This window comes from Streptomyces sp. TOM-9 (assembly GCF_056858595.1).
This window is the reverse complement of sequence record NZ_JBXEQB010000001.1, coordinates 8312102-8366294: the sequence shown is the minus strand read 5'-3', so window position 1 is coordinate 8366294 and position 54193 is coordinate 8312102. Positions and strand designations below refer to the sequence as shown.

Sequence of the window (54193 nt, the reverse complement as noted above, 5' to 3'; positions counted from 1 at the left end):
CGGGGCGGCCGACGACTGGGGGCGCGGCGGCTTCGGTGCGGGGGACCGCTCGGGCGGTGGGGTCCCGGCGGGGGCCGCCGGCTCCGCCGCAGGGGCCGGGTGGAGGTGGTACGGCTGGGCGGCGACGGCGGAGAGCCGCCGGGCGACCTCCTCCGCGCCCATCCGGTCCGCGGGGTCCTTGGCGAGCAGTCCCACGAGGACGGGTGTCAGCCGGGTCTCCCGGCGGGGCGGGGCGGGCGGCTCGAAGAGCAGGGCGCTCAGGGTGGTGAGGGCGGTCTCGCGGTCGAAGGGCCCGGTGCCCTCCAGCGCGTAGTACAGGGTGGCGCCGAGCGAGAACAGGTCGCCCGCCGCGGTGGGCGGCCGGTTGTTGGCCCGCTCCGGGGCCATGAAGCGCGGGGTGCCGAGGATCTCCAGGGTCGCGGTGAGACGGGTCTCGCCCGAGCTGGGCTCCAGGGCGATGCCGTAGTCGGTGAGCATCACCCGGCCGCCGCCCTCGGTGGGGTAGGAGGGCCGCGAGCCGGGATGGGTCAGCAGGATGTTGGCCGGTTTGACGTCGCGGTGCAGGATGCCCAGCCGGTGGCCCTCCAGGAGGGCGTCGAGCACGGCCAGCCCGATCCGGGCGACCTCCGCGGGCGGCAGCGGACCGCGCTCGCGCACCACCGCCTCCAGGTCCATGGCACCGGGGACGAACTCCATGACGATCCACGGGAGGCCGTCCTCCTCCACGATGTCGTGGACGGTGACGACGTGGGGGTGGTTCCGCAGCCGGGCGGCGTGCCGGGCCTCGCCGCGGGCCCGGGCGATGCGGGAGCTCACCTCGCGTTCGGGGACACCGGGCGGCAGGACGATCTCCTTGACCGCGACCTCGCAGGCCAGCTCCTGGTCGTAGGCGAGCCACACCCGTCCCATGCCGCCGACGCCGAGCCGGCGCAGAAGCCGGTAGCGACCGGTGACCACGCGCCCGACGTCCTCGTGCGCTCCTGTCATGGCACTTCCTCGGCGAGCGGTGAAAAGCCCCTCCTCCACGTATCGCATATCGTCTGAAGTGCAGCAAATCGCCGAAAAAGTGCGCCACTCGTGCGCCTTCCCGCGACCGCAGGCTCAGCCGGCCGGGGCCCTGTGCGCACCGCCGGACACGACGGGGACGGGCAGCTCGGTGACGGACGCGGCGCCGGAGGTGCTGCGCAGCAGGAGCAGCGCGGCGTCGTCGTGCAGCTTGCCCCCGACGTGGTCCAGCAGGTCGTCGTGGAGCGCGGCCAGGGTGCGCGCGGGGTCGTCGGTGAGGTGGCGCGTGACGCGCTCGTCCAGGGGGTAGAAGCGGCGGCCGCGGTCACGGGCCTCGATGACGCCGTCGGTGTACAGCAGCAGCTGGTCGCCCTCGGAGAAGGGCAGCACCTGGAGCACCGGCTCCTCCCCGGCGAGGGCGCGCAGCCCCAGCGGCGGGACGTGGCCGGAGGACTCGACGGCGAGGACGTCGCCCCCGCGCAGCAGCAGCGGATGGGCGTGGCCGCAGTTGACGACCTCCATGCGGCCCGGGCGGGGGTGCCCGACGACGACGGCGGTGACGAAGTCGTCCGGGCCGAGGTTGCGGGCCAGGCTGCGCTCGATGCGGTCGACGACGTCGAGCAGGTCAGGCTCGTCGTAGGCGGCCTCGCGGAACACGCCCAGCACCAGGGCGGCGGTGCTCACCGCCGGCAGGCCCTTGCCGCGGACGTCGCCCACGATCAGCCGCACCCCGTACGGGGTGGGCACCAGGGCGTACAGGTCGCCGCCGATCCGGGCCTCCGCCGCGGCGGCGCTGTAGCGTACGGCCACCTGGAAGGGGCCGACGGTCTCCGGCACGGGCAGCAGCAGCGCGTGCTGCGCCGCCTCGGCGACCGACCGGACGGCCGCGAGCACGCGCTCGCGGCGCCCCCGGACCGCGGCGCCCAGCGCGCTCGCCAGGGTGACCGCGGCCAGCGCGGCCACCACGATGGCCAGCTTGTCGCCGGGCGTTCCCTTGTCGGCGCCGAGGACCGCGGCCAGCGCCACCGCGAGCACGCCCACCCGCAGGACGCACCACGGACCCCCTACGGCGGCGGCGAGTGCCGGTCCGACGGCGAGCAGAGGCAGCCAGTCGGGACCGCTGCCGCTGACGAAGGCGACGAGGGCCACCCCGCAGATGATCGCAAGGGGCGCTCCCGTGGCGACGTGCCACGTCGGCCGGCCGCCATGCCGCTGGTCCGGGGCTTGACTCATGTTCGTCCGCAATCCCTGCCTGTGCGAGGCGTCACACCGCCGATGTCCGTTTCCACCAGTTAATGGGTGTATGCACCCCGACCACAAGGGCGGGAATTTCAGATAGTGAGCGACAGGCCCCGGGTCACCCGGCTCGCCGTGGGGAGCAGCTTGGCGCGCACCTCTTCGAGGGCGGCGACCCGGTCCGCGCGCAGCGACACACCGAGCGAGCCCAGCGTGCTGCCGCTGTAGACGGGCACCGCGACGCAGACCGTCCCCAGGGCGTACTCCTCCAGGTCCATGACGGCGGGAGGGGCGGGGGCGCTCTCCAGGCACCGCAGCAGCTCCGCGCGGTGGGTGATCGTGCGCGGGGTCAGGTCGGCCAGCGGGTGACGGGAGAGGTAGTCGTTGCGGGCCTCCTCGTCCAGCTCGCGCAGCACGCACTTGCCGAGCGCGGTGGCGTGCCCCGCCTCCTCGAAGCCCACCCAGAGGTCGACCCGCGGGGTCCGGGGGCCGTCGACGATGTCCGCCACCCGGATCTCGCCGTCCTCGTAGAAGGTCAGGTAGGCGGCGGCCGACAGGTCGTCGCGCAGCGCGGCCAGCGCCGGGCGGATACGGCTGAGTGGCATCTGCGGGCGGCTCGCAGCGTGCAGGGCCTCGATCTTCTCGCCGAGGGCGAAGCCGCCGTCGGCGAGCTTGCGCACGTAGCCGTCGTGGGTGAGGGTCCGCAGCAGGTGGTAGGCGGTGGCGAGCGGCAACCCGGTCTCGCGCGCCAGCTGTTTCGCCGGCACGCCGCCCTCGTGTGCGCCCACCACTTCCAGCAGGCGGAAGGCCCGCTGGACGGACGTGATGAGCGTCGGCCCGCCCTGAGCAGCCATGTTTCCAGCCTGCGCCCGCCGCCCGGCCACGGCAAGCGACGGGTGGGAGCCCGCCGCCGTACGTCTCGTACCGCTTTGCGCGGATGCCTGCGTCACCGCGTACGGCTGTGCCAGAGTGACGGCACGGCGGTGCTCACCCAGGGGGAACGGTGCCGATGGACCTCATCGTCACGACGCAGGCGCGGGACGCCGAGGACGAGCTGCGCTCGTTCCACACCTGGCTGCTGGACGACTCCTATGTGCGGCGCAACGCCAAGGTCGCCCTCCAGGGGCGCGGGCCCGCGGTAGGCCTCATCGGGGGCGTCGGCGTCGGCGGCACCCCGGAAGGCATCCGGATCGCCCTTGACAGCGGCTTCCGGCTGGCCAACCTCGCCCTCGCCTGGCGCGCCTGGCACGCGGCCCGCTCCTCGGCCCCCGAGATGACCTTCGAGCACGACGGCGTCACGGTCACCCTCTCCGGACAGGACGTCGAGACGGCGACCCGCGTCCTCGAGGCACTGCGCCCCACCGACCGGTGAGCCGCGCGGCCGGCGCGACGAGCAGTTCACGGCCACGTTGCGGAAGAGCCCGGCCACGGGCGGCTGGACCCACCTCGCCGAGGGGAACGTCGAGGGAACACCGTCACCGTGCGCCGGGAGGAACGGCTGGACCGCTGAGGGGTGTTCATGCCAAGGCGCGCACGGTGGCGGCCAGGGACCGCCAGGCCAGGTCGGAATCGGGCGTGGCGCGGTGCGGGGAGCGGAAGTCGCCGAGGAAGGAGGCGACGTCCTCCAGTCGCCAGCGCAGCCCGTACAGGGCGAGGGCGTCCGGGTCGGGGCGGCGGCCGGCCGCGTCCTGGTAGCGGTCGAGGTCCTCGGGCCCGGTGACGACCAGCCACAGGTCGCGCTCGGGCGGGGCGAGACCGACGGTGTCCCAGTCGACGAGCGCGTGCCCCGCTTCCTGCCGCAGCAGGTTGCCGGGGTGCGGCTCGCCATGGGTGACGACGTGTTCCCCTCCCGCGCGTTCGAGCGCGGCGGCACGCCGGTCGAACTCCACGAGCCGCCGCCGGAGCGCCCCCGCGTGCTCGCTCGTCAGGGCCCTCGCCCGCTCTCCGTACGGCCCCCCTTGCCAGGGGTCGCGCAATCCGGCGAGCGCCGCTTCCAGGGCGGCCCGCCCGGGGAGGGCGAGTCGTGGGCGCGGGATGGGGGCCGGGGGCGGTGTCCGGTGGAGCACGGCGAGGGTGTCCAGCAGGGCGCCGCGTCCGCACGCGTCGAGACGGTCGCCGAAGTCGCCGGCGACGCCGTCCACGTACGGGAAGACACTGACCCCGTACCGCGCGCCGATCCTGCGCACCGTGCCGCCCCCGGCGGCGGGCAGCGGGGCGACCACGAAGTCCCGGCCCGCGCGTTCCCGCAGGGCGAGTGCGGTGTCCATGGCCCGGCTCAGTCCCTCGAAGGCGGACTCGGCGTCCGCCCCGCAGTGCTGCTTGTGCGTCAGGTCGGCGACGGTGACGAACCAGCGCCGGCCGCGGGCGTCCGCCGCCGTCCAGTGGTGGTCTCCGAAGCCGACGGGCTCGTAGGTCCATGACGCGGCGTCGATCCCCCACCCGCGCAGCGCCTCGCCCAGCTCCTCCTCGCCGACTCCCTCGGGCCGTTGCCTCATGCGGCGACCCTACGGAACGGCTCCCGCCGGGGTCCAGGGCGGGGCGGCGGCAGGGGGAAAGCGCGTGCGGCATAGAGTGCTGATCATCCGTCCCCCCGGAAGGACCGACGTCCATGTATGACGCACTTCTCGCCGAGACCGTGACCGTCACCGGTCACGGCGGCGACCGCATCGAGGCGTACTCCGCCCGCCCCATGGCCCCCGGTCCGTACGGCGGTGTCGTGGTGATCCACCACATGCCCGGCTACGACGACCCCACCAAGGAGATCACCCGGCGGTTCGCGGCGGAGGGCTTCGCCGCCGTCTGCCCGAACCTCTACAGCCGTGAGGCGCCCGGCGCGTCGCCGGACGACGCGGCCGCGGCGGCGCGCGCCCGGGGCGGCGTGCCCGACGAGCGGTTCCTGGGGGACGCCGCCGGCGCCGCCGAGTACCTGAGGGGCCTGCCGTCCTCCAACGGCAAGGTCGGCGTGATCGGTTACTGCTCCGGTGGCCGCCAGGCGTTCCTCGCCCTGGCCTCGCTGGACGTGCAGGCGGGCGTCGACTGCTACGGGGCCTTCGTCGCCGGCACGCCGCCCGAGGGCTTCCCGCTCCAGGTCGAGCCGATCGTGCACCTGACGAAGGACCTGCGCGGCCCCCTGCTCGGGCTGTTCGGCGCGGAGGACAGCTACCCCTCCCCCGAGCACGTCGCCGAACTGGAGGCCGAGCTCAAGGCGCAGGGCAAGCCGTACGAGTTCCACACCTACGAGAACGCCGGCCACGCCTTCTTCGCCGTGAACCGGCCGAGCTACCGCACCGAGGCGGCGGTCGACGGCTGGTCGAAGGTCCTGGCCTTCTTCAAGGAGCACCTCTGATGTGCACGTACCTCACCGAGAAGATCCGCATCGACGGCAGCGGCAAGGGCGCCCAGGGCTACTTCGGGCTGACCGAGGCCATGGTCTACGTCGACCACCCGCAGCACGCGCCGTACGAGCACACCGTCAACATCGACTTCCTCAACCCGGCCCTGGGGCCCTCGGCCCGGGTCGCCGTCGAGCTCACCGAGGAGGCGGCGCTGGCGCTGGTCGACGCGATCCGCTCCGCGCTGGCGGCGGCCCCGCCCGGGCTGGCCTCCTCCGGGCAGGCCGCACCGGCGGCGCGCTGACGGCGCGGGCCGTCACCCCGGGACCGCCACCTGGATCAGCGCGTGCGTGCCGCTGGTGCGCCACGCGGTGCCGGCGGCGTCCAGCCGGGCCACGGTCCCGGGGGCGAGCCCCGCGACGGTGTCGGACTTCAGCGTGCGCAGGGTGGCGACCGGCCCCGGGAAGTAGGCGGTGACGTCCCCGAACGGCACCGTCGGGGGCCAGAGCCGGTCGTCCACCAGGCGCCGGTAGTTGAGGTCGCCCTTCATCACCGTCAGCCGCGCGGCCGCGAAGCGTTCCCGCAGGTCGTCCGGCATGTCGCGGTAGCCGAGCGGCGCGCAGGCGAAGGGGTGCGCGGCCAGGGTGAGCCGCCCTTCGCGCAGGGCCGCGAGCAGGCGCCCGCCGATGCGGGCGGCCTCGCCGGGGGCGGCGGTCATCCGGCGCAGGCAGGACAGGACGTCCTGGGTGGTGGCGTCGGAGACGTAGTACGGGCGCGGTTTGACGAGCAGGTGGACCTCGTCGGCGCGTCCGCTCGCGAGAAGGCCGTCGACGAGGGCGAGGTCGGCCAGGACCTCGCGGGCGCTGTTGTCGGTGACCACGACGACCGTGCCGCCGTCCAGCAGGGACCACAGCCGCTCCGACTCGTCGGCGACGAGGGTGCCGGACGCCTCGGGGCCGGCCGCGTCGGCCACCATGGTGAAACCGAGGTCCGCCTGGTTGCCCCACACGGCGGCCGCGAGCAGCGCGTGTTCCCGCTCGGCGGGGGCGAGCCCGGGCAGCCCGTCCAGGGCGGCGAGGTCGGCGGCGAAGCCGGGACCGTCCAGCTCGGCGTCCTTGAACGGCGCGAACAGGTCCACGCCGTGCCACGCCCCGGCGGCGAGGTACCCGGCGGGGTCGAGCAGCCGACGGTAGAAGTACGACTCCGACCACAGGAACGGCAGTTCCGCCCACGGCCGCCCGAAACGGCCCTCGCCCCACTCCTCCCACGCCGCCAGGTCCGGCGCGTCCCGCGGCAGCGGGGCGACCGTGCCGGACCGCGACTCCTCCAGCAGCGCCGCGAAGTCCCGGCGGCGCTCCGGTCCGTACGGGACGGCGTCCAGGATGCGCCGGACCAGCACCGGGTGCCGCTCCTGGAAGACGCTGCGGGCGAAGGACCCGGGCGCGTCACAGGTGATCGGCGGCGCCTGCGCAGGCGCGGGGCCGCGGGTGTCGTCCGGGTGTGGGTGTCCACCCATGCGTCGTCGTCCTCCAGCGGTCGGGGGCGGGGCAGCGGTCGCGGGCATTCTCACAGGTAGCGGCGGGGAAGTGGCGGCACCCGGGCCGTGCGCGGGCGCACGGTACGCGGAGTTCCCCTCGGGCGGGGCTTCGGGCACGCTGTCCGCGGCGGGACGGCCGGGAGCGACGGGGAGGGCTCATGACAGGGGCGCGGCACATGGCGGCCGGGGGCGACGAGGTGCCGGTGACGGCCGTGCTGAGGGAGGTGGGGCCACGGGCGGCGGAGGTCGTCGCCGTCCTGGGCGGGCTGACCGGTCTGGGCACGGAGCACTGCCGGGCCCTCATCCGCGGGACCCCTCTCGTCGTGCTGCGGAACGCACCGAAGGAGGATGCCGAGTCGGCCGTCGCCGCGCTGCGCGCCGCCGGGGCCACCGCCGAGGTCGGAGGTCCGGAGCGGACGCCTGACCTCGACCGGGCCCTCACCTGGGGACGGGAGCGGCCGCTGCCGCCCGAGGTGGCGGGTCTGCTGCGCAAGGTGGGGGCTCCGTCGCGGCTCGCGGCCCATCTGCGGCTGGTGCACGACGTGGCCTGTGAACTGGTCGACTGGGTCCGGCAGTACGGCCCGGCCCTGGTCGTCGACCGTGAGGCCGTGCTCTTCGGCGCGGCCACCCACGACATCGGCAAGGCACTGCACGTCGCGGAGTTGTCCGGGCCGGGCAGCGCCCACGAGACGGCGGGCCGTGAGTTGCTGCGGGCGCGGGGCGTCGCGCCGCGCCTGGCGCGCTTCGCGGCGACGCACGGTTCGTGGACGGACGCGGCCGTCACCATGGAGGACCTGCTGGTGAGCGTGGCCGACAAGGTCTGGAAGGGCAAACGCGTCACGGAGCTCGAGGACCTGGTCGTCGACCGGCTGGCAGCGGCGACCGGCGCAGAACGCTGGGAGGTGTTCCTGGCGCTGGACGCGCTCCTCGGCGACATCACCGCCGACGCCGACCGCCGGCTGGCCTTCCAGGCGTCGTTCCCCGCGGTCCGGGAGGCTGGGGGTCGCGCCTGACGGGGGCCGGAGCCGGGCGGCGGGTGAGACCCTCTCCCGGTTCCGGCCACCACCGTGGACACCGCGTGGACACGGTCAGCCCAGGTGCCGCACGAAGAAGTCGGCTGCCTCCCTGCCGACCCGGACGCGGACGTCCGGGTCGGCGGGCTCCGGCGCGAAGAAGTCGTCATGGCGGACGTCGGGGCCGGCGCAGCGGACGCTCGCCGTGGGGACGTGTTCCGCGTACGGCCTGGTGTCGACGTCGTACGGGTTGACCGTGTCGGCACCGCCCCAGCGGATCCCCACCGGCACCCGCACGGCCGCCAGGCTCCGCGGGGTCACGAATCCCCCGACGCCCGGGGCCACTTGGAAGACCGCCCGCACCCGTGCGTCCGACAGGTCGGCCCCCGCTCCGTCGATCGCCCCCCGCGCCGACGGGTCGTCCGGGTACTTCTTCCGGTGCGCCTCGAGCACACCGGGGAACTCGGGGATGTCCGGTACCGGTACGGCCCCCGACAGCACGGCCCGCAGGACGTCCGGGTCGAGGCGCGCCCCGGCGAGCGCCACCGCCGTGTGGGCGCCCACGGAGAAGCCCGCCGCGCCGACCGGCCCCAACGGCTGTTCCCGGGTGAGCGCGTCGAGGGCGAAGGAGACGTCCCGTGGCCGCTCCCACACGTGGAGGAAGCCCTCCGGCTCGTAGCCGTCGACGAAGTTGTTGCCGTGGTGGTCGAGGGCCAGCACCCGGAAACCCGCCTCGCGCAACGGATCCACCAGCCACTCCATGGCGCCTCCCGAACCTCCGGTGCCGTGCGACACGACGACCAACGGGGCAGGCACGGACGGCGGTTGCTCCGGCTCCCACAGGTAGAGCCGGACGGGGCGCGGACGACCCGGCTCCCGCCAGTCCTGGCGGGACTCGTCGTACAGGACTCGTATCTGCGGCTGCTCCGGCCCGGAGATCGTCATGACGCCATCGTAGGAAACGCGACGGCCGGCCGGACCGCGGCAGGACGGGGAAGCCGTTCGCCGCGCCGACCGCCGTACGCGCGCTTCAGCAGCCGATCTCGCCCGGAACCCCTCGGTGCGCACGCTCGGGAGTCCGCGGAACCGGGCTCCGAGCAGGTGCACCGCCGGCTATCGAGATCGCCAGCCCCTCGGTCAGCCATCGGTGAGCCACCGTCATGTTCAGCACCCGCCCGCCCGTGACGGTGCCGACCAGGGCCCAATAGCGTTCCAGGCGGGGGTCGAAGCCCGACGACCTCGACACCATTCCGTGCAGGTATGCGCGGAAGGCGGGGGTGTCCGACTCCCGGCGGGCTCGCGCATGGGCGGACACGAAGGCGTTCACCGCATCCCCGGCGCCGGGCGGCAGGCCCTGGGCCAAAGCGGCGGCCGTCGCAGCGGCGGCATCGTCGATCTCCCCGTAGAAGGCCGGGCCGTCCCTCATCTCCTCGTCGTGGTCCTGGGTCCAGCGGGTGAAACTGGGTGTGGAGATGAGCAGATGAAGCTCGGCGTAGGCCAGGACCGTAGCGGGATCGGGGTCCCGCGGCGGGTCGGGGCAGAGCATGGCGATCATGATGTCGAGCCGGCGCTTGGGCATGGCCGCGGACAGCTCGCGATACCAGTGGTCGGTGAGGGTGCGATGCGCCTGCGGGAGCCGCTGCACGCGAGAGAGGATCTCCAGACGCCGGAGCCGTTCCTCGCTCGGGGCCTCGTCCAGGGACTTGAGTGTGGCCTGGCGCCACCGCAGTTCGGTCAGTCGTTCCTGCACCGCTTCGAGCTCGGTCGCCACCAGTTCGCCGAGGGAGCGCTCACCGGTGACCACCTGCGTGATGGTCGCGATCGGAGTGTCCAGCGCCCGTAAGCGTCTGATGAGACGGATCCGTTCCCACGCTTCAGGACCGTAGCGCCGATGACCGCCGGCGCTACGGCCTGCCACGGGCAGCAGACCGCTGTCGGAGTAGTAGCGGAGAGTCTTCACCGGGACCCCCGTTCCGGCCGCGAGTTCACCGATGCTCCACGTGTCTTGCGTCACAGGCTCTTGAACCTCCAGCGCGCGGGAGGTCCTAGCGTACTGATCACCGGCCACGTCGGTCCGCACCCTCTTCCCCACCGCTCAGGCCTCGTTCCGGCCTCATGCGGCCCCGTCAGACCACGAAGGGTGGAAACGCATGTCCCCGACCATGACAACACCGCGTCCAGGCCGAAGAGACAGGCTCCGTGCGGTGCTCTTCCCCTTGCTCTGCGCGGTGGCACTACTCGCGGGCACCGCCGTGCCGGCGACCGGCGCACCACCCGGTTCCCCGCACTCCGCGGGGCCGGGCGGTACCGTCGTACGGACCGACCACGGCCTGGTACGCGGCGTGTCACACGGCTCGTACACCACCTTCGACGGCATCCCCTACGCCGCACCGCCGACCGGACCGCTGCGCTGGCGCGCCCCGGTGCCCGCCGCCGCATGGCAGGGCGTCCGGGATGCGACGGCGGCGGCTGAGCGCTGTGTGCAGATGCCGGCACCAGGTGCGGGCGCGGTCCTCGGGTCGGAGGACTGCCTCTACCTCAACGTCACCATGCCGACGCGGAAGCCGGCCGGGCAGAAGCGGCCCGTACTGGTGTGGTTGCACGGCGGCGCGTTCCTTGGCGGTTCCGGCAGTGACTACGGCACCGGGCAACTGGCGGTCCGGGGTGACACGGTCGTCGTGACGGTCAACTACCGGCTGGGGATCTTCGGCTACTTCGGCCACCCCGGGTTGGGCTCCGCCCCGCCGTTCGGCCTGGCGGACCAGCAGGCCGCCCTGCGCTGGGTGCGGGCGAACGCGGAGCGCTTCGGCGGCGATCCGGGCAGTGTCACGCTCTTCGGCGAGTCCTCGGGCGCCCTCAGCATCTGTGCGCACCTCACCTCGCCGGCGGCCGCCGGACTCTTCCAGCGGGCCGTGCTCCAGAGCGGTTCCTGCCACATGTCCTTTCCACGCGGCGCTCTCGGACCCGGCACACCGGCGTACGAGCCGTTCGCCTCACAGCGCGAGGTCCAGACGGCCGGTGCGGAAGCCGCCCGGCAACTGGGCTGCACCGAGGGCGGCGGAGACGAGGTGCTGGCGTGCCTGCGCGGGCAGGGCACGGATCGCCTGGCCACCGCGCAGCTGATGCAGTCCTTCAACCGGCCCGCCTTCGGCAATCCGCTGCTGCCCGCGGCGCCGGACCAGGCGCTGGCGTCCGGACGCTTCCACCGCGTGCCGGTCGTCCAGGGCACCAACCACGACGAGATGCGGATGTTCGTCGGCCTGTCGCTCGCCGCGTTCCCGATCCGCACCGAGGACGACTACCGCGCCCGTCTGGTGGACGCCTTCGGGCCCGCAGCCCCCGCCGTCGAGGCACGGTATCCGGCAGCGCGGCACCCCACGCCCGCACTGGCCTGGGCCTCGGTGCTGACCGATCGATCCCTCACGTGCACCACACTGGCAGCCGGCCGGGCCATCGCCGCCCGTGCCCCCGGCCTCCCCCTCTACGGCTACGAGTTCAGCGATCCGGACGCCCCTGTCCTCGCCGGTCTGCCGGCGAACCCGGGCTTCCCCTACGGTGCGGCGCACGGCTTCGAGATGCCGTTCCTGTTCTCCTCCTTCCCCACCGAGCGACCGCTGACCGACGCCCAGCACGCCCTGTCCGACCGGATGGTCGACTACTGGACGGGCTTCGCGCGCACCGGCAACCCGAACACCCCTGACGCCCCGCCCTGGCCTGCCCTGCACCCTTCGTCACCTCTCGCGCGGTCGGTGCAGTCGTTGGCTCCCGGACCAGGCGGAATCCACCCCGTCGACGCGTACTCCGCCCACCACTGCTCGTTCTGGGACCGCCTGCCTCGGTGAGCCTGCGCGCGATCGGCTCCGGATCGGCTCCGGATCGGGCGGCATCGGCGGCGCCACACCGGGTACGCGACGCAGCACGGCAATGTCCGTGGCACCCCCGAACGCTTCCTCCGGAAGGAGTCGAAACGATGGGCTGGTGGCGAAGCGCCGCTTGCGCAGACGAGGATCCGGAACTGTTCTTCCCGGTCAGCTCCTCAGGCCCGGGCGCGGGGCAGGAAGCCCGCGCCAAAGCGGTCTGCGAGAGGTGTCCGGTGGTCGGCGACTGCCTCGAGTGGGCACTCAGTACCGGCCAGTCCCCCGGCATCTGGGGCGGTACGTCCGAGGAGGAGCGCCGCGCGCTGCGCCGCCGTGCCGCCCGCAGCGGGTGAGCGGTCCCCCGCCCCGATGCCGTCCCCCCTGTGGGCCCACCCGCGGACGGCACCCGCCCTGACCCGGACGCCCCGGACGCCCCGGCCGGGGCGTCCGGGGGCTCACGCGGCCGTCAGACGCGGCGGCGCCGGGTCAGCGGCGACGGCCGCGCCGGCGCCGGGCGCCCGCACGGCGGGCCGGACCCGGCAGGCGGACCGCCACGAACAGGGTGACCAGCCACGTCACCACGAAGGCGCAGACGACCGCGAGCAGCGTCGTGACGGTCGCGGCGATCAGCAGCCCGAAACACACGATCGCCAGCAGCGCCAGCAGCAGGGCGCGTGGCCGTCGCAACAGGTCAGCCGGCCCCGGGCCCGGCCGTGGGTTCGGCTCCGGGTCCAAGCGCATCGTGCGCAACTGACGTTCCAGCACGTCGTCGTCGCGCAACAGGTCCTCGATCTCCGCCAGCGCACGCCGTTCGCGCTCCGTGAGCCCCGAACCCTCCATCACCGCCCCCTCCACCACCCGCCCATGCCTGTTCCTTACCCCGAATGGCGGAAGGGATGAGGGGTACTCGGTCGCGGAGTCGCAGAATGTCCGGTGTCGTGACGGAGGGATCCCGATCATGTTGATGGCCCATCCCGTGGTTCTGCACATGCTGGTCGAGCAGTACGAGACGCTGCGGGCCGCGAACGCCGACGACGGCGGATCCGAGGCGCGCATCCGGGTGGAGGACGTGGCGTACACGCTGTGCGTCGCCACGGGGACCACGGACGTGGAGGCCGCGCTGGCCGCCGCCCGCAGCAGGCTGCCGGGGGCACGGCCGGCGGACGGTCGGGGCCACGGTTCCTCAGGCGGGGCCGCGTGAGCGGCGGGCTCCCGGGTACGCGCCCCTCAGCCGAAACGGCCCGAACCGGGAGGAACGCATGACGACGAACGCCACGCCCCCCAACGATCCGGTGCCCCCGAACCCCACCCCGTCGCCCGGCCCCCTGGGCCCGGAGCCCGGTCCGGCGCCCGGGCCCGTGCCGCCGGTCGGCCCGGACCCGCTGCCGCCCACGCCCGCGCCCGCGCCGCCCGGGCCGGACCCCGTGCCCCCGGACCCCACGCCGCCGGGCCCCGGACCCGAACCCGGGCCGCTCCCGCCTCCGGGCCCCAGCCCGCAGCCCGCGACCTGAGGGGAGCCGGCCGCGCCCGCGAGCGGGACTTCGCCCGGACCCCGGAGCCGGAGGGTGGGGTCGTCGCGATGGGCGCTCGGGTGCGTGGACGGGGCGAGGCCGCCCTGTGGTGCGGGCGGCAGGAACACCCGGTGCCGGGCGAGTTGGTCGCGGGCCGGCGGGACGCGGAGGACCACCTGCTCCACGACGGGCGGGAGTTGGTCGGCCACGGCGAACTCCGGCTCGACGCCGAGGAGGACGAGGTCGAACCGGCCCGCCTCATCGTCGCGCCCGCCGTCCGTCTCCGCGGCCGCGGCCGCGGCGACGGACGGCGTCCGGTCGCCGGGTTGGCCGCCCGGGCCCGGCTGACCGGCCTGGCCGAGGTCCTCCTGCGCGTCCACCCCGACAACTCCGACGGGATGGATTGACATGTTCGCCTCACGCATTGACTCTTGAGAGCGCTCTCAGCACCTTTTCGCCCCTCGTGGCGTCCCTCCGCCCCCACACAAGGAGGAAGCGCGTGCACATCCGACGCAAGCCCCTCGCGGCCCTGCCGGCCGCGCTGCTGATGACGGTCGGCCTCACCGTCCTCGGCACCACGTCCCCCCGCGCCGAGGCCGCCGTCCCCGCCACCATCCCGCTGACGGTCACCAACAACTCCGGCCGCAACGAGCCCGTCTACCTCTACGACCTGGGCACCGAGCTCGCCACCGGCCGCCAGGGCTGGGCCGACGCCAACGGCGCCTTCCACCCCTGGCCGGCCGGGGGCAACCCGCCGACCCCGGCGCCCGACGCCTCGATCGCCGGACCCGCCAACGGCAGGTCCGTCACCATCCGGCTCCCCAAGTTCTCGGGCCGGGTCTACTTCTCCTACGGCCGGAAGCTGGACTTCCGGCTGACCACCGGGGGCCTGGTGCAGCCCGCGGTGCAGAACCCGTCCGACCCCAACCGGGACATCCTCTTCAACTGGTCCGAGTACACGCTGAACGACTCCGGGCTGTGGATCAACAGCACGCAGGTGGACATGTTCTCCGCCCCGTACGCCGTCGGCCTCAAGCGCGCCGACGGCAGCAGCACCACCACCGGGCACCTCGTGCGGGGCGGCTGGAACGGCTTCTTCGCCGCCCTGCGGGGCCGGACGGGCGGCTGGGCGAACCTCGTCCAGACCCGCGCCGACGGCACCGTGCTCCGCGCCCTCTCCCCCGGCCACGGGATCGAGACGGGCGCGCTCCCGCGCACCGTGATGGACGACTACGTGAACCGCGTCTGGCAGAAGTACTCCACCGCGACGCTCACGGTGACCCCCTTCGGCGACCGGCCCGGTACGAAGTACTTCGGACGGGTCTCCGGCGGCGTCATGAACTTCACCGAGACCTCCGGGACCGTCGTCACCTCGTTCCAGAAGCCCGACGCGGACAGCGTGTTCGGCTGCCACAAGCTGCTGGACGCACCGAACGACCTGGTGCGCGGCCCGATTTCGCGCACGCTGTGCGCCGGTTTCAACCGCACCACCCTGCTCACCAACCCCGCCCAGCCGGACACGAGCGCGGCCGGCTTCTACCAGGACTCCGTGACGAACCAGTACGCCCGGGAGATCCACGCGCGGATGGCCGACGGCAAGGCGTACGCCTTCGCCTTCGACGACGTGGGCAACCACGAGTCGCTGGTCAACGACGCCAACCCGCAACAGGCCTCCCTCACGCTGGACCCGCTGGACTAGTCCTCCGGCGACCCGGGGCCGGGCCGACCGGGCTCGATTGTCGGTGGCCCGGCCTAGGGTGGGGACGACACAGGCACCGCGACGAGAGACTGGAAGTCCCCATGACGACCCTTTCCGACCGTCCGAACACCGCGCTGCTCGTCATCGACGTGCAGAACGGGGTGGTGGCCGGCTCCCACAACCGGGACGACGTCATCGCCAACATCAACACCCTGCTCGGCAAGGCGCGGGCCGAGGACGTGCCCGTGATCTGGGTGCAGCACTCGGACGAAGGCCTGCAGAAGGGCAGCGAGAGCTGGCAGTACGTGCCGGAACTCGTGCGCGAGGAGCCGGAGCCGCTGATCCACAAGCGCTACGGGGACTCCTTCGAGGACACCGAGTTGGAGGCGGTGCTCGCCGACCGCGGCGTGGGCCGGCTCGTCGTCACGGGTGCCCAGACCGACGCCTGTGTCCGCTCGACCCTGCACGGCGGGCTCGTCCGGGGCTACGACGTCACGCTCGTCGGCGACGCGCACACCACGGAGGACCTCAGCGCCTACGGGGCACCGGCCCCGGAGTTGGTGATCGCGCACACCAACCTCTACTGGAAGCACCAGAGCGCCCCCGGTCGCCGCGGCGGCACCGTCGACACCGCGGACGTCTCCTTCGCCGCGGCCGGGACGGGCTGAGCCCTCCGGGCCGACGACCCGTGGGTCCCCGGCGCCGACCGCCCGTCGGGGCTCACGGCGCCGTCCGGTGGTGGTAGGCGCACAGCTCGCTGAAGCCCGCCCGGTCGTAGAGCCGCGCGGCGGGGGCGTTGTCGCGTTCCACCTGCAGGTACATGCTGTCCGCGCGCTGCCCGGCGGCCCAGTGCGCAAGTGCGGCGAGGACCGCGCGGGCCGCGCCCTTGCCGCGGGCGCCGGGGAGGGTGGCCATGCCGAACAGGCCCGCCCAGCCGGTGTCGGCGACGGCGCGGCCACCGCGACGGCCTCGCCGCCGATCGTGGCGCACGCGTAGGCCGAGGGCCGCTCCACGCGGTGGAGCAGGTCCCTTTCGGCACCGGAGCCGCCGTGCACCGCGCGCCACACGCCGAACCAGCCGTCCGTGGGGCGGTCCTCCAGCCGGACCGGCGGGGCGGCGCCCGCCGCGGCCTGCTCGCGCACCTGGGCGGTCCGCTCCGTGCACAAGGACATCGGGCTCCCGGGGCGGTAGCCGCGCCCTGCCGGGAAGGCGTCGAGTCCGGGCGGGCAGGCCCCCGGGCTGATCCGGAACCGGGCGGTGGCATCGCGGGCGGCGTAGAACTCCGCGACCGTGGCGACCCGGTGGGCCAACCGGCCGGTCACGTCGGCCCAGTGGGGCAGGACCGTGCCCACCCACCAGGAGCAGCCTGGGGCTTGCCGCAGCCACCACCCCTCGGTGACCTCGACGTACGCGGCCGGAAGCGCGCGGGCCGCCCGCTCCTGCAGAGCGCGCAGGGTGTCCGGACCGCCCACGGTGGACGGCGACGAAGCCGGCACGCTCACCCTCCCGATCCACGGGGCTCGGTCCCCGCAGGTCATGGCCCGTCAGCGGGCGCCGTGTCCCGCGTGGACCGCCGCGGCGTGGATCGGTCCCGTCGTGCCGCTGAGCGGGGACCCGGAGCCGCCGCGCCTCCCGGCGATGATCTCGGCGGCGATGGAGACCGCCGTCTCCTGAGGTGTGAGGGCGCCGATGTCGAGGCCGATCGGCGAGCTGAGGCGGGCGAGTTCGGCGTCGGTCAGGCCCGCGTGCCGGAGGCGCTCGAGGCGGTCCTCGTGGGTGCGCCGGGAACCCATCGCCCCGACGAAACCCAGGAACGGGAGGCGCAGGGCCACCTCCAGCAGCGGCACGTCGAACTTCGGGTCGTGGGTGAGGACGGCCACCATCGTCCGGGCGTCGACGCGGCCCCCGGCGGACTCGGCGGCGAGGTAGCGGTGCGGCCATTCGACGACGACCTCGTGGGCGTCGGGGAAGCGGGCCGCGGTGGTGAACACGGGGCGCGCGTCGCAGACCGTGACGCGGTGGCCGAGGAGCGCGCCCTGGCGGGCGAGGGCGGCGGCGAAGTCGGTGGCGCCGAAGACCAGCAGGCGCGGCGGTGGCGCGTAGGAGCGGACGAAGACCCGCCGTTCGCCGTAGCGGCGCTGCGCGCTCGTGCCGCGGGCCAGCATGGCGCGGGCGTCCCCGGCCACAGCCTCGTCGAGGACGGCGGAGCCGAGGCCGCCCGAGCGTGCCCCGGTGCGCACCACCATGCGGGTCCCGGCACCCGGACCGGCGACCACCGTGGCCACCGCGACCGCCCGGCCCGCCGCCATGTCGTCGAGGACGGCGGGCAGTTCGGGGAAGGTGGCCGGGGAGACCGGCTCGACGAAGACGTCGATGGTGCCGCCGCAGGTGAGGCCGACCGCGAAGGCGTCGTCGTCGCTGATCCCATACTGGTGCAGCTGCGGCGTCATCGTACGGACGACCTCCCGCGCCACCTCGTACACGGCGGCCTCGACGCATCCGCCGGACACGCTCCCGGCGACGTCGCCCTCGGCGGACACGGCCATCGCCGCGCCCGGGGGACGGGGCGCGCTGCGGTAGGCGCCGACGACGGTGGCGAGTCCGATCGTGCGTCCCGCCGCGTACCAGGCCCGGAGCGGGCCCGCGAGCTCTCGCACCGCGGGCCTCAGACGAGCCAGACGATGAGCAGGACGAGCACGACGACCGCGACGGCGGCCGGGATCGCCCGCTTGAGCACGGCGCCCTTGGCGACGCCCATGAGGTCGATCGGCTCGGGTTCCGCCGTGGGCCGCACCGGGCCGGGTGCCGTCCCGGGCGCGGGTGCCGGGCTTTCGGCGTCGCCTTGCGAGCCCCCTTCCGCGGCCCCTTCCCCTCCCCCTTCCCGTTCCGCCTCGGTGCTCTCCGCCGCCGGAGGCGTCGAGGGCGCCGCTGCCGCGGCCGACGGCTCGGTGCCGTCCCCGCCGTCCCCGCCGCTCCCGCCGACCCCGCCGACCCCGCCACCCCCGCCACCCCCGCCGACCGCGGCGGGCTCGGGAGCACGCTCCTCGGCCAGTTGCCGCTCCAGGGCCTCCACGAACTGGCCCAGCAGCTTCCTGCTGACCTCTTCGATCATGCCCTTGCCGAACTGCGCGATCTTCCCGGTGACCGTCAGCCGGGTCTCCACCGTCACCATCGTCGCCTCACCCTCGGGAACCAGCCGCGCGGTGATGCGCGCGTCGGCGTTGCCCTGGCCCCGGGCGTCACGACCGCGCGCCCGCAGCACCGCGGTCCGGCTCGCGGCGTCCTGCTCCTCGAAGGCGGCGGTGCCCTTGTACTGGACGGTCACCGGGCCGACCTTCACCTTCACGAGGCCGTTGTACGTGTCGCCGTCCCGCCCGGTGAGCTGGGCGCCCGGCATGCACGGCGCGATCCGCTCGACGTCGGTGAGCAGGGCCCAGGCCTGGTCCGGCGGCAGGCTCACTCGGAACTCGTTGGTGAAGTCCATCGAGGGCAGACCTCTCTTCCGGTCGTGGCGTCATCGGCGGTCCCGGACGGTGCCCACACCTTGGGCCCGCCGTCGCAGGCCGTCAACGCGCAGTTCAGCGTTCGCTTAAGACGCCGGTCGCGGGGCCGCCCGGGGAGCCCGCACGCCCGGGTCGTCAGCTCCAGAGCGTGACGTGGACCGGCGGCCGGAACTCCGTGAGCGGCACGCCGTTGGAGCGGGCGAGCAGGGCCTGCGTGGCGGCGGGGGTGGTGACGAACCGGCACAGGGCGGCGGCGACCGCGGAGCGCCGGTCCGAGGCGAGGGTGCTCGCGTACAGCATCCCGTTGATCGGCATGCCGAGGACGTCGAGGACGACGAGGTGCGAGCGCCGCAACTCCTCGCGCACGACGTGCAGCAGGGCCAGCGTCACCCCGTCGCCCGCGGCGACGGCGTTGAGCGAGGCGGTCACGCTGGGGAAGGCGGTGGCCTTGGCGGGGTCGACGCCGATGCGGGCGAGGAAGGCACCGGCGAGGGTGTCGGGGTCCATGCCGGCGGGGCCGAAGAGCCAGGGCTCGCGACCGAGCCGCCCGGGGGCGATACGGGAGTGCTGCCGCAACGGGTGACCGGGTGCCGCGACGACGACCAGCTGGAAGCGGAGGAAGGGCACGGACTCGATCGCCGGGTGCGGGGCCGGCGCGGGCCCGATCGTGACGTCGGCCCTGCGGTCCCTGAGCAGTTCGCCGAAGACCCCGACGGGCACCGCCAGCGTGTCGGCGTCCAGGTCGGGCTGGCGCCGTCCGAAGGACGCGAGAAGGGCGGGCAGCACCTGCTCGGCACCGGTCTCGGTGGACGCCACCCGCAGTTGGACGGTGCCGGCGCTGGCCTGCCGTACGCGGTGGCGGGTCTCCTCCGCCAGGCCGACGATCTCGGCGGCTCCCGCGGCCAGGCGCTGTCCGCCCGGGGTGAGGCTGATGCCGCCGCCCGCGCGGATGAAGAGGACGTCGCCCAGTTCGCGGCGGAGCGCCGCGACGGCCCCGGACACCGCGGGCTCGGTGACGCCCAGCGACTCGGCGGCAGCCTTGACCGATCCCAGTCGGGCCACGGCGACGAAGGCCCTCAACTGCGTGAGCGTCATGGGGACATTACATCTGTTCGAGCGTCAACTGTCTCAGTCCGGATTAACCATTCCCTTCAGTTGCCGTTGACCGACCCCGCCCGCGGCGCGAGTGTTCCCCCCACATGCACCCCGCATCGACCCACACCGTCGACCGTCCGGGCAGGGAAGGAGGGTGCCGTGCAGGTACCCGCTTCGTTCGAGTACCAACGGGCGCAGAGCGTGGAGGAGGCCCTGGAACTGCTGGGGCGCTTCGGCGAGGAGGCCAGGGTCCTCGCGGGAGGGCACAGCCTGCTCCCCATGATGAAGCTGCGTCTGGCCGGGCCGGAGGTGCTCGTCGACATCAACGACCTCACCGAACTCGACCACATCGACGAGACCGGCGGCGAGCTGCGGGTCGGCGCCCTCACCCGGCACCGCACCCTGCTGGAGTCGCCGCTGGTCGGCCGGCACTTCCCGATCATCCACGACGCCGAGCGGGTGATCGCCGACCCGCCGGTCCGCAACCGCGGCACCATCGGCGGCTCGCTGTGCCAGGCCGACCCGTCCGAGGACCTGTCGGCGGTGTGCGCGGCGCTGCGCGCGGTGGCCGTGATCCGCGGCGCGGACGGCGAGCGCACCGTCGCCATGGCCGACTTCCACCGCGGACCGTACGAGACGGCGGTCGGCGCCGGGGAGATGCTCACCGAGGTGCGCTTCCCGGTCCTGGCCCACTCCGGCAGCGCCTACGAGAAGCTGGAGCGCAAGGCCGGTGACTGGGCGGTGGCGGCGGCCGGGGTGGCGCTCTCCCTCGACGACGGTCGCATGACGCACGTCGGGGTGGGTCTGGCGGCGGTCGGCGCCGACGGGCTGCACGCGGAGGCGGTGCAGGAGCTGCTGGAGGGCCGTGAGCCGTCGCCGGAGCTCGTCGAGGAGGCCGGGCGCGTGGCGTCGGCGAGCTGCTCGCCCGTCACCGACAGCCGCGGACCGGCCGAGTACAAGCGGCATCTGGCCGGAGAACTGACCAAGAGGGCCCTGCGGCGCGCCGTCGCCCGGGCCACCGCCCCGGCCGCGGCCGCGAAGGAGGGATGACGGACGTGCGGATCACGGTGAACGTCAACGGTGAGGACCACACCCGTGAGGTGGAGGCCCGCCATCTGCTCGTCCGGTTCCTCCGCGACGACCTGGAGCTGACCGGGACGCACTGGGGCTGCGACACCAGCAACTGCGGCACCTGCGTGGTGCTGATGGACGGCGAGCCGGTCAAGAGCTGCACGGTCCTGGCCGCCATGGCCGAGGGCCATGAGATCCGCACCGTCGAGGGGCTGGCGGACGGCGACCGCCTCGACCCGGTGCAGCAGGGCTTCATCGAGGAGCACGGGCTGCAGTGCGGCTTCTGCACCCCGGGGATGATGCTCAGCGGCCGGGCCCTGCTGGACCGCAACCCCGACCCGTCCGAGGACGAGGTCCGCGAGGCCATCTCGGGGCAGCTGTGCCGGTGCACGGGCTACCTCAACATCGTCAAGGCCATCCGGTGGGCCGCCGCCCACGAGGCCGGCAGCCGTGCGGAAGCGGGGAGCCAGGCATGACCACCGTCGAGGAACCCGCCGCGCCCGCCGCCGAGGAGCGGCCGATCGGCTTCGGCCGGATGAAGCGCAAGGAGGACCCGCGCTTCGTCCGCGGCAAAGGCCGTTACGTGGACGACGTGAAGCTGCCGGGCATGCTGCACGGCGCGGTGCTGCGCAGCCCGTTCGCGCACGCCCGGATCGTGTCCATCGACACCTCCGCCGCCGAGGCGCACCCCAAGGTCAAGGCCGTGATCACCGGGGAGACGCTGGCCGGGCTCGGGCTGGCGTGGATGCCGACGCTGTCGATGGACACCCAGGCGGTGCTCGCCACCGACAAGGTGCGCTTCCAGGGCCAGGAGGTCGCCTTCGTCGTGGCCGAGGACCACTACGCGGCCCGCGACGCGATCGAGCTGATCGACGTGGACTACGAGCCGCTCGACCCCGTCATCGACGCGCGCCGCGCCCTCGACCCGGCCGCTCCGGTCATCCGGGACGACCTGGAGGGCCGTACGGACAACCACATCTTCGACTGGGAGGCCGGCGACCGGGCCGCCACCGACGAGGTGTTCGCCGGCGCCGACGTCGTGGTCGAGCAGACGATGCTCTACCCGCGCGTGCACCCCGCGCCGCTGGAGACCTGCGGCGCGGTGGCCTCCATGGACCCGGTCGACGGCAAGCTGACGCTCTGGACGACCACCCAGGCGCCGCACGCGCACCGCACGCTGTACGCGATGGTCGCGGGGCTGCCCGAGCACAAGATCCGGGTCATCTCCCCGGACATCGGCGGCGGCTTCGGCAACAAGGTCGGCATCTACCCCGGGTACGTGTGCGCGGTCGTCGGCTCGATCGTCACGGGCAAGCCGGTCAAGTGGGTGGAGGACCGCTCGGAGAACCTGATGAGCACCTCCTTCGCCCGCGACTACCACATGACGGGTCAGATCGCGGCGACCCGCGAGGGCCGCATCCTCGGTGTGCGCGTCAAGGTCCTCGCCGACCACGGCGCCTTCAACTCCACGGCGCAGCCGACGAAGTACCCGGCGGGCTTCTTCCACATCTTCACCGGCTCGTACGACATCGAGGCGGCGCACTGCGAGGTCACCGGCGTCTACACCAACAAGGCGCCGGGCGGCGTCGCCTACGCCTGCTCCTTCCGCGTCACCGAGGCGGTGTACCTGATCGAGCGTATGGTGGACTGCCTCGCGGCCGAACTCGGCGCCGACCCCGCCGAACTGCGGATGCGCAACCTGCTGCGGCCCGAGCAGTTCCCGTACCAGAACAAGACCGGCTGGGAGTACGACTCGGGCGACTACCCGGCCTGCCTGCGCAAGGCCATGGACCTCGCCGGCTACGAGGAACTGCGCCGCGAGCAAGCGGACAAGCGCGGACGCGGTGAACTCATGGGCATCGGGCTGTCGTTCTTCACCGAGACGGTGGGCGCGGGCCCGCGCAAGCACATGGACATCCTGGGTCTGGGCATGGCCGACGGCTGCGAGCTGCGCGTCCACCCCACGGGCAAGGCCGTGGTGCGGCTGAGCGTGCAGACGCAGGGGCAGGGCCACGAGACGACGTTCGCGCAGATCGTCGCCGAGGAACTGGGCATCCCGCCCGAGGACATCGACGTGGTGCACGGCGACACCGACCAGACGCCCTTCGGGCTCGGCACCTACGGCTCCCGCTCCACCCCCGTGTCCGGCGCGGCCGCCGCGCTGGTCGCTCGCAAGGTGCGGGACAAGGCACGAATCATCGCGGGGGCGATGCTGGAGGTGTCGCCCGACGACCTGGAGTGGACCAAGGGCCGCTGGTCGGTCAAGGGCGACCCGGCGATGACCCGGACGATCCAGGAGATCGCGCTGGCCGCGCACGGCGCACTGGAGCTGCCGGAGGGCGTCGAGGGCCATCTGGAGGCCACCACGGTCTACAACCCGCCCAACCTGACCTACCCGTTCGGGGCGTACATCTGCGTGGTCGACGTCGACCCGGGCACGGGCGCGGTGAAGGTGCGGCGCTTCATCGCGGTGGACGACTGCGGGACGCGCATCAACCCCATGATCATCGAGGGGCAGGTGCACGGCGGCCTCGCGGACGGGGTCGGCATGGCGCTGATGGAGTTCATCGGCTTCGACGAGGACGGCAACTGCCTGTCCGGCTCCTTCATGGACTACCTGCTGCCGACCGCGCTCGAGGTGCCGGCCTGGGAGCTGGGGCACACCGTCACACCGTCCCCGCACCACCCGATCGGCGCCAAGGGCATCGGCGAGTCCGCGACCGTCGGCTCGCCCCCCGCGGTGGTCAACGCGGTGCTCGACGCGATCGGCGTGCGTCACGCCGACATGCCGCTCACGCCCGGCCGGGTGTGGCAGGCCATGCGGCACGGCCAGGTCGAGGCGCCGCAATGAGCCAGGCCCCGGTGCTGGACGCGCGGATCGCCGAACTCACCGCGCGCCACGTCCCGTTCGTGAGGGCGACCGTGGTGCGCGCCCGCCGCCCGGCGAGCGCGCGCCCCGGCGACACCGCCGTGGTGCTGGAGGACGGCCGGATCGAGGGGTTCGTCGGCGGCGTCTGCGCGGAGGCCACGGTCCGCGCGCAGGCGCTGCGGACGCTGGCCAGCGGCGAGGCGCTGCTGCTGCGGATCTCCCCGCAGGCGGCGGACGAGGGCGCCGGCGTGGAGCCCGAGGCGGAGGACGGGGCACTGAGCCTGCGCAACCCGTGCCTGTCGGGCGGGGAGCTGGAGATCTTCCTCGAACCCCGGCGTCCCGTCCCGCGCGTCCTGGTGCTGGGCGACACGCCCATCGCCCGGGCCCTGACCGGCTTCGGCCCCGCCCTCGGCTACGAGGTCGCGGGGCCGCCCGCCGGCGGGTTCACCGCGCTGGCCGGGGTCCGCGCGGTCGTGGTGGCCTCGCACGGGCGTGACGAGGAGGCCGCGCTGACGGCGGCGGTGCGCGCGGGCGTGCCGTACGTCGGGCTGGTGGCCAGTCCCCGGCGCGGGGCGGCGGTGGTCGCCGGGCTGGACCTGACGCGGGAGCAGCGGGACGCGGTCCGTACGCCCGCGGGCCTGTGGATCGGCGCCCGTACCCCGGGCGAGATCGCGCTGTCCATCCTCGCCGAGGTGGTCGCCTCGGTACGGGGCGGGGACGAGGCGCACGGCGCGCCCCCGGTGGGCGGGCCGTCCGCCGCGGGAGAGCCCGCACCGGCCACCGCGCTGGACCCGGTCTGCGGGATGACGGTGGCCGCCGTACCGGACACCCCGCACTCCGACGCCGGGGGCGAGCGCCGCTGGTTCTGCTGCGCGGGCTGCCGCACGGCGTTCGAGGCCGACCCCGCCCGCTACGCGGAGGCCCGGTGAGCACGTTCGCGCAGGAGCGCGTCCCGGACGCCGCGGGTCTGCGCCGGGCGCTCGACGAGCACGGCTACCTCGCGGACCCCGGACTGGTCACCGCGCTGTTCCTGGCGCTGCGGCTGCCGCAGCCGCTGCTGCTGGAGGGCGAGGCCGGGGTCGGCAAGACGGAGGCGGCGAAGGCGCTGGCCGGTGTGCTGGGCGGCCCGCTGGTGCGGCTGCAGTGCTACGACGGCCTCGACGCGGCGGAGGCCCTGTACGAGTGGAACCACGCGCGCCAGCTGCTGGGCATCCGGCTCGCCGAGTCGCGCGGCGAACGGCTCGCCGAGGCCGACCTGTTCACGCAGGAGTACCTGCTGCGGCGCCCGGTGCTGACCGCGCTCACCCATCCCGGCCCGGAGCCCGCGGTGCTGCTGATCGACGAGATCGACCGGGCGGACGACGACTTCGAGGCCTTCCTGCTGGAGGTGCTGGCCGAGTCGGCCGTGACGATCCCGGAGTTCGGCACCATCCGTGCCGTGGTGCCGCCCGTCGTGGTGCTCACCTCGAACCGCACCCGTGATCTGCACGACGCCCTCAAACGGCGCTGCCTCTACCACTGGATCGACTACCCCGACCCCGAGCGCCTGGTGCGGATCGTCCGCCGCCGGGTGCCCGGGACCTCGGCGGAACTCGCGGAGGCGATCTCCGCGGCGGTGCGGCGGCTGCGCGGCCTGGAGATCCAGAAGGCCCCGGGCATCGCCGAGAGCATCGACTGGCTCGCGGCGCTCGCCCTGCTCGGCGTACGGCGCCTGGACGCCGAGGCCGCGGGGGCGACCCTGGGCACGCTGCTGAAGTACCGGGAGGACCAGGAACTGGTGCGGGACCGGGGCCTGGAGTGGCTCGTGGGCAGCGGCCGTGACGCCTGAGCCGGCGTCCGGGCCGGCGCGGCCGCTGCCGTTGCCGATGGCGCTGTTCGACACGGCGGAGTTCGGCGGCCGGCTCGGCGAGGCGCTGCGCCGCGCGGGCCTGCCGGTCACCCCCGAGCGGACGGTGTGCTTCCTGCGGTCGTTGCGACTGGTGCCGCCGGTGGACCGGGAGGCCCTGTACTGGACGGCGCGGCTGGCCTTCGTGACCGACCGGGAACTCGTCGCGCCCTTCGAGCGGGTCTTCGAGGATGTGTTCGGCGGGCTCGGGGGCGTTCCCGCGGAACGCGGCGACCGTACCGCCGCTCCCCCGGACGCCGCCGAGGACGCCGCGCGGCTGGCCCCGTCCCCCGGCGCCCGCACGGCACCAGGTCCGGCACCCGCCGGGACGGGGCCGGCACGCACGGTGGCCGGGCCCCGCACCGGGGAGGAGGCGGCCGGCCCCGCGGGGACGGTGCCGACGCTGGGCAGCACCGCGGAGGTCGTCGCCCACAAGGACTTCGCCGCCCTGGACGCGGCGGAACTGGCCGCCCTGGACCGGCTGATGGAGCTGATTCTGCTGCGCACCCCGCTGCGCAGGACCCGGCGCCGCGACACCGATCCGCACGGCCCCCGGGTGGACCCGCGCCGCACGCTGCGCGCGATCCGCACGACGGGGCTGGAGCCCGTGCGCCTGGCCCGGTCGCGCCCCCGGCTGCGGCGCCGCCCGCTGGTGCTGCTCTGCGACGTCTCGGGCTCGATGGAGCCGTACGCCCGTGCCTACCTCAGGCTCTTCCCCCGCGCGGCGGCGGTCGGTGTGGCCGCCGAGGTCTTCGTCTTCGCCACACGCCTGACCCGCCTCACCCCGGTGCTGCGCCACTCGGGGCGGAGCGGGGTGGACGCGGCGCTGCGCCGGGCGGGGGCCGTCGCGTCGGACTGGTCGGGCGGCACCCGGATCGGGCACGCGCTGGCGGAGTTCAACGACCGCTTCGGCCGCCGCGGCATGGCACGCGGCGCGATCGTCGTGATCTTCTCCGACGGGTGGGAGGGCGAGGACCCGCGGGCGGTGGGGCGTGAGGCCGCCCGGCTGCGGCGGCTGGCGCACCGCGTCATATGGGTCAACCCCCGCAAGGCGGCGCCGGGTTACCTTCCCCTCGCGGGCGGCATGGCGGCGGCGCTCCCCCACTGCGACGAGTTCGTCAGCGGCCACACCTTCGCCGCGCTCGCCGAGGTGGCCGAGGCGATCGGCGGAAGCGCGCGGGGAAAAGGAACCGGAAGGGAAAGCGGAAAGACAAACGGAAGGGGGCCGGGCCGACGGGAATGACGTCCCTGACGGCCCGGCCCGCTGTACTCTCCTTCGATTCCCGGATTTCAGCTCCGGTATTCGCGGGAATCGCGGTACGGATCCGCCTGCTCGCCACCGAATGCCTCGAAGCGCGCGGCGGGAGCCGGGACGTGATAACTCGCCGGTGCCGTGTGTTGCACGGCCTCGGGAGCCGGGCGGTTCTCGTACGGTCGGGAGGTGAATTCCTCCCGCGGCGCCGCCCCCGGGTTCCCCACGACCTCGACGGGATTCACCAGGACGGCGAAGAGGACCAGCAGCACCTCGATGCCCAGGCCGATGATGAGCGGGGCGACGAGGGTGATCCCGGTGACGCCGTCCTCGCTCACGACCCCCGACACGCTCCGTACCGTGACGGCCGTCATGGCCGTGTAGTGCATGCCGCTGATGGCGATCGCCATCACCAGCGAGGCTCCCACCGTCGCGCGGGCCCCTGTCACGCGCAGGGTGAACCAGAGCGCCACGGTGGCGGCCGCCACCGCGATGACCACCGAGAGCACCACGAGCGTGGTCGTGTAGTCGAAGGTGCCGGGGAAGCGCAGGGCCGCCATGCCCAGGTAGTGCATCGCGGCGACGCCGATCCCCGCGCCGACTCCCCCGGCGAGCAGCCCGCCCCAGGACCGCTTCAGGCCGGCGACCAGCATGCCGACACCCACGATCACGATCGCGACGACCAGGCTGAGCGCGGTCAGCGGCACATCGTAACGGAGTTCGACGCCGTCGACGGAGAAGCCGAGCATGGCGATGAAGTGCATGCCCCAGATGCCCGACCCGAGGGTCAGCGCCCCGGCGGCCAGCCACGGCCAGCCCTTGGCGAGCCCCCGCGCGTGGAAGCGGGCCGCACAGGCGAGCCCGAGGCCCGAGCCCAAGGCCGCCATCACGTAGGCGAGCACGGGATAGAAGGCGTGCGAATACAGATGTTGCTGGTGCCCCATTGATGAACTCCCCACCTGGCACAGACGGCGAGCACTACGGCTGCGGACCGGGCCGGCATCTTTGCCTGCCGTCCCCTCCGGCGCGCCGTCGACAATGCGGCACCGGGCGATCCCGCAGCGAACGATTGCCGTTCCATGAGACACGGACAGGCGGGACCGGCCCGCCGGCCCCCACCCGGACGACCGATTCTTGAACCTTATACTAACTTCTCCGCGACGCCGCATGCCGACGGAAACGGAAACAGTAAGTTCCCGCCCGGATAATTCTCACCACCGTGAATTCCCGTCAACCCGGTGGCCGGACGGAGGCATTGGGCGGGCTTTCCCGGGCGGTGGACCGCTCGGCCCGTTCTTTCGGTCCCGGTCGGCGGCACCACGCGCATCGCCACCGGTGGCGGGGCGTCGGCGTCTACCCTGTGGGTCATGCACCAGCCCCGACGGCGCGACCGGCGCCCGGCTCGCCCTGCGAGGCCGGGGTCCGGCGAACGCCAGGTCGCGCCCGTGGAGGTGGCGGGGGCCGGCGTCGTGGTCGTCGGCCTCTTCTCCGCGAAGGAGAAGGACTTCGCCGCGCTCATGGATGCGGCGGCCGCGGAACTGACGGCGCGCGGTGCCCGGGTCGTCGGGCGGATCGTCCAGCGGCGCGGTGTCTCGGACGGCGGGGTCGCGAAGATGGCCCTGCCCTATTCCTCACGGACCCTGCTGAGCCACGGGAAGGTCCGCGAGGCAGCCGCGGTCTGCGAAGGGGCCGATGCCGACGCGGCGGTCTTCGTCGCCCCGCTGACCGAGCGCCAGCGGCGCGTGCTGACGGGGATGCTCGGCTGTCCCGCCGTGAGCCTCTCCGAGGTCCTCGCCGCGGGCCGGCACCGCCCGCCCGGTTCGTCCACGGCGTGACGCGGCGCTGCCGGACGACACGGCCTACCGCCGCGCGCGGTGCCGGAAGGTGCTCGCGTACGCGCGGGCGAGGGTGAGCAGGGCGGGACCCAGCGGACGCGGGGCGGGTCGCCGGGCGAGCGTCGCGCCGGCGCGCTCCACGCTGCGCAACCGGTGCCCCTGGAGCGCGATGAGGGCCCTGACCATGGGGCGGTTGGGCTCCGGGACGAGGTCCACGAGCCCGCACGCGCCGGCGAAGCCGGACCGCACCAGCCCTGCCTGGTCGCGGACGAGCGCGGCCACCGACGCCGGGTCGGGGTCCCGGGCCAGGGCCGCGCGGCTCAGGCCGTGGCGGGCCAGGGCGTCCTCGGGGACGCCCAGCCGCCCGTCCGCGAGGTCCTCGGCCATGTCCTCCAGGAAGTCCAGGCGCTGGGCGGCCTCGATGAAGGTGCGGCAGGCGGCACGGTAGGCGTCGAAGCCGGTGGGCGGCGCGAGCAGTCCCGCGACGAGGAGGAAGGCGGGCAGCGCGTACGCGTCGACGTAGGCCTGGAAGTCGGCCTCGGTGGCGAGGCCGCGCCACTCGGCGTCGGCGGGGGCGGCGACGAGGTAGTCCGCGACGATGCCCCGGAGCGCCGGCCGCCGGGTGACGGGGTGGGCGAGGGCACGCGTCAGCGGGTCCCCCGGATCACCCGCGAGGGCCGCGCGGACCTGCGCCTCCCACGCGGCGAAGGCACCGCGGCCGTCCGGACCGCGGTCCAGCAGGTTGTCGCTGTGGTGCATGAAGGCGGTGGCCGCGAGGGCGTCGGGGACGAGCGGCGCCGGCAGCAGCAGCCGCACGGCGGCGTACGAGGCCCGGTCGAAGCGCGCCACCAGGCGGCGTTGGGCGGTGTACGCCTCGCGCAGGGCGGGGTCGGTGATGCCGGCCCGGTCGAGGGTCTTCCGCCACCTGCTCATCGCTGCGCCGCTCCCGTCGTCCGCCGGCCGGACGTCACCCCTGACGTCACCCGATGATCACCCAAACGCAGAAAAACCCGCAAACTCACTGGCGTGATCCGGTCGAACCATCGCCGACCTGCGTCACCTCACTTCCGGAAGCGGGCAGAAACGGGCGCACTCCGCCCTTGTACGGGCTGACCGCACCGCTCCCCCCGGCGGTATAAATCTCGGACGGGCGGAAACGGGCGGCCGATGCCCGAACGGCCATGACGGAACCGGGACCAGGGAGGTGCGGCCATGCGCGGCGACGAACGGCAGCACAGGATCCTGGCCCTGGTGCGGCAGGCCGGACGGGTGGAGGTCACCGCACTGGCTGCGGACTTCAAGGTGGCACCGGAGACGATCCGCCGCGACCTCAGCGAACTGGAGCGGCGCGGACTGGTCCGCCGGACCCACGGCGGGGCGTACCCGGTGGAGAGCGCCGGCTTCGAGACGGACCTGGCCCGCCGCGAGACCCACCAGGTGGAGGGCAAGCGCCGGATCGCCGCGGCGGGGGTGAAGCTGCTCGGCGAGGCGGAGACCGTCTTCATCGACGAGGGCTACACCCAGCAGTTGCTGGCGGCGCTGCTCCCCACCGGCCGCCCGCTGACCGTGGTGACCGCCTCGCTGCCGACCGCGGCGGCGGTCGCCCAGTCCCCCGAGACCACCGTGCTGCTGCTCGGGGGCCGCGTACGGGGCCGCACCCTGGCCACCGTCGGCTCCTGGGCCACCCAGATGCTGTCCTCCTTCGTCATCGACCTGGCGATCATGGGGGCCAACGGCATATCCCGCGACTTCGGCCTGACCACCCCCGATCCCGTCGTCGCGGACGTCAAGGCGCAGGCGGTGCGCTCCGCGCGGCGCCGCGTCCTGGTCGGGATCCACACCAAGTTCGGCGCCTCGAGCTTCTGCCGGTTCGCGGAGATCGGCGACTTCGAGACGATCGTCACCGACACGGGCCTGCCGGCCCCCGAGGCCCACCGCTACTCGCTGCTCGGCCCCAACGTGATCCGCGTCTGATCCACCGCACCTCCCCCTCCACCCTGCGCGCGAGCCGCCGCAGGTCGCCCCGGCACACCCCGACGCGCCCCGGGCCGCGGGCCCGCCGCCGGGATCCCCCTCACAGGAAGGCCTCCCCATGTCCAGGACCGACACCGACCGCGCAAGGGCGCCACGGCGCCGCGCCGCCGTCCGGCTGACCGCACTCGGGGCCTGCACGGCCCTGCTCGCCACCGGCTGCGCCGGCGCGGGTGGCGGCGGAGGGGACGGCGAGGGCGACGGCGCCTCCGTGAACGTCCTCATGGTCAACAACCCGCAGATGCTGGACCTGCAGAAGCTGACCGCGTCGCACTTCACCAAGAGCACCGGAATCAAGGTCAACTTCACGGTGCTGCCCGAGAACGACGTCCGCGACAAGATCAGCCAGGAGTTCTCCAGCCAGGCCGGCACCTACGACGTCGCGTCCATCAGCAACTACGAGGCGCCGATCTACGGCAAGAACGGCTGGCTGGCCCCGCTGGACGACACCGTCGCCAAGGACCCGGACTTCGACCAGGCGGACATCCTGCCGTCGATGAGGGAGAGCCTGACCGGCGCCGACGGGAAGCTGTACGCGGAGCCGTTCTACGGCGAGTCGTCGTTCCTGATGTACCGCAAGGACGTGTTCGAGGCGAAGGGCCTCACCATGCCCGACCGCCCCACCTGGCAGCAGGTCGCCGGCCTCGCGGCGAAGGCCGACGGCGCCGAGCCCGGCATGAAGGGCATCTGCCTGCGCGGGCTGCCCGGCTGGGGCGAGGTGATGGCTCCGCTGACCACCGTCGTCAACACCTTCGGCGGCACCTGGTTCAGCAAGGACTGGCAGGCCCAGGTGAACGCGCCCGCCTTCAAGGAGGCGACGAAGTTCTACGTCGACCTGGTCCGCGAGCACGGCGAGGCGGGCGCGCCGCAGGCCGGCTTCGCGGAGTGCCTGGGCGCCTTCCAGCAGGGCAAGACCGCCATGTGGTACGACGCCACCTCGGCGGCCGGGATCCTCGACAGTGCCGACTCCCCCGTCGCCGGCAAGGTCGGCTATGCCCCGGCGCCCGTGGTGAAGACCGACAACTCCGGCTGGCTGTACACCTGGGCGTGGGGCATCCAGAAGGCGGGCAAGCACCAGGACGACGCGGCGAAGTTCGTGGCCTGGGCGTCCGGCAAGGGGTACGAGGAACTCGTCGGCGAGAAGCTCGGCTGGGCCCGCGTCCCGGCGGGCAAGCGCACCTCCACGTACGCGAACGCGGACTACCTGAAGGTGGCGGGCCCCTTCGCCAAGGCCACCGAGGAGGCCATCGCCGGGGCCGACCCGCGCGACCCGGGCGTCCAGCCGCGGCCGACGCTCGGCATCCAGTTCGTCGACATCCCCGAGTTCCCGGACCTCGGCACCAAGGTCTCGCAGGAGATCGCCTCCGCGATCGCCGGGCGCACCTCGGTGGACGCGGCGCTGGACAAGGCCCAGCAGCTCGCGGAGAAGGTCGCCGCCCAGTACCGGAACGGGTGATTCGGCCATGACCGGTACGTCGAGCGCCGTCACGCAGGAGGTGCGCGGCCGGGCACCGGTCCGGGCGGCGGCCGCCCGGACCGCGGGCCCCGGCCGGGCCGCCGCGTGGGCCCGGCGCGCGCCCCTGATGCCGGCGCTGGTGTTCATGGTGGTCGTCACCCAGCTGCCCTTCGTGGCCACGCTGGTGATCTCCTTCATGGACTGGAACGCCCTCTACCCCGACCGGCGCGGCTTCACCGGACTGACCAACTACGCCGACGTGTTCGGCGACGCCGACCTGCGGGCGTCCGTGCTGACCACCGTCTGGCTCACGGCCGGCGTCGTCCTGGTCAGCCTCGTGCTGGGACTGGGCCTGGCGCTGCTGCTGGACCGGCGGTTCCGCGGCCGCGGACTGGTGCGGACCCTGCTGATCGCGCCGTTCCTCCTGGTTCCGGTCGCCTCGGCGCTGCTGTGGAAGCACGCCCTCTACAACCCCGAGTACGGGCTGTTCAACGGCGCCCTGACCTGGCTGTGGCAGCTGTTCGGCAGCGAACGCCCGCCGCAGCCGGACTGGATCACCTCGATGCCGCTCGGGGCGATCGGGGCCTCGCTGGTGTGGCAGTGGACCCCGTTCATGATGCTGATCCTGCTCGCCGGACTGCAGAGCCGCTCCACGGAGGCGGTGGAGGCGGCCCGCGTGGACGGCGCGAACGCCTGGCAGGTCTTCCGCTTCCTGACCCTGCCCCACCTGCGGCGCTACCTCGAACTGGCCGCGCTGCTGGGCTCGGTCTACGTCGTGCAGAACTTCGACGCGGTCTTCACCCTCACCTCGGGCGGCCTGGGCACCGCCAACCTGCCGTACACGATCTACGAGTCCTTCTACAAGGCGCACGACTACGGCCGGGCCTCGGCGGCCGGCGTGGTCGTGGTCGCCGGGACCATCGTCGTCGCCACCCTCGCGCTGCGCCTGGTGTCGACGCTGCTGAAGGAGGAGTCCTCATGAGCGCCGTGGCCGCGCCCGGTGCGCGCAGGCGTCGTTCCGCCTCCCTGTGGGGGCTGGTCGCCTGGGCCGCCGCCCTGCTGTTCGTCGCACCGATCGCATGGATGGTGGTGACCTCGCTGCACAGCGAGACGGACGCCGCCACCAACCCGCCCTCCCTCGGCGCCGGGCTCACCCTCGACGGCTACCGGGAGTTCTTCGGCGCCGCCACCGGCGCCAGCCCGTGGCCCGCCCTGGTCAACTCCCTGACGGCGAGCCTGGTCTCCACCCTCCTGGTGCTGGCACTGGCGATACCCGCCGCGTACGCGCTGTCGATCCGTCCCGTCCGCAAGTGGTCCGACGTGCTGTTCTTCTTCCTGTCGACGAAGATGCTGCCCGCGGTGGCCGGGCTGCTGCCTATCTACCTCGTGGCGCAGAACCTCGGACTGCTGGACAACGTCTGGCTGATGGTCCTGCTCTACACCTCGATGAACCTGCCGATCGCGGTCTGGATGATGCGGTCCTTCCTCGCCGAGATCCCGGTGGCGATCATCGAGGCCGCCGCGATCGACGGCGCAGGACTGCCGGCCGTCTTCCGCCGCATCGTCATCCCCGTCTCCGCCCCCGGCATCGCGGCCACCTCGCTGATCTGCTTCATCTTCAGCTGGAACGAGATGCTCTTCGCCCGGGTGCTCACCGGTGTCCGTTCGGTGACCGCGCCGGTCTTCCTCACCTCCTTCGTCACCAGCCAGGGACTCTTCCTCGCCAAGGTCTGCGCCGCGGCCGTCGTGGTGTCCCTGCCCGTCCTCGTCGCCGGATTCGCCGCCCAGGACCGACTGGTCCAGGGCCTGTCACTGGGAGCCGTCAAGTGAAGGCAGTCGTCATCGCCGAGCCCGGGAAGATCGAGCTCGCCACCGTCGAGGACCCCGCCCCCGGTCCTCGGGACGTGGTGGTCGCGGTCGCGGCCTGCGGCCTGTGCGGAACGGATCTGCACATCCTGCAGGGCGAGTTCGCGCCGACGCTGCCGATCGTGCCGGGGCACGAGTTCGCCGGCGAGGTGGTCGCGGTCGGTTCGGCCGTCACGGAGGTGGCGGTCGGCGCCCGGGTCGCCGTCGACCCCTCGCTGCACTGCGGCGAGTGCCACTACTGCCGCCTGGGCCGCGGCAACCTGTGCGAGCGGTGGGCCGCGATCGGGGTCACCGAGCCGGGCGGCGCCGCCGAGTTCGCCGTCGCACCGGTCGCCAACTGCGTGGTCCTGCCCGACCACGTGGCCACCGCGGACGCCGCGCTGATCGAGCCGCTGTCGTGCGCCGTGCGCGGCTACGACGTGCTGCGCAGCCGGCTCGGCGCCCATGTGCTGATCTACGGCTCGGGAACGATGGGCCTGATGATGCTGGAGCTCGCCAAGCGGACGGGGGCGGCCAGCGTGGACGTCGTCGACGTCAACCCCGAACGGCTCGCCACCGCAAGGCTGCTGGGCTGCGACAACACGGCCGGCTCGGCGGAGGAGATCGCCCGCCCGCGCGGGTGGGAGGTCGTCGTGGACGCCACCGGCAACGCCGCCGCGATCCAGGACGGGCTGCAACGGGTCGGCAGGGGTGGCACCTTCCTGCAGTTCGGGGTCGCCGACTACGCCGCCCGCGCGGTCATCGAGCCGTACCGGATCTACAACGAGGAGATCACCATCACGGGCTCCATGGCGGTCCTGCACAGCTACGAGCGGGCCGCCGAGCTCTTCGCCGCCGGGGTGCTGGATCCCGGGGTGTTCATCAGCGACCGCTTCCCGCTCACCGACTACCCCCACGCCATCGAGCGCTTCGCGGCGGGGGTCGGCCGCAAGATCCTGGTGCGGCCGTGACCGCGCCCGCCACGCTGGTCGCCGGCGAGGCACTGACCGACGTGGTCGTCGGGCCCGACGGGACGCGGCAGGCCCACCCGGGCGGCAGCCCGGCCAACACCGCGCTCGGTCTGGCCCGGCTCGGGCACCCGGTCACCCTGGCCACGCGCATCGGCCGGGACGCGCACGGCGACGCACTGGTCGAACGGCTGGTGGAGGGGAGCGTCGCGCTGCTGCCGGGGTCGGTCGTGGACGCACCGACGTCCACGGCCAGGGCCGAGCTCGACGGGAGCGGCAGCGCCGCGTACCGGTTCGACATCACCTGGGACCTCCCCCCGGTCGGACCGCTCGGCGTGCCGGGGCACCTCCACACCGGTTCGATCGCCACCGCGCTGGAGCCGGGTGCGGGGCGGCTGTTCGCCCTGGCCGCGGCGGTCCGGCGGCGTGGGCACACCGTCTCGTACGACCCGAACCTCAGGCCCGCGCTGCTCGGTCCGCCGGAGACCGAACGGCCGCGCGTGGAACGGCTGGTGGCGCTCGCCGACGTGGTGAAGGCCAGCGAGGAGGACCTCGGGTGGCTCCACCCCGGACGGGATCCGGGCGAGGTCGCCGCCGACTGGGCGCGCCGCGGTCCCCGCCTGGTCGTCCTCACCCGGGGCGCGGGAGGTGCCGAGGCCCACTGGGCACCGGGGGGACGGCACCGTGTCCCCGCCCACCGGGTGGAGGTCGTCGACACGATCGGCGCCGGTGACGCCTTCATGGCGGGTCTGCTCGCCGGTCTCCTCACCGCCGGGCTGCTCGGCGGGGCGGCGGCCCGCGGGCGGCTGCGCGCGGCCGCGGACGGCGGTCCCGTGCCGCCCGCGGTGGCCGACGCCCTGGAACTCGCCGCGCGGGTCGCGGCTCTGACCTGCGGGCGGGCGGGCGCGGACCCTCCGTTCCTGGCGGAGGTGACACCCGTCGTGTGATGATCCCGCGGACGGCACTCCCACGCACCGAGGGGCGGTACGCCGATGTGGCCGCGGGTCGACGGAATGCGCTCCATGGAGCTCGGCACGCCCGACGCGCTGCGGGACGAGCTGAACTCCCTGGTCCTGGCGGGCAGGAAGACCACGACGACCGGACTGCTGTCCGAGTACGTCGAGGAGTCCGAGGGGCTGGAGTTCGTCGGCGAGCGGCTGGCCCTGCTGGACCGGGAGAGCCGCTGCGTGGGCGTCATCGAGATCACGGGCGTGGCGGTGACGTCCTTCGCGGACGTGACGTGGGAGCACGCCGCCGCCGAGGGTGAGGGGGACGCCTCCCTCACCGACTGGCGGGCCGGGCACCGCCGTTTCTGGGAACGCGCGGGCACCCCCGTCGAGGACGCGACGTCCGTGGTGTGCCTGGCGTTCCGGCTCGTGACGGCGGGGGGCTGACCGTGCGGCTCCGCATCGAGGCACGCGACCTGCCCGGCCGCGGCTTCGGCGACCACGCCGGCGTCCACGTCGCCGTGCAGCGCCGCGCCCGTCCCTCGGAACTCCTGGACCCGCGGCCGGGGGACGCCGCGGCGGCGACGTGGGACCTCGACTGCCGGGTCCGTGAGACCCCTGACGGCGTCGACGTCACGGGCCCCTACGTCCAGGGCGGCCCCGGCGCCCGCTTCGTCTACCTGTCCTGGGGCACGCTGGCCGGTGACGGCGGCTTCACGATGTTCCGCCGCGCCAAGCTCATGCTCGACGGCGTAGGGACGGGGACGCTCCGCGAGGCCGCACGCTCCGGGATGCTCGTCGGGCGGCTGGGCCTCACCGACGCCAGGGGCGGCCCGCTGTGCGCCTCCGTACGGCCGCCGCTCATCTCGTGGTCGGCGCAGGCGCCTGACGCCAGGGGCTGACGAGGACGCGCGAACGGGACCGCCACCCCACCGGTGGGCGCGCCCACGGTCCGCACGACCGCTTCCGCCTTCCCACCGGCGCCGGGCAGTGGTCCCGTTCCGTCACAGGGGGGCGCGGGTCCCTCAGTCCTCGCCCCTGACGATGTTCCATTCCTTGCCGCTGTCGGGCTCCCGCTGCGGCGGATTGCCCCGGCCTTCCTTCACGACAGCAGGCCGGCAGGTGCGTATCTGCTGGTCGCGGGGGATGCGGGTGCTGGTCGGGTGGCCGTTGCGTGTGTCCACGGCTGGGCGCCTCCTCAGGTCTTCTCGACACCGCATACCCGTTCGAACGTGATTTACACGACATAACATTCCCGATCAGGGCATGTTTCTCGTGGACACCCGGCGGGCGCCCGGCGGCCGTCGCGCTGCGCGATGGCCGCGGCACCGACCGTGTCCGCCACCGCGCGGGCGGTCCGTGGGCCGTCGGAATGCGGCTGCCCCGGGCCGTGCGGTGGAAACCGCTCCGGGCAGCCGCATTCAGCGGGTGGGGTGCCACTCGGCGAGCAGGACGGTGGCGTCGTCGTCGAGACGGCCGTGCCGGTGCGCCAGGAGGGCGTGGACGAGCCGCCGCAGGACCTCCGGGGCGGGGTCGCCGAGCGCGGTGGCGTGCACGACGTACTCGGTGAGGCGCCGCTCGCCGAACTCGTCGCCGCCCTCGGTGCGGGACTCGGTCACGCCGTCGGTGTGGACCAGGACCCGGTCACCGGGTTCCAGCCGTGTGGAGTGGACGGAGCGCGGGCGTCCGCCGCACTCCGGACCGAGGCCGAGCGGCAGGTCCGCGTCGCGCTCCAGGGCGCCGGTGACCACGTGCCGGGCGCGGATCAGCCGGGGCGCGGGGTGCCCGCAGTTCGCCCACGCGAACTGGCCGCTGCGGACGTCGAGGTCGGCGAAGACCGCGGTCGCGAACCGGTCCGGGATCCACTCGGCCAGGGTCTCGTCCACGGACTTGACGATCTCGCCGAGGTCCGCGCCGGCGCGCCGGGCCGCGCGGCAGCCGGCCAGCGCCACGGCCGCCACGAGCCCCGAGGCGAGGTCGTGGCCCATCGCGTCGACCACCGCCAGGTGCAGGTGGTTCCCCTGGAGGCTGTGGTCGAAGGCGTCGCCGCCGATCTCGTACGCGGGTTCCAGCACGGCGCTGGAGGTCACCTCGGCCGTGCCGAGGGTCCGCGGCGGCAGGAAGGCCCACACCAGCTCCGCGGCGGCGCTCATCGGGCGGCTGCGGACGAGCCGCAGCATGTCGTCGCCCGCCCCCGCACCGGAGACCATCGCCAGGCTCGTCACGTCGGCGAGCGCGCGGCAGCGGGCGAGCAGTTCGGGGTCGATCCGGTGGGCGGTGACCTCCATGACGCCGATCCGCTCCACGCCGTCCACGAGCGGGAGCCACATCGTGATCCGGTCGTCGCGCTCGCTCAGGCGCAGGGAGACCGTCCGGTAGGCGGCGCCCGCGGGCGTGCCGTCGACGGCCACGGCGCGGCGCGCACCGCCGGCCGGGCCGCCCGGCAGCGGGACGAGCCGGGACTGCTGTACGTCGGCGAGGAGGACCGTCACGTCGTCGAGGCCCACCTCGTGGGCGGCACGTGCGAGGGCGGCGCCCCAGTCCTCCGGGGCGACCTCGTGCGAGCGCTGCAGGAGCCCGCTCAGCAGGGTGCCGAAGCCGGTGTCGTCCACCGTCACCATCACCTGTCGGTGCGCGTCCCCGGCCGCGGGCCGGGACGTGGGGCACTTGCCCCGGACACCTCGCCCGAAACATCGCACCGCCCCTGACCTGCGGCTCCGCCTGGTCACGCGATGCCGCGGCGGCGCGGGCATCCCCGGATCGCCTACAGGCGCCGGTTCCGCAGAACGTCATATTCCAGCAAATCGAGTGCCAATACGGGCGTGCCGCGCCTTAACCGGCACACCGAGGCCCGACGCTTCTCGTGTCCCACCCGTGCGGGTGCCCACGGCACCCGCGGAGACAGGAGTCGATCCATGCGCGTTTCCCGTTTCGTGGCCGCGGTCGGTGTGGCCGTGGCCGTCGTCCTGGGCGGTGCGGCCGGCGCCGGCGCCGTCACGCCGGAGTCCGTCCGCGCCCACGGCACGCACGCCACGCACGGTGACCACGGGCGCGGCCACCACAGCCACCACGGCAAGCGTCATCACCACCGCTGGCACGGGCACCGGACGCACCGTCACCACCACGTCGTCAACCACCACCGCCGCTGACCCTCGGCCCGATCCGCGCGGAAACCCCCCGGGGGCGCCGCTCCGCGAACGCGGAGGGCGCCCCCGGGCGCGTGCGGGCCGGCCGGCTCAGGCGGTCTGGGCGCTGCGCAGCGCGGCGTACGGGCCGCCTGCGCGGAGCAGTTGCTCGTGCGGGCCGACCTCCGTGATCCTTCCGTCGTCCATGACGACGATGCGGTCGGCGTTGCGGATGGTGGACAGCCGGTGGGCCACCACGAAGACGGTGCGGTTGGCCACCAGGCGTTCCAGCGCCTGCTGGACGAGGGCCTCGGAGCGGGAGTCGAGGGCGGAGGTCGCCTCGTCCAGCACCAGCACACGGGGGTCGCGGATCAGCGCGCGGGCGATGGCCAGGCGCTGCTTCTGGCCGCCGGACAGCCGGGCGCCCCGCTCGCCGACGACCGTGCCGAGACCGGCCGGCAGCCGCTCCACGAACTCCAGGGCGTTGGCGGCCCGCAGGGCCTCCCGTACCGCCTCCTCGGGGACGCCCGGCATGCCGTACGCGACGTTCTCCCGGATGGTGCCCTCGAAGAGGATGGACTCCTGCGGCACGACGGACACGAAGCGGCGGTAGCTGCGCAGGTCCAGGGTCTCCATGTCCGCCCCGTCCAGCAGGATCCGGCCCTCGGTGGGGCGCAGGAAGCCGATGACGAGGTTGAGGACGGTCGACTTGCCGGCCCCCGAGGCGCCCACCAGTGCGATGGTCTCGCCCGGTCGGACCGAGAGCGAGAAGTCGCGCACCGAGTGGTCGGCGGCGTCGTCGTAGGTGAATCCGACGCCCTGGAAGTCCACCCGCCCGCGGACGGCGGCCACCTCGGACTTGCCCGCGTTCTGCTCGAGGTCGGGCGCCTGCAGCACCTCGCCGACCGAGCGCACCGACTCCAGTCCCTTGCTCACCACGGGGGTGAGGCTGAGCAGGGTGGTCACGGCCGCGGTGAGGGCGGAGAAGTAGGTGGTCAGCATGACGACGTCGCCGGGGGTGACGCCGAGCCAGCCGTGGTACGCGGCGAGCGCGGAGCCGAGCAGGCAGCAGGTGCCCAGGACGTTGAGGACGATCCAGGCGAGGGAGCCGAAGCGGCCGTTGAGCCGGTCCAGGCGCAGCCCCGCGGTGAGGACCTGGCTGAGCGTGCCGTCCACACGGCGCAGCGCGGTGGACTCCAGGCCGTGGGCGCGGGTGATGGGGATGAGGGTGGTCATCTCGGTGACCCGCGAGGAGAGTTGCTCGACCTCCTGGCGGAACGATTCGTTGGACTCGCGCAGCCGCCCCCGCAGCCACATCACCAGCGCGGACGTCGCGGGCACGACGACCAGGAAGACCGGCAGGAAGGACGGTGCCTGCACGGCGATGACCACCAGCGCGCCCAGCAGCGTGGCGAGCGCGGACAGGCCCATGTCGCCGGTCTGCTGGACCGCCTGCTCGATGGCCTCGACGTCCCGGATGACCTTGGTCTGCAGGACCGCGGAGTTGACCTTCGTGTGGTAGCCGATGGAGAGCTGCTGCATGCGCTGGCACAGCGCGGAGCGCAGCCGGGTGCCGGTGCGGCGGGCGCTGCCGTACCAGCAGCGCACGTACAGCAGGTGGAAGGGGTAGTTGAGGACCAGCATCAGCAGCAGCACGCCGGTGCCGAGCAGCATGCCCGACAGCGGCCGGTGCTGCACGATGACGTCGATGATCTGCGCGGTGACCAGCGGGGTCAGCCAGATCGGGGTGTGCTTGACCATGAACGCCAGCACGGCCAGGGCCAGTCGGCCGCGGTCGTGCCGGAAGAGGTAGGCGAGGGTGCGGATCGGGTGCTCACCGCGGTAGCGGTGGTCGAGCGGGCCGTGCGGCGACGCCATGCGGGGACTCCGGGTGCACGAGGGCGCGGGGTGATGAGACGGCACTGGCTCATCGTCCGGTCACCGCGGAATCCTAGGCTGTGAGCGCTCCCACGGACACCGTCAGGGGGGCGCTGACCGGTCCCGGCCGACTGGGGGGCCGGTCCGGGGGCAGACGGTGGGGGAAGGGGCGGCACGAGGGCGCGCCCCCGGACCACTGGGAGGGACGATGCTGGCCATCGTTGCGGCCGTCGTCTTCGCGGTCGCGTTCATCATCAACGCCACCGGGACGGCGACGGAGGCCGTGTTCACGCCGACGAGCCTGCTGCTGGTCGGGCTGACGCTGCTCGCCGCGCACCTCGGCGGGGTCGGCTCGGGTGCGGGCGCCCGCTGGTCGGGGTACCGCCGGCGGCGGCGCTGAGCCCTCCGGGGAGGGGAACGACCATGACGTACCGCCGAGATGACGTGCCCGGGGGCGCGGCACTGCACCGCCCGGGCTTCAGCAGTCCGGGGTTCTCCACCTCGGCCGACGACCCCGGCCCGGGCACCGACCCCGGCGACGGCGGAGCCGTACCGCCGCCCCCGCCGATCCCGGAGTACGAGGTCCCGGAGCCGGAGGTCGCGGTCGTCGCGGAGCCCGGTTTCGAGTCGCCGGGTTTCGAGTCGCCCGGGTACTCCGGTCCGGACTTCACCAGTCCGGACTTCACCGGCCCCGGCCCGCTGGGCGGTGCCGACCCGGACGGCGAGGGGTCATGACGCAGGCGGCTCCGCGGCCGCCGTCGCCGGCGGGGCCGTGACCTCCATCCGGGCCCGGCTCTCGGCGATGAGCTGACGGACGTTCCGCTCGACCTCCTCGGGGTCCAGGCCCAGGGCCCGGCCTATGCGCGCGGTCCAGACCTCGGAGCGCACGTTCGTCTCGAAGGCGAGGTCGGCGCGGATGTTGTCCCGGGCGGCCTGGCGGTTCTGGCTGACCATGACGAAGGTGGAGAGGAAGATCGCCTCCAGGCTGACGATCATGGTGAGCAGCCCGAAGGGGTACGGGTCGAAGACCGCGCCCGGTCCGGCGAGCCCTTGGTTGAGCAGGATCCAGACCGCGAACCAGACGATGTGGACGTAGACGAAGGCCATCGAGCCGGCGAAGGCGGTGATCGCGTCCGCGACCCGGTCCTGGGCACCCCTCCCGCGGGCGAAGACGACCCGTTCGTGCGGGGAGCGGACGAGCGGGCGCGGCGGCGAGGGGACGGCGGGGCGGTCGGAGGGGGAACTCATGGCCCTCATCCTGCCCCCGGCGCTGCACGGCTCAGGCACCGGGAACCGGCGGGGAAGAAACCGCACCCTCCCTGCGTTGGCATGGGCGGATCAAGAACCGCCCGAAAGGAGGCGACCGGTGAAGGTACGTGCCTCGCTGCGCTCCCTCAAGAACGCCCCCGGCTCGCAGATCGTCCGCCGTCGCGGCCGCGTCTTCGTGATCAACAAGAGGGACCCCCGCTTCAAGGCCCGCCAGGGCTGAGTCGCGGACCGGGCGCCGCGCACCGTCCCATGACGGCGCGCGGCGCTCGTCTGCGTCTGCGACCGGGTCACCGGGGCGGCGTCAGGGAACGCAGCAGCAGCAGCGCGATGTCGTCGGTGCGCCGCCGGCGCTCGGCGGTGAGCGCGAGCACGCCGTCGGCGACGCGGTCCAGCGGCAGCTCGCCGGCCACGGCGAGGTGGTCCGAGAGGTCCGCCAGTTCGGCGTCGACGTCGGTCCCCGGGCACTCGACCAGCCCGTCGGTGTAGAGCATGAGCACCGAGCCCGGCGGGAACGGGAACTCGACGGTGCGGTAGACCGCTTCCGCGTCGATGCCCAGCAGCGGGCCCTGGGCGAGGTCGAGCGCCCGCACATGGCCACCCGGTTCCCGCAGCAAGGGGGCCGGGTGGCCCGCCCCCGCCGCCATCGCCCGCTGCCCGTCCGGGTCGAGGTGCAGGTAGATGCAGCTGGCGAGGAGGTCCACGTCCAGGTCCAGCAGCAGCCGGTTGGTGCACTCCATCACCTGGCCGGGGGACTGCCCGACGGCGGAGTACGCCCGGACCGCCGTGCGGACCTGGCCCATCAGGCCCGCCGCGGTGACGTTGTGCCCCTGCACGTCACCGATCACCGCGGCCGCCCGGTCCCCTACGGACAGCAGGTCGTAGAAGTCGCCGCCGATGTCCATGCCCTCGGTGCCCGCGAGGTACCGAGCCGCCGCCTCCAGGCCCGGGAGCACCGGCAGGGTCCGCGGGAGGAGCGCGGACTGCAGGCCGTGGGCCAGCCGGTGCTTGGCGTCGTAGAGCCGCGCCCGTTCCAGGGCCTGGGCGATCAGGCCGCCGAGGCTGGTCAGCAGGGCCCGCTCGTCGGCCCCGAAGCGGTGCGGTTCGGGATACCCCAGCACGCAGGTGCCCACGGGACGGCCGGAGGCGATGAGCGGGAGGTAGGCCCACGCAGCCATGCCGTCGGCGACCGGCGGCCGGTCGGGGAAGCGCTCCCGCATCTCCTCCCCGGACTCCAGGAACGCCGGCACACCGCTGGCCAGCACCTGGGCGGCGGGCACCGGCGCCGACATCGAGATGCCGTCGTACCGGTCGACGATCGACGGATCCCGGTAGCCCCGGTGGCCAAGCACGCGCATCCTCCCGGCCTCCGGGGCGACCATGGCCACCACCCGGCTGCCGACCGCGGGCATGATCTCCTCGGCGACCAGGTCGATCACGTCCTGCACGCAGACGGCCTCCGTGAGTGCCCCGGACAGGTTCACGAGGTGGGAGATGGCCACCAGTCCGACCGCGGGCTGCGTCACGCCGTACGCGCCGCCGGGCACCACCGGCGACTGTGCCACCGGGCCGCGGGACGGTGAGATGCGGACGCTGACGCCGTTGCTGCTGGGATGGAGCTGGAAGGTGAGCCAGTCGCCCGGTGGGCGCAGCGCGGTGAACGAGGTGGGCTGCCGGCTGATCAGCGCCGCGCGGTGCCGTTCCTGGTGCACGGGGTCGTCGAGCCAGGGCAGCGTCCGCCACAGCGGGTGCCCGAGCAGCTTGCGCACCGGTACGCCCAGCCGGCGGGACGCCGCCCCGTTGGCGTAGGTGACCCGCCCGTCGAGGTCGAGGGAGCACAGTCCGTCCGGCAGCCGGCCCACCATGCGCACCGCCTCGACCGCCGAGGAGACCCCGGCGACCGGGGCGCCGATCGTCACGTCCTGCCCGCGCCGGACCGGCCGGCCCGCGGCGGCCTCGTGTTCCAGGTGCCGGGCGAGCCGGTCGCAGGCGGTGACCAGGTGCTCGCGCTCCCAGTCGGCCAGCTCGGGCGGATGGGCGCCCGGCCAGGTGACGAACACCGAGCCGAAGGCGGCGCCGGCGGTCTCGACGGGCAGTGCGGCGAGGGTGAACGGGTACGGCAGGACGAGCGCGATCCGCGGGTACCGGCGCGCCATCTCCTCCTCGCCGCCGACCCAGACCAGCCGGCGTTCGCGCAGTGCCTCCGCCACGGGGATCGGGGCGCCCAGCCCCACCCGTTCCCACGGTGCGGCGAAGGCGCGCGGCAGGCCTGCCATGACGGCCATCTCCAGCACCGGCTCGCCGGGGGCGAGGAGGTAGATCCCGCCCGCGTGCGCCCGCACGCCGTCCATCATCGCGAACAGCGCCGGGGCCAGCAGGCCTTGGTCGGTCCGCTCCCCGGCCTCGGGGTGCGACGGAGCGGAAGGGAACCCGTCCGGCACGGGTATCACCTCCTCCGCCTCTTCCCGTCCAGACTGCCTCCGGGCCGCGGACCGCGCATGCGGGAGACGTGCGGCGCCGGGCGGAGGCGTGCGGCCATCCGGCAGAGGCGCCCAACTCCCTTGACCCTTAGGACAGATGACATGCGGCGTTTTTGTTCGAACCTCTTGGCGTTCGACTGGCCCGGTGCTTCAATGTGGCTCTGTTAGGAAGGTTTCCTAACTTCTGACCCACGGAGTCACCCGTGCAGATCCCCCCACACCGTCATGCACGCACCCTCCCCCGCCGGCGCGCCGTCCTCTACGCGACCGCCGCCCTGACCGCGGGCGTCCTGGCCGTCGGCGTCGGCTCCCTGGCCTCGGCCGCGCCGGGGCAGCCGGCCGCCGCCGCGGCCGCGGCCGGCGTCGGGCTCGACGACCCGCACAAGAAGGACATCGCCATGCAGCTGGTGTCCAGCGCCGAGAACTCCTCGCTGGACTGGAAGGCCCAGTACAAGTACATCGAGGACATCGGCGACGGCCGCGGCTACACCGCGGGCATCATCGGCTTCTGCTCCGGCACCGGGGACATGCTCGAACTCGTCGAGCTGTACACCGACCGCAAGCCCGGCAACCCGCTCGCCCGCTACCTGCCCGCACTGCGCCGGGTCAACGGGACCGACTCGCACAGCGGCCTCGGCTCCGGCTTCGAGAGCGCCTGGCGCAGCGCCGCCGCCGACCAGGCGTTCCAGCAGGCGCAGAACGACGAACGCGACCGCGTCTACTTCGGCCCCGCGGTCCAGCAGGCCAAGGCGGACGGGCTGCGCGCGCTCGGCCAGTTCGCGTACTACGACGCGATCGTGATGCACGGCCCCGGCGAGGACAAGGTCAGCTTCGGCGGCATCCGCAAGACCGCCCTGTCCAAGGCCAGGACCCCCGCACAGGGCGGCGACGAGACGACGTACCTCCACGCCTTCCTCGACGCGCGCAAGGCGGCGATGAAGACCGAGGAGGCGCACAGCGACACCACCCGGGTCGACACGGAGCAGCGCGTCTTCCTCAACAACGGCAACCTCGACCTCAACCCCCCGCTCAAGTGGAAGGTCTACGGGGACAGTTACACCATCAACCAGTGACGTCCCCGCGCACGCCCCTCCGGGCGGCCTCCCCGACCGGGGGAGGCCGCCCGGAGCGGTGCCGGGCCCGGACCCGGGCCCGGACCCACCCGGGCCGAGCCCTAGCCGAGCTCCAGGCTGGTGATGCCGTACATGCCGGCCAGGTCGACGTCGGGGACCGGGCCCGTGTACATGCGCGCGGCCTCGAACGCGGGTGCCAGACCGAGGTGTTCCACCAGACGCACGGCCGGCTCGTTGGGCTCGGGGACGTCGATCACGAGGGGCTCCCCCGGTGTGGTCCGGGCCAGCCCCATGAGGAGCGCGAGGGCGACCTTCGCGGACGAGGCGTACAGCGGCCCCACGCGGGACGGCCCGCGGGCGGCACGCAGCACCCCGAGGCCCTGCAGACGGCCGTCGGCGACGGCCGCGAGGGCGGTGCGGTCCGGAAGGGTGATCCAGGAGGCGAGGAAGGCGTCGCGCGCGGCGGGGAAGAACCGGCGGTCGTAGCGGGCCAGTTCACCGAATCCGACGCTCCTGGCGTCGATCAGGGCGACGCCGCCGGGCATGACCCCGCCCGACGGCGTGCCCTGGTAACGGATGTTGCGCCAGGCCGTGCTGAACCCCGACCTGCGGTAGTTCTCCTGCTGCGCGACGACCCCGTCGAGGCCGACGTTGCGGCCGGCGAGGTGGTCGAGCCCGGCGCGCCAGACCCGGAACCCGTAGCCCTGGCGCGGAAGGGCGGCCGGGCGATGTAGAGGCCGACGAAGCCGAAGTCGGCCCCGTAGCGCACCGCGGAGACCGAGGCGACGGGTTCACCGTCGAGCCTGCCGAACAGGAAGCCGGCCGGATCGGCGGGGAAGAAGGCCTGCCCGTCGGACCTGCCGGGGTTCCATCCCTCGTCGTCGGCCCAGTCGGAGAGCCGGCTGATGTCCTCGGCGCCGGCGGAGGAGACGTGGAACGCGGTCATGGAGACCTACCTCTGGAATCGGTTGCCGGGGAACGGTGACGGGCACCGGGGGCGCGAGGGCGCCGGGGACACCGCGCGGGTGCGGGCGATGAGGAGGGTGACGTCGTCGGGGGGCGTCGCGCTCGGCAGGGTGCCGAGCACCGCAGAGCAGAGGTCGTCCAGGCGCAGCCCGGGCCGGTCGAGGGCGCGCCGCACGCGCTCCATCCCGGTGTCGACGTCGTGCCGGCGGTCCTCGATGAGGCCGTCGGTGTAGAGGGCCAGGAGGCTGCCCTCGGGCAGTTCCACCTCGGCGGCCTGGTACGGGGGCATCCCGAGGCCGAGCGGTGTGCCGTTGGGCAGGTCGAGGAAGCTGACGCCGCCTCCGGGGTGGCGGACGGCGGGCGGCGGGTGCCCGGCCCTGGCCATGGTGCAGCGGCGGGAGGCGGGGTCGTAGACGGCGTACAGGCAGGTGGCGCTCACGGAGGCGGTGTGGAGGCCCTCGCCCTCCTCCTCGGCGAGGCGGATGATCGCCTGGTCGAGGTGGGCGAGGAGCTGTTCCGGCGCCAGGTCGAGGTCGGCGAGCGTCCGCACCGCCGTCCGGAGCCGGCCCATCGTGGCCGCGGCGTCGATGCCGTGCCCGACCACGTCGCCGACGACGAGCGCCACCCGGTCGCGCGGCAGCGGGATCACGTCGTACCAGTCGCCGCCCACACCGTCCTCGAGGTCCGCGGGGAGGAAGCGGGAGACCACGTCCAGGGAGGGGCCGCCGCACACCCGGCGCGGGAGCAGGCCCCGCTGGAGGGCGAGGGCCGTGGCGCGCTCGTGCGTGTAGCGGCGTGCGTTGTCCAGGCTCAGCGCGGCCCTGGCGACCAGTTCCTCGGCGAACAGCAGGTCGTCCTCGTCGAACGGCCGCGGGTCCTCGGTGCGCAGGAACAACACCACCCCCAGGACGACGCCGTGGGCCCTGAGCGGCAGGATCATCAGCGAGTGCATCCCGAACTCGTCGATCTTCCCGGCCCGTGCCGGGTCCCGGCTGAGCCACGAGGAGGCGGTGTCCAGCACCGGTTCGAGCAGCGAGCGGCCGGTGGACAGCACGCGCTTGAGGGGCGAGGACGACGGTACGTACACCACGTCGCCCACCCTGGAGACCGCCTCCGGCGCGCCCTCGTGGACCGAGGCCAGGCCCGCCCGGCGGAACACCGGCAGGTAGTCGCCGTCCGGGCCGAGCCGGGACAGCGGCTCCTCACCGAGTCGCAGGGTGTCCGCGAGGTCGACGGTGACGTAGTCGGCCAGGCACGAGACGGTGAACGCGGCCAGTTCCTGCGCGGTGCGCATGACGTCCAGGGTGGTGCCGACGCGGGCACCGGCCTCGCCGAGCAGCGCCAGGCGGTCGCCGGGCCGGTGCCCGCCCGTGATCCGCAGGACGACCAGGCACACGCCCATCGGCCGGCCCGCCGCGTCCTCCAGGCGGATGCAGGAGACGGAGTACGCCCCCTCACCGCGCACGCCGTCCACCGCCGGCACGAGGTACTCGCGGCCGGTGACGGGAGCGCCCGTCGCCAGCACCTGGCGCATCACCGCCTCCAGCGCGCGTGCCCCGGCGGGCAGCGCCGCGTCCGGACGGCGTCCCAGCCGTCGCTCCCGCGGGATGCCGTCGTACTCCTCGAGCGAGTCGTTGACCCACGTGCACCGCAGGTCGGTGTTCCAGAGGGCGAGGCCGATCGCCGAGGGGGCGAGGGGGGACCCCAGCGCCGCCCCGGTGACGCCCACCACCCGCTGGAGGAGGCCGGCCAGGTCGATCGGTGCGGGTGATGCCATGTCGCGTCGGTCCTTCGTCTGGGCTGCGGGGATGTGCAGGCGCCCGGATCCGGCCGGAGAGGGTGGCCGGATCCGGGCCGAGGGGGGGCTCAGCGCCTGAGGAGGTCCGCCGCGCGTTCGGCGATGGCGTAGACCGTGGCGGCGATGTTGCCGGAGGGGATGGTGGGCATCACGGAGGCGTCGGCGATCCGGAGGCCGTCGATGCCGTGCACGCGCAGGTCCGTGTCGACGACGGCGAGGTCGTCGATGCCGATCCGGCACGTGCCGACGGGGTGCATGTACGAGGCCAGGGTGCTGCGCGCGTAGGCCCGCAGGCCGGCGTCGTCCTTCACGTCGGGTCCGGGCAGGACCTCGTGCGCACGCCATCCGTCGAGGGCGCGCGCCCGGCCGATCTCCCGTGCCAGGAAGAGCGCTTCGACCATCGTGCTCAGGTCGCGTTCGTCGCCGTAGTAGTCCGGGTCCACCAGGGGCAGGGCGTCCGGTGCGGCGCTCGCGAGCCGTACGGTGCCGCGGCTGTACGGCCGCATCGGGGCGACCGCGATCCGGTACCCCTGCCCGTCCGGCACGTCGGGCGCGGGCGCGTGGCCCGGCGCGTCGACCAGGAGCACCTGCACGTCGGGGTCGCGGATGCCGAGCCGGCTGCGGACCAGGCCGACGGCCTCGCCGTGGTTGTTGGTCCCGGGCGGAACGGGCCGGGCCGCGCGGTGGACGACGTCGGCCAGGGGGTGGTCCTGCAGGTTCGACCCGACGCCCGGCAGGTCGAGGGCGACGTCGATGCCCATGTCCCGCAGGTGCGCCTTCGGGCCGACGCCGGAGAGCATCAGCAACTGCGCCGTACCGATGGTCCCCGCGGTGAGCACGACCTCGCCACCGCACCCGACCGCGACGGTGCCGGTGCGGTCGGCGTGCCCGTACTCCACCCCGACGCACCGGCCGTCGCGCAGGAGCAGGCGGTGGACCAGCGCACCGGTCACCACGGTCAGGTTGGGGCGGTGCCGGGCGGGGGTGAGGTAGGCGTCGGCGGCGCTCTGCCGCCGGCCCCCGACGATGTTGAGGTCGCTCCAGCCGAAGCCCTCCTCCAGACCGCCGGCGATGTCGGCCGCCCGCCGGTACCCGGTCTGGGTCGCCGCCGTCAGGAGCGCGGCCACGACCGGATGGGGCGGGCTGGCGGGCCCCACGGTCAGGGGGCCGCCGACGCCGCGGAGCACGGGGTCCCGCCCGGGGGCGTTCTCGCTGCGCTTGAAGTACGGGAGCAGGTCGTCGAAGCCCCAGCCCTTCGCGCCGCCCGCGGTCCACGCGTCGTAGCCGGAGTGGTGACCGCGCACGAAGGTCATGGCGTTGATGGTGGACCCCCCACCCAGGCCGCGGCCGCGCGCGAGGGCGGTGGTGGTGCCCGTCGCGGACTGCCGGACGGTGGTGTCGCCCCAGTTCGCGGGCGTCCCCAGCAGCGTCGGCCAGGCGGGCGGCGACGCCGCCGCGGCCGGTGGCCGGTCGCCCCCCGCCTCCAGCAGGAGCACGCGTGCGCCGCCTCGTTCGGAAAGGCGCGCGGCGAGCACGCTGCCCGCGGTGCCGCCGCCGACGACCACGTAGTCGTAGCTGTCCGTTATCGCATGCATGGGTCACCTCTGACCGGCCACGTCCGGCGTTTCCAGTGATAGCCCGAATCGGCTAACACCGGACACAATAACGCCAACCACCCATAGCCGAACAGAGTGTCGGTTATCGCCCCTATTACGAATCGATATGGGCCAATCCCACGAAATCCCCCATGTCCGCCCAGTCCGTGAGCCGCGCTTGCGGGCGTCGGCGTGCCGAGGAGCGGCCGGATGCCGCCCGGACTCCGAACCCTCCCGCCGCCAGGGCAAGTTCATCGCCCGACGCCCTACCCAGGGATGGATGAAAGTTGTACGGTCCACGGGATCACGTCCCCTCACGGAGGTACTCGCCATGGCGTCAACGGGCGTACCCGACGTCCTCACCCGTGCCCGCACCGTCGCACCGCCGGGCTGGAGCCGCTGGCTGGTACCGCCGGCCGCACTCTCCATCCACCTCGCCATCGGGCAGGCGTACGCCTGGAGCGTCTTCAAGCCCCCGCTGGAGTCCTCGCTCGGGCTGAGCGGCACCCAGTCGGCGCTGCCGTTCCAGCTGGCGATCGTCATGCTCGGCCTGTCGGCCGCGTTCGGCGGCACGCTCGTCGAGCGCAACGGGCCCAGGTGGGCCATGTGCGTCTCGGCCCTCTGCTTCTCCTCCGGCTTCCTCATCTCGGCCCTCGGCGCCGCCACGCGCCAGTACTGGCTGATCGTCCTCGGTTACGGCCTCGTCGGCGGCATAGGCCTCGGCATCGGCTACATCTCGCCGGTGTCCACGCTCATCAAGTGGTTCCCCGACCGGCCCGGACTCGCCACCGGCATCGCCATCATGGGCTTCGGCGGCGGCGCGCTCATCGCGTCGCCCTGGTCGACGCAGTTGCTGTCCTCCTTCGGCGCCGACTCCTCCGGCATCGGGCAGACCTTCTTGGTGATGGGCCTGGTCTACGCGGTCTTCATGACCTTCGGGGTACTCCTGGTCCGGGTCCCCGCGGACGACTGGCGGCCGGCCGGCTGGACCCCGGCGGCCGACACCGCGCGCCCGCTCGTCACCACCGCCCAGGTGTCGGCGCGCAACGCGCTGCGCACCCCGCAGTTCTGGTGCCTGTGGGTGGTGCTCTGCATGAACGTGACGGCGGGCATCGGCATCCTGGAGAAGGCCGCGCCGATGATCACCGACTTCTTCGCGAACACCTCCACCCCGGTGACGGCCACCGCCGCCGCCGGTTTCGTCGGCCTGCTGTCGCTCGGGAACATGCTCGGCCGGATCACCTGGTCCTCCACCTCCGACCTGGTCGGGCGGAAGAACATCTACCGCCTCTACCTCGGTGCGGGGGCGCTGCTGTACCTGCTCATCGCCCTGCTCGGCGACGACTCCAAGCCGCTGTTCATCATCGCCGCCGCCGTCATCCTGTCCTTCTACGGCGGCGGGTTCGCCACGGTGCCCGCCTACCTCAAGGACCTCTTCGGGACGTACCAGGTGGGCGCGATCCACGGACGGCTGCTGACCGCCTGGTCCACGGCCGGCGTGCTCGGGCCGCTGATCGTGAACGCGATCGCCGACCACGAGAAGTCGGCGGGACGGACGGGGCCCGACCTCTACTCCACGTCCTTCGTCATCATGATGGTGCTGCTGGTGATCGGCTTCGTCGCCAACGAGCTGGTACGACCGGTCCATCCGCGCCACCATGACGGACCGTCCGCCGAGCCCAAGGCCACGACCGGAACCGAATCGGAAGGAGCCGTCCGATGACCGCCCCGAACCCCGCGCCCGCCGCCGACGCCTCCGCCGGGGGCGGGCGGCTCCCGCTCATGGTCGTCGCCTGGCTGTGGGTCGGCGCGCCCTTCGCCTACGGCGTCTACGAACTCGGCCTGAAGCTCAAGCAGTTGTTCACCGGCTGACCGGCTTCACCGCCGGCTCCCGCCACGGGCCGCCCCGTCCGCACGGACCGGGCGGCCCCGTCACGCGCCGGCCGCGCCGGCACGGCTGAGCATGCCGGACGGGGGTATCCGGACCCCGTAGAGGACCGCACGTTCCGTGCCGCGGAGCGGGCGCCGACCCACGGAGGAAGGAACCATGCCCCACAGCAGCGGTACCCGTACCGGCGCGAGCCCCGACACCCTGGGCGTCGTCGGCCTGATCTGCGCGGTCGCCGGATTCTTCGTTCTCGGCATCATCCTCGGCCCGGCCGCGGTCGTGTGCGGCTGGCTCGCCATGGGCCGCACCTTCCGCGGCGCCAAGCCGGTGCTCCCGCTGATCGCCGTCGTCCTGGGCGCGATCGACACGCTCATCGCGCTCGTGTGGCTCACCGGCACCCACTGGACCGGCGGCGGCTTCATGTGAGCCGCGGCGCGGACCCGGCCGAGGGCACCACGGGGCCGGACGGGAGGATGGTGCTCCCCCGTCCGGCCTTCGCCGTCCAGGAGCGTGTGTGCCCCTCCCCGACCCGTGCGCGGCGCGGCGTGCCGTCCCCGTCGTCCTCGCTGTTCTCGCCGTCGTGGCGGCCCTGGCGCTGACCGCCGGGTGCGGCACCGGCGACCGCCCCTCCGCCGCCCCGCGTGTGGTGCCGCCGGAGGCGGGGGCGTCCTTCGACTACCAGATCGGCGGCGGCTACCCGCCGCCGAAGGGCGTGCGCGTGGTCTCCCGCGACCGCGCGGAGCGGCCCGCCCCGGGCGTCTACTCGGTCTGCTACGTCAACGCCTTCCAGGCCCAGCCCGGCGAGCTGTCCCGGTGGCGCGCCCGGAATCCGGGCCTGCTGCTGCGCGACGGGGACGGCGGGCTCGTCATGGACGGCGAGTGGGACGAGGCGCTGCTGGACACCTCCACCGCCGCCGGGCGGACGGCGCTGGCGGAGATCGTCGGCGCCTGGATCGACGACTGCGCGCGGCGCGGTTTCCAGGCGGTCGAGCCGGACAACCTCGACTCGTTCGAGCGCTCCGACGGCCTGCTCACGGCGGCCGACAACGCCGCGTTCGCCCGGCTGCTCACCGCACGCGCCCATGCGGCGGGGCTGGCCGTCGCCCAGAAGAACACCGCCGAGCTCCTCCCCCGGCGTGCCGCCATCGGCTTCGACTTCGCGGTCACCGAGGAGTGCGGCGCGTACGACGAGTGCGGCCGGTACGCCTCCGCGTACGACGGCCGCGTCCTCGTCGTGGCGTACGACGCCGCCGACTTCACGGCGACCTGCCGCCGCTGGGGTGCCCGCCTCGCGGTGGTGCTCCGCGACCGCGACGTCGCGCCCGCCGGGGAGCCGGGCCACATCTTCCGTAGCTGCTGACCGCCGCGCCGGGGCCCGCTGCCGGACCCGTCCGGCTGGGCAGGGCGGCGCTGTCGGTGTGGACGTGGCGGACGGCGGCGATCGGTCTCCACCGGCGCCTGGGGTTCAGCGTCCTGGACCTCTCCGGGGAACGCGCCACCCGCCGGCCGCCACGCCCGGGGTCATGACGCGGCCACGGCGTACCAGCGGCCGTCCCGCTGGTGGACCAGGTGGTGGGCGGCGAGGCTGTCGATGTGCCGTGCGATGGTCGCGGGCTGGTAGCCGACGCTGGCGCTCAGGGCGTCGATGGTCGTCCCGTCGCTCCCGGCCGCGCGAAGTTCCTGGAGGGTCTTGAGCGCCGTGCGGGCGAGGCCGGACTCCTCGGGGCGGGGCTCGGCGGGAGCCGGCACGGCGGCCGCGGCAGGCGCCGGGGCCGGGGCCGGGGGCCGGGCGGTCGACGCTCCCGGAGGCGCGGCCGGGGCGGGCACGGGGGCGGGTACCGCGGTGCCGGAAGGGGCGGGCGGGACCGGCGAGGCGGCCGGTGCGGCCGCCGGTGCGGCCGCCGGTGCGGTACGGACGGGGGCGACGGGCCTCGGCGTGCGATTGACCGTGCGGTGCTTGCGGCCCTTCTGGTGACGGCGGGTGCTCATCGGGCGGACCTCCTTCACTGTGATCTTGAAGGGCCAACGGGGGACCGCCGCCGGAGTCACGCAGATGCGTGCATGCGGGGGACCCCGGGGCGCCCGGGGAATGTGCGGCGGCACCGCCGCCGTTGCAAGGGATCCGGACGGACCCGAGGAAGGGAAGACCATGCCCCCCACGGACAGCCGCCGCGGTC

At 73.9% G+C, this 54193-nt stretch carries 57 protein-coding genes and 1 pseudogene (2 of these 58 cut by a window edge); 35 read left to right on the top strand and 23 right to left on the bottom strand.

Going from position 1 to position 54193, the window contains the following annotated elements; translation table 11 throughout:
* The 3 genes from AC1VWI_RS38555 to AC1VWI_RS38545 all read right to left on the bottom strand — a co-directional run.
* Positions 1 to 987 carry the 5' end (the start) of a protein kinase domain-containing protein gene (locus AC1VWI_RS38555; RefSeq protein ID WP_499515676.1) on the bottom strand. The gene continues 1155 nt to the left of window position 1, outside the view, so 987 of the gene's 2142 nt are visible here — the first part of the coding sequence; the start codon lies at positions 985 to 987; the stop codon falls past the left edge of the window.
* 114 nt (positions 988 to 1101) lie between these two features.
* A complete protein-coding gene (locus tag AC1VWI_RS38550) occupies positions 1102 to 2238 on the bottom strand; it encodes a PP2C family protein-serine/threonine phosphatase (protein WP_499515675.1) in 1137 nt (378 codons plus the stop codon).
* Between the two features lie 98 nt (positions 2239 to 2336).
* Positions 2337 to 3095, bottom strand: a complete 759-nt coding sequence (locus AC1VWI_RS38545; RefSeq protein WP_499515674.1) for an IclR family transcriptional regulator — start codon at positions 3093 to 3095, stop codon at positions 2337 to 2339.
* Positions 3096 to 3250: 155 nt separating this feature from the next.
* Here AC1VWI_RS38545 and AC1VWI_RS38540 point away from each other — a divergent pair, with 155 nt between their 5' ends.
* On the top strand, positions 3251 to 3613 hold the full coding sequence (locus tag AC1VWI_RS38540; RefSeq protein ID WP_499515673.1) for an effector-associated constant component EACC1: 363 nt from the start codon (positions 3251 to 3253) through the stop codon (positions 3611 to 3613).
* A gap of 145 nt (positions 3614 to 3758) precedes the next feature.
* On the opposite strand, the gene AC1VWI_RS38535 is transcribed toward AC1VWI_RS38540, so the two are convergent.
* Entirely contained in the window at positions 3759 to 4736 is a 978-nt protein-coding gene (locus AC1VWI_RS38535; protein ID WP_499515672.1) for a phosphotransferase, read from the bottom strand.
* Positions 4737 to 4849: 113 nt separating this feature from the next.
* On the opposite strand from AC1VWI_RS38535, the gene AC1VWI_RS38530 reads away from it, so the two are divergent.
* Positions 4850 to 5587 carry a dienelactone hydrolase family protein gene (locus AC1VWI_RS38530; RefSeq protein ID WP_499515671.1) on the top strand — a complete coding sequence of 246 codons (738 nt, stop codon included), beginning with the start codon at positions 4850 to 4852 and terminating at the stop codon, positions 5585 to 5587.
* Positions 5587 to 5877, top strand: a complete 291-nt coding sequence (locus tag AC1VWI_RS38525; RefSeq protein WP_354800525.1) for a DUF6295 family protein — start codon at positions 5587 to 5589, stop codon at positions 5875 to 5877. Before AC1VWI_RS38530 ends, AC1VWI_RS38525 begins: the two co-directional genes overlap by 1 nt.
* 12 nt (positions 5878 to 5889) lie before the next feature.
* Here AC1VWI_RS38525 and AC1VWI_RS38520 read toward each other — a convergent pair whose 3' ends face one another.
* Positions 5890 to 7089 carry a damage-control phosphatase ARMT1 family protein gene (locus AC1VWI_RS38520; protein ID WP_499515670.1) on the bottom strand — a complete coding sequence of 400 codons (1200 nt, stop codon included), beginning with the start codon at positions 7087 to 7089 and terminating at the stop codon, positions 5890 to 5892.
* Between the two features lie 179 nt (positions 7090 to 7268).
* Between AC1VWI_RS38520 and AC1VWI_RS38515 the strand changes: the two genes are divergently transcribed.
* Positions 7269 to 8123 (top strand): ribosomal protein L7/L12, encoded by an 855-nt coding sequence (locus tag AC1VWI_RS38515; protein ID WP_499515669.1) that lies wholly within the window; start codon positions 7269 to 7271, stop codon positions 8121 to 8123.
* A gap of 75 nt (positions 8124 to 8198) precedes the next feature.
* Here the strand turns inward: AC1VWI_RS38515 and AC1VWI_RS38510 are convergent, their stop codons facing one another.
* Together AC1VWI_RS38510 and AC1VWI_RS38505 are read right to left on the bottom strand one after the other, a co-directional pair.
* Entirely contained in the window at positions 8199 to 9068 is an 870-nt protein-coding gene (locus AC1VWI_RS38510) for an alpha/beta hydrolase family protein (protein ID WP_499515668.1), read from the bottom strand.
* A gap of 85 nt (positions 9069 to 9153) precedes the next feature.
* The gene (locus AC1VWI_RS38505; RefSeq protein ID WP_499515667.1) at positions 9154 to 10137 is read right to left on the bottom strand and encodes a MerR family transcriptional regulator; all 984 of its coding nucleotides are present in this window, start codon (positions 10135 to 10137) and stop codon (positions 9154 to 9156) included.
* 190 nt (positions 10138 to 10327) lie between these two features.
* Here AC1VWI_RS38505 and AC1VWI_RS38500 point away from each other — a divergent pair, with 190 nt between their 5' ends.
* Positions 10328 to 11965 carry a carboxylesterase/lipase family protein gene (locus AC1VWI_RS38500; RefSeq protein ID WP_499515666.1) on the top strand — a complete coding sequence of 546 codons (1638 nt, stop codon included), beginning with the start codon at positions 10328 to 10330 and terminating at the stop codon, positions 11963 to 11965.
* 128 nt (positions 11966 to 12093) lie between these two features.
* Entirely contained in the window at positions 12094 to 12333 is a 240-nt protein-coding gene (locus tag AC1VWI_RS38495; protein ID WP_499515665.1) for a WhiB family transcriptional regulator, read from the top strand.
* A 133-nt stretch (positions 12334 to 12466) separates the two neighbouring features.
* On the opposite strand, the gene AC1VWI_RS38490 is transcribed toward AC1VWI_RS38495, so the two are convergent.
* Positions 12467 to 12820, bottom strand: a complete 354-nt coding sequence (locus AC1VWI_RS38490) for a DUF3040 domain-containing protein (protein ID WP_499515664.1) — start codon at positions 12818 to 12820, stop codon at positions 12467 to 12469.
* Positions 12821 to 12938: 118 nt separating this feature from the next.
* Here AC1VWI_RS38490 and AC1VWI_RS38485 point away from each other — a divergent pair, with 118 nt between their 5' ends.
* From AC1VWI_RS38485 to AC1VWI_RS38470, 4 genes are all read left to right on the top strand, one after another.
* Entirely contained in the window at positions 12939 to 13181 is a 243-nt protein-coding gene (locus AC1VWI_RS38485; RefSeq protein ID WP_499515663.1) for a DUF5133 domain-containing protein, read from the top strand.
* A gap of 378 nt (positions 13182 to 13559) precedes the next feature.
* Positions 13560 to 13898, top strand: a complete 339-nt coding sequence (locus AC1VWI_RS38480; protein WP_499515662.1) for a hypothetical protein — start codon at positions 13560 to 13562, stop codon at positions 13896 to 13898.
* Positions 13899 to 14038: 140 nt separating this feature from the next.
* Positions 14039 to 15190 carry a glycoside hydrolase family 64 protein gene (locus AC1VWI_RS38475; RefSeq protein ID WP_499517015.1) on the top strand — a complete coding sequence of 384 codons (1152 nt, stop codon included), beginning with the start codon at positions 14039 to 14041 and terminating at the stop codon, positions 15188 to 15190.
* 101 nt (positions 15191 to 15291) lie between these two features.
* Positions 15292 to 15858, top strand: a complete 567-nt coding sequence (locus AC1VWI_RS38470; protein WP_499515661.1) for a cysteine hydrolase family protein — start codon at positions 15292 to 15294, stop codon at positions 15856 to 15858.
* 52 nt (positions 15859 to 15910) lie between these two features.
* On the opposite strand, the gene AC1VWI_RS38465 is transcribed toward AC1VWI_RS38470, so the two are convergent.
* The 4 genes from AC1VWI_RS38465 to AC1VWI_RS38450 all read right to left on the bottom strand — a co-directional run bounded on the left by AC1VWI_RS38465 (position 15911) and on the right by AC1VWI_RS38450 (position 19788).
* A complete protein-coding gene (locus AC1VWI_RS38465; RefSeq protein ID WP_499515660.1) occupies positions 15911 to 16180 on the bottom strand; it encodes a GNAT family N-acetyltransferase in 270 nt (89 codons plus the stop codon).
* A 554-nt stretch (positions 16181 to 16734) separates the two neighbouring features.
* Positions 16735 to 17847, bottom strand: coding sequence for an XdhC family protein (locus AC1VWI_RS38460; RefSeq protein ID WP_499515659.1), 1113 nt, complete (start codon positions 17845 to 17847; stop codon positions 16735 to 16737).
* Between the two features lie 8 nt (positions 17848 to 17855).
* Entirely contained in the window at positions 17856 to 18674 is an 819-nt protein-coding gene (locus AC1VWI_RS38455; protein ID WP_499515658.1) for an SRPBCC family protein, read from the bottom strand.
* A gap of 154 nt (positions 18675 to 18828) precedes the next feature.
* Entirely contained in the window at positions 18829 to 19788 is a 960-nt protein-coding gene (locus AC1VWI_RS38450; protein ID WP_499515657.1) for a LysR family transcriptional regulator, read from the bottom strand.
* Between the two features lie 159 nt (positions 19789 to 19947).
* Between AC1VWI_RS38450 and AC1VWI_RS38445 the strand changes: the two genes are divergently transcribed.
* Genes AC1VWI_RS38445 through AC1VWI_RS38420 form a run of 6 tightly spaced genes read left to right on the top strand, consistent with a single transcriptional unit; the run spans position 19948 to position 26856 of the window.
* Positions 19948 to 20838, top strand: coding sequence for an FAD binding domain-containing protein (locus AC1VWI_RS38445; protein WP_499515656.1), 891 nt, complete (start codon positions 19948 to 19950; stop codon positions 20836 to 20838).
* On the top strand, positions 20835 to 21335 hold the full coding sequence (locus tag AC1VWI_RS38440) for a (2Fe-2S)-binding protein (protein WP_499515655.1): 501 nt from the start codon (positions 20835 to 20837) through the stop codon (positions 21333 to 21335). The genes AC1VWI_RS38445 and AC1VWI_RS38440 overlap by 4 nt, the downstream gene beginning before the upstream one ends.
* Entirely contained in the window at positions 21332 to 23710 is a 2379-nt protein-coding gene (locus tag AC1VWI_RS38435; protein WP_499515654.1) for an aerobic carbon-monoxide dehydrogenase large subunit, read from the top strand. The genes AC1VWI_RS38440 and AC1VWI_RS38435 overlap by 4 nt, the downstream gene beginning before the upstream one ends.
* Entirely contained in the window at positions 23707 to 24657 is a 951-nt protein-coding gene (locus AC1VWI_RS38430; RefSeq protein ID WP_499515653.1) for an XdhC family protein, read from the top strand. The genes AC1VWI_RS38435 and AC1VWI_RS38430 overlap by 4 nt, the downstream gene beginning before the upstream one ends.
* Positions 24654 to 25556, top strand: a complete 903-nt coding sequence (locus AC1VWI_RS38425) for an AAA family ATPase (RefSeq protein ID WP_499515652.1) — start codon at positions 24654 to 24656, stop codon at positions 25554 to 25556. Before AC1VWI_RS38430 ends, AC1VWI_RS38425 begins: the two co-directional genes overlap by 4 nt.
* Entirely contained in the window at positions 25546 to 26856 is a 1311-nt protein-coding gene (locus AC1VWI_RS38420) for a vWA domain-containing protein (RefSeq protein WP_499515651.1), read from the top strand. Before AC1VWI_RS38425 ends, AC1VWI_RS38420 begins: the two co-directional genes overlap by 11 nt.
* 47 nt (positions 26857 to 26903) lie before the next feature.
* Here the strand turns inward: AC1VWI_RS38420 and AC1VWI_RS38415 are convergent, their stop codons facing one another.
* On the bottom strand, positions 26904 to 27809 hold the full coding sequence (locus AC1VWI_RS38415; RefSeq protein WP_499515650.1) for an MHYT domain-containing protein: 906 nt from the start codon (positions 27807 to 27809) through the stop codon (positions 26904 to 26906).
* Positions 27810 to 28232: 423 nt separating this feature from the next.
* On the opposite strand from AC1VWI_RS38415, the gene AC1VWI_RS38410 reads away from it, so the two are divergent.
* Positions 28233 to 28700, top strand: coding sequence for a hypothetical protein (locus AC1VWI_RS38410; RefSeq protein WP_499515649.1), 468 nt, complete (start codon positions 28233 to 28235; stop codon positions 28698 to 28700).
* A gap of 24 nt (positions 28701 to 28724) precedes the next feature.
* Here the strand turns inward: AC1VWI_RS38410 and AC1VWI_RS38405 are convergent, their stop codons facing one another.
* Entirely contained in the window at positions 28725 to 29633 is a 909-nt protein-coding gene (locus AC1VWI_RS38405) for a squalene/phytoene synthase family protein (RefSeq protein WP_499515648.1), read from the bottom strand.
* A 279-nt stretch (positions 29634 to 29912) separates the two neighbouring features.
* Here AC1VWI_RS38405 and AC1VWI_RS38400 point away from each other — a divergent pair, with 279 nt between their 5' ends.
* The 8 genes from AC1VWI_RS38400 (at position 29913) to AC1VWI_RS38365 (ending at position 36849) form a co-directional block, all read left to right on the top strand.
* On the top strand, positions 29913 to 30674 hold the full coding sequence (locus tag AC1VWI_RS38400) for a DeoR/GlpR family DNA-binding transcription regulator (protein WP_499515647.1): 762 nt from the start codon (positions 29913 to 29915) through the stop codon (positions 30672 to 30674).
* A gap of 118 nt (positions 30675 to 30792) precedes the next feature.
* A complete protein-coding gene (locus AC1VWI_RS38395; RefSeq protein ID WP_499515646.1) occupies positions 30793 to 32187 on the top strand; it encodes an ABC transporter substrate-binding protein in 1395 nt (464 codons plus the stop codon).
* Positions 32188 to 32194: 7 nt separating this feature from the next.
* Positions 32195 to 33169, top strand: a complete 975-nt coding sequence (locus AC1VWI_RS38390; RefSeq protein WP_499515645.1) for a carbohydrate ABC transporter permease — start codon at positions 32195 to 32197, stop codon at positions 33167 to 33169.
* Positions 33166 to 34017 carry a carbohydrate ABC transporter permease gene (locus tag AC1VWI_RS38385; protein ID WP_499515644.1) on the top strand — a complete coding sequence of 284 codons (852 nt, stop codon included), beginning with the start codon at positions 33166 to 33168 and terminating at the stop codon, positions 34015 to 34017. The genes AC1VWI_RS38390 and AC1VWI_RS38385 overlap by 4 nt, the downstream gene beginning before the upstream one ends.
* A complete protein-coding gene (locus tag AC1VWI_RS38380; RefSeq protein WP_499515643.1) occupies positions 34014 to 35003 on the top strand; it encodes a zinc-dependent alcohol dehydrogenase family protein in 990 nt (329 codons plus the stop codon). The genes AC1VWI_RS38385 and AC1VWI_RS38380 overlap by 4 nt, the downstream gene beginning before the upstream one ends.
* A complete protein-coding gene (locus AC1VWI_RS38375; protein ID WP_499515642.1) occupies positions 35000 to 35947 on the top strand; it encodes a carbohydrate kinase family protein in 948 nt (315 codons plus the stop codon). The genes AC1VWI_RS38380 and AC1VWI_RS38375 overlap by 4 nt, the downstream gene beginning before the upstream one ends.
* 75 nt (positions 35948 to 36022) lie before the next feature.
* Positions 36023 to 36394 (top strand): ASCH domain-containing protein, encoded by a 372-nt coding sequence (locus AC1VWI_RS38370; RefSeq protein ID WP_499515641.1) that lies wholly within the window; start codon positions 36023 to 36025, stop codon positions 36392 to 36394.
* 2 nt (positions 36395 to 36396) lie between these two features.
* On the top strand, positions 36397 to 36849 hold the full coding sequence (locus AC1VWI_RS38365) for a DUF5990 family protein (RefSeq protein ID WP_499515640.1): 453 nt from the start codon (positions 36397 to 36399) through the stop codon (positions 36847 to 36849).
* 123 nt (positions 36850 to 36972) lie between these two features.
* On the opposite strand, the gene AC1VWI_RS38360 is transcribed toward AC1VWI_RS38365, so the two are convergent.
* Positions 36973 to 37131: a hypothetical protein gene (locus AC1VWI_RS38360; protein WP_179279708.1), complete on the bottom strand. Its 159-nt coding sequence runs from the start codon at positions 37129 to 37131 to the stop codon at positions 36973 to 36975.
* Between the two features lie 237 nt (positions 37132 to 37368).
* On the bottom strand, positions 37369 to 38568 hold the full coding sequence (locus AC1VWI_RS38355) for a PP2C family protein-serine/threonine phosphatase (RefSeq protein ID WP_499515639.1): 1200 nt from the start codon (positions 38566 to 38568) through the stop codon (positions 37369 to 37371).
* 294 nt (positions 38569 to 38862) lie between these two features.
* Here AC1VWI_RS38355 and AC1VWI_RS38350 point away from each other — a divergent pair, with 294 nt between their 5' ends.
* Complete coding sequence (locus tag AC1VWI_RS38350) at positions 38863 to 39096, top strand: hypothetical protein (protein WP_499515638.1); 234 nt, start codon at positions 38863 to 38865, stop codon at positions 39094 to 39096.
* An 87-nt stretch (positions 39097 to 39183) separates the two neighbouring features.
* On the opposite strand, the gene AC1VWI_RS38345 is transcribed toward AC1VWI_RS38350, so the two are convergent.
* Complete coding sequence (locus tag AC1VWI_RS38345) at positions 39184 to 40950, bottom strand: ABC transporter ATP-binding protein (protein WP_499515637.1); 1767 nt, start codon at positions 40948 to 40950, stop codon at positions 39184 to 39186.
* Positions 40951 to 41158: 208 nt separating this feature from the next.
* On the opposite strand from AC1VWI_RS38345, the gene AC1VWI_RS38340 reads away from it, so the two are divergent.
* Positions 41159 to 41350 (top strand): hypothetical protein, encoded by a 192-nt coding sequence (locus AC1VWI_RS38340; protein WP_499515636.1) that lies wholly within the window; start codon positions 41159 to 41161, stop codon positions 41348 to 41350.
* 23 nt (positions 41351 to 41373) lie between these two features.
* Entirely contained in the window at positions 41374 to 41685 is a 312-nt protein-coding gene (locus tag AC1VWI_RS38335) for a hypothetical protein (RefSeq protein ID WP_499515635.1), read from the top strand.
* Here AC1VWI_RS38335 and AC1VWI_RS38330 read toward each other — a convergent pair.
* Complete coding sequence (locus AC1VWI_RS38330; protein WP_499515634.1) at positions 41680 to 42198, bottom strand: DUF1003 domain-containing protein; 519 nt, start codon at positions 42196 to 42198, stop codon at positions 41680 to 41682. The two genes, AC1VWI_RS38335 and AC1VWI_RS38330, sit on opposite strands and share 6 nt — an antisense overlap.
* A gap of 118 nt (positions 42199 to 42316) precedes the next feature.
* Between AC1VWI_RS38330 and ykgO the strand changes: the two genes are divergently transcribed.
* Complete coding sequence (ykgO, locus tag AC1VWI_RS38325; protein WP_499515633.1) at positions 42317 to 42439, top strand: type B 50S ribosomal protein L36; 123 nt, start codon at positions 42317 to 42319, stop codon at positions 42437 to 42439.
* 67 nt (positions 42440 to 42506) lie between these two features.
* Here the strand turns inward: ykgO and AC1VWI_RS38320 are convergent, their stop codons facing one another.
* Complete coding sequence (locus tag AC1VWI_RS38320) at positions 42507 to 44657, bottom strand: SpoIIE family protein phosphatase (RefSeq protein ID WP_499515632.1); 2151 nt, start codon at positions 44655 to 44657, stop codon at positions 42507 to 42509.
* 242 nt (positions 44658 to 44899) lie between these two features.
* Here AC1VWI_RS38320 and AC1VWI_RS38315 point away from each other — a divergent pair, with 242 nt between their 5' ends.
* Entirely contained in the window at positions 44900 to 45769 is an 870-nt protein-coding gene (locus tag AC1VWI_RS38315) for a chitosanase (RefSeq protein ID WP_499515631.1), read from the top strand.
* Between the two features lie 101 nt (positions 45770 to 45870).
* On the opposite strand, the pseudogene AC1VWI_RS38310 reads toward AC1VWI_RS38315, so the two are convergent.
* The 3 genes and pseudogenes from AC1VWI_RS38310 to AC1VWI_RS38300 all read right to left on the bottom strand — a co-directional run bounded on the left by AC1VWI_RS38310 (position 45871) and on the right by AC1VWI_RS38300 (position 50128).
* Positions 45871 to 46715 (bottom strand): annotated as a pseudogene (locus tag AC1VWI_RS38310) (GNAT family N-acetyltransferase).
* A 6-nt stretch (positions 46716 to 46721) separates the two neighbouring features.
* A complete protein-coding gene (locus AC1VWI_RS38305; protein ID WP_499515630.1) occupies positions 46722 to 48512 on the bottom strand; it encodes a SpoIIE family protein phosphatase in 1791 nt (596 codons plus the stop codon).
* 89 nt (positions 48513 to 48601) lie between these two features.
* Positions 48602 to 50128, bottom strand: a complete 1527-nt coding sequence (locus AC1VWI_RS38300; RefSeq protein WP_499515629.1) for a GMC family oxidoreductase — start codon at positions 50126 to 50128, stop codon at positions 48602 to 48604.
* Positions 50129 to 50459: 331 nt separating this feature from the next.
* On the opposite strand from AC1VWI_RS38300, the gene AC1VWI_RS38295 reads away from it, so the two are divergent.
* From AC1VWI_RS38295 to AC1VWI_RS38280, 4 genes are all read left to right on the top strand, one after another.
* Positions 50460 to 51851: an L-lactate MFS transporter gene (locus AC1VWI_RS38295; protein WP_499515628.1), complete on the top strand. Its 1392-nt coding sequence runs from the start codon at positions 50460 to 50462 to the stop codon at positions 51849 to 51851.
* Positions 51848 to 52000, top strand: coding sequence for an MFS transporter small subunit (locus tag AC1VWI_RS38290; RefSeq protein ID WP_499515627.1), 153 nt, complete (start codon positions 51848 to 51850; stop codon positions 51998 to 52000). Before AC1VWI_RS38295 ends, AC1VWI_RS38290 begins: the two co-directional genes overlap by 4 nt.
* Before the next feature lie 175 nt (positions 52001 to 52175).
* On the top strand, positions 52176 to 52442 hold the full coding sequence (locus AC1VWI_RS38285) for a hypothetical protein (protein ID WP_499515626.1): 267 nt from the start codon (positions 52176 to 52178) through the stop codon (positions 52440 to 52442).
* An 88-nt stretch (positions 52443 to 52530) separates the two neighbouring features.
* Positions 52531 to 53376: an endo alpha-1,4 polygalactosaminidase gene (locus tag AC1VWI_RS38280; protein WP_499515625.1), complete on the top strand. Its 846-nt coding sequence runs from the start codon at positions 52531 to 52533 to the stop codon at positions 53374 to 53376.
* A 161-nt stretch (positions 53377 to 53537) separates the two neighbouring features.
* Here AC1VWI_RS38280 and AC1VWI_RS38275 read toward each other — a convergent pair whose 3' ends face one another.
* The gene (locus AC1VWI_RS38275) at positions 53538 to 54005 is read right to left on the bottom strand and encodes a hypothetical protein (RefSeq protein WP_499515624.1); all 468 of its coding nucleotides are present in this window, start codon (positions 54003 to 54005) and stop codon (positions 53538 to 53540) included.
* Positions 54006 to 54165: 160 nt separating this feature from the next.
* On the opposite strand from AC1VWI_RS38275, the gene AC1VWI_RS38270 reads away from it, so the two are divergent.
* Positions 54166 to 54193 carry the 5' end (the start) of a DUF427 domain-containing protein gene (locus AC1VWI_RS38270; RefSeq protein ID WP_499515623.1) on the top strand. Its footprint extends 329 nt past the window's final position, so only the first 28 of its 357 coding nucleotides appear in the window; its start codon is at positions 54166 to 54168; its stop codon lies beyond the right edge, outside the window.

Coding starts and splice junctions, on each gene's coding strand:
- AC1VWI_RS38550 (WP_499515675.1), bottom strand. CDS start 2,238: ATGAGTCAAGCCCCGGACCAGCGGCATGGCGGCCGGCCGACGTGGCAC.
- AC1VWI_RS38545 (WP_499515674.1), bottom strand. CDS start 3,095: ATGGCTGCTCAGGGCGGGCCGACGCTCATCACGTCCGTCCAGCGGGCC.
- AC1VWI_RS38540 (WP_499515673.1), top strand. CDS start 3,251: ATGGACCTCATCGTCACGACGCAGGCGCGGGACGCCGAGGACGAGCTG.
- AC1VWI_RS38535 (WP_499515672.1), bottom strand. CDS start 4,736: ATGAGGCAACGGCCCGAGGGAGTCGGCGAGGAGGAGCTGGGCGAGGCG.
- AC1VWI_RS38530 (WP_499515671.1), top strand. CDS start 4,850: ATGTATGACGCACTTCTCGCCGAGACCGTGACCGTCACCGGTCACGGC.
- AC1VWI_RS38525 (WP_354800525.1), top strand. CDS start 5,587: ATGTGCACGTACCTCACCGAGAAGATCCGCATCGACGGCAGCGGCAAG.
- AC1VWI_RS38520 (WP_499515670.1), bottom strand. CDS start 7,089: ATGGGTGGACACCCACACCCGGACGACACCCGCGGCCCCGCGCCTGCG.
- AC1VWI_RS38515 (WP_499515669.1), top strand. CDS start 7,269: ATGACAGGGGCGCGGCACATGGCGGCCGGGGGCGACGAGGTGCCGGTG.
- AC1VWI_RS38510 (WP_499515668.1), bottom strand. CDS start 9,068: ATGACGATCTCCGGGCCGGAGCAGCCGCAGATACGAGTCCTGTACGAC.
- AC1VWI_RS38495 (WP_499515665.1), top strand. CDS start 12,094: ATGGGCTGGTGGCGAAGCGCCGCTTGCGCAGACGAGGATCCGGAACTG.
- AC1VWI_RS38490 (WP_499515664.1), bottom strand. CDS start 12,820: ATGGAGGGTTCGGGGCTCACGGAGCGCGAACGGCGTGCGCTGGCGGAG.
- AC1VWI_RS38485 (WP_499515663.1), top strand. CDS start 12,939: ATGTTGATGGCCCATCCCGTGGTTCTGCACATGCTGGTCGAGCAGTAC.
- AC1VWI_RS38480 (WP_499515662.1), top strand. CDS start 13,560: ATGGGCGCTCGGGTGCGTGGACGGGGCGAGGCCGCCCTGTGGTGCGGG.
- AC1VWI_RS38475 (WP_499517015.1), top strand. CDS start 14,039: ATGACGGTCGGCCTCACCGTCCTCGGCACCACGTCCCCCCGCGCCGAG.
- AC1VWI_RS38470 (WP_499515661.1), top strand. CDS start 15,292: ATGACGACCCTTTCCGACCGTCCGAACACCGCGCTGCTCGTCATCGAC.
- AC1VWI_RS38455 (WP_499515658.1), bottom strand. CDS start 18,674: ATGGACTTCACCAACGAGTTCCGAGTGAGCCTGCCGCCGGACCAGGCC.
- AC1VWI_RS38450 (WP_499515657.1), bottom strand. CDS start 19,788: ATGACGCTCACGCAGTTGAGGGCCTTCGTCGCCGTGGCCCGACTGGGA.
- AC1VWI_RS38440 (WP_499515655.1), top strand. CDS start 20,835: ATGACGGACGTGCGGATCACGGTGAACGTCAACGGTGAGGACCACACC.
- AC1VWI_RS38435 (WP_499515654.1), top strand. CDS start 21,332: ATGACCACCGTCGAGGAACCCGCCGCGCCCGCCGCCGAGGAGCGGCCG.
- AC1VWI_RS38430 (WP_499515653.1), top strand. CDS start 23,707: ATGAGCCAGGCCCCGGTGCTGGACGCGCGGATCGCCGAACTCACCGCG.
- AC1VWI_RS38415 (WP_499515650.1), bottom strand. CDS start 27,809: ATGGGGCACCAGCAACATCTGTATTCGCACGCCTTCTATCCCGTGCTC.
- AC1VWI_RS38410 (WP_499515649.1), top strand. CDS start 28,233: ATGCACCAGCCCCGACGGCGCGACCGGCGCCCGGCTCGCCCTGCGAGG.
- AC1VWI_RS38405 (WP_499515648.1), bottom strand. CDS start 29,633: ATGAGCAGGTGGCGGAAGACCCTCGACCGGGCCGGCATCACCGACCCC.
- AC1VWI_RS38400 (WP_499515647.1), top strand. CDS start 29,913: ATGCGCGGCGACGAACGGCAGCACAGGATCCTGGCCCTGGTGCGGCAG.
- AC1VWI_RS38395 (WP_499515646.1), top strand. CDS start 30,793: ATGTCCAGGACCGACACCGACCGCGCAAGGGCGCCACGGCGCCGCGCC.
- AC1VWI_RS38390 (WP_499515645.1), top strand. CDS start 32,195: ATGACCGGTACGTCGAGCGCCGTCACGCAGGAGGTGCGCGGCCGGGCA.
- AC1VWI_RS38385 (WP_499515644.1), top strand. CDS start 33,166: ATGAGCGCCGTGGCCGCGCCCGGTGCGCGCAGGCGTCGTTCCGCCTCC.
- AC1VWI_RS38370 (WP_499515641.1), top strand. CDS start 36,023: ATGGAGCTCGGCACGCCCGACGCGCTGCGGGACGAGCTGAACTCCCTG.
- AC1VWI_RS38355 (WP_499515639.1), bottom strand. CDS start 38,568: ATGGTGACGGTGGACGACACCGGCTTCGGCACCCTGCTGAGCGGGCTC.
- AC1VWI_RS38350 (WP_499515638.1), top strand. CDS start 38,863: ATGCGCGTTTCCCGTTTCGTGGCCGCGGTCGGTGTGGCCGTGGCCGTC.
- AC1VWI_RS38345 (WP_499515637.1), bottom strand. CDS start 40,950: ATGGCGTCGCCGCACGGCCCGCTCGACCACCGCTACCGCGGTGAGCAC.
- AC1VWI_RS38340 (WP_499515636.1), top strand. CDS start 41,159: ATGCTGGCCATCGTTGCGGCCGTCGTCTTCGCGGTCGCGTTCATCATC.
- AC1VWI_RS38335 (WP_499515635.1), top strand. CDS start 41,374: ATGACGTACCGCCGAGATGACGTGCCCGGGGGCGCGGCACTGCACCGC.
- AC1VWI_RS38330 (WP_499515634.1), bottom strand. CDS start 42,198: ATGAGTTCCCCCTCCGACCGCCCCGCCGTCCCCTCGCCGCCGCGCCCG.
- AC1VWI_RS38305 (WP_499515630.1), bottom strand. CDS start 48,512: ATGGCATCACCCGCACCGATCGACCTGGCCGGCCTCCTCCAGCGGGTG.
- AC1VWI_RS38300 (WP_499515629.1), bottom strand. CDS start 50,128: ATGCATGCGATAACGGACAGCTACGACTACGTGGTCGTCGGCGGCGGC.
- AC1VWI_RS38295 (WP_499515628.1), top strand. CDS start 50,460: ATGGCGTCAACGGGCGTACCCGACGTCCTCACCCGTGCCCGCACCGTC.
- AC1VWI_RS38290 (WP_499515627.1), top strand. CDS start 51,848: ATGACCGCCCCGAACCCCGCGCCCGCCGCCGACGCCTCCGCCGGGGGC.
- AC1VWI_RS38285 (WP_499515626.1), top strand. CDS start 52,176: ATGCCCCACAGCAGCGGTACCCGTACCGGCGCGAGCCCCGACACCCTG.
- AC1VWI_RS38275 (WP_499515624.1), bottom strand. CDS start 54,005: ATGAGCACCCGCCGTCACCAGAAGGGCCGCAAGCACCGCACGGTCAAT.